The 57,671-nt window shown below is 51.7% G+C and carries 50 protein-coding genes, 3 tRNA genes and 1 pseudogene (1 of these 54 cut by a window edge); 28 read left to right on the forward strand and 26 right to left on the reverse strand.

What is annotated here, in order from left to right:
* Positions 1 to 66 precede the first annotated feature (66 nt).
* Complete coding sequence (locus tag QN215_RS08765; RefSeq protein WP_369343928.1) at positions 67 to 900, forward strand: IclR family transcriptional regulator; 834 nt, start codon at positions 67 to 69, stop codon at positions 898 to 900.
* Between the two features lie 77 nt (positions 901 to 977).
* On the opposite strand, the gene QN215_RS08770 is transcribed toward QN215_RS08765, so the two are convergent.
* Entirely contained in the window at positions 978 to 2,462 is a 1,485-nt protein-coding gene (locus QN215_RS08770; RefSeq protein ID WP_369343929.1) for a serine/threonine protein phosphatase, read from the reverse strand.
* A gap of 296 nt (positions 2,463 to 2,758) precedes the next feature.
* A complete protein-coding gene (locus QN215_RS08775) occupies positions 2,759 to 2,986 on the reverse strand; it encodes a hypothetical protein (RefSeq protein ID WP_369343930.1) in 228 nt (75 codons plus the stop codon).
* A 331-nt stretch (positions 2,987 to 3,317) separates the two neighbouring features.
* Here QN215_RS08775 and QN215_RS08780 point away from each other — a divergent pair, with 331 nt between their 5' ends.
* Both QN215_RS08780 and QN215_RS08785 read left to right on the forward strand, forming a co-directional pair.
* A complete protein-coding gene (locus QN215_RS08780; protein WP_369343931.1) occupies positions 3,318 to 3,530 on the forward strand; it encodes a hypothetical protein in 213 nt (70 codons plus the stop codon).
* 230 nt (positions 3,531 to 3,760) lie between these two features.
* Positions 3,761 to 5,179: an aldo/keto reductase gene (locus QN215_RS08785; RefSeq protein ID WP_369343932.1), complete on the forward strand. Its 1,419-nt coding sequence runs from the start codon at positions 3,761 to 3,763 to the stop codon at positions 5,177 to 5,179.
* 240 nt (positions 5,180 to 5,419) lie between these two features.
* Here the strand turns inward: QN215_RS08785 and QN215_RS08790 are convergent.
* The 5 genes from QN215_RS08790 to nrdD form a co-directional block, all read right to left on the reverse strand.
* Positions 5,420 to 5,491 (reverse strand) — tRNA-Gln (locus QN215_RS08790).
* 41 nt (positions 5,492 to 5,532) lie between these two features.
* Positions 5,533 to 5,605, reverse strand: a tRNA-Glu gene (locus QN215_RS08795).
* 119 nt (positions 5,606 to 5,724) lie between these two features.
* Positions 5,725 to 7,257: a glutamate--tRNA ligase gene (gene gltX, locus QN215_RS08800; RefSeq protein WP_404978493.1), complete on the reverse strand. Its 1,533-nt coding sequence runs from the start codon at positions 7,255 to 7,257 to the stop codon at positions 5,725 to 5,727.
* A gap of 123 nt (positions 7,258 to 7,380) precedes the next feature.
* Complete coding sequence (gene nrdG / locus QN215_RS08805; RefSeq protein ID WP_369343934.1) at positions 7,381 to 8,079, reverse strand: anaerobic ribonucleoside-triphosphate reductase activating protein; 699 nt, start codon at positions 8,077 to 8,079, stop codon at positions 7,381 to 7,383.
* A gap of 59 nt (positions 8,080 to 8,138) precedes the next feature.
* The gene (nrdD, locus tag QN215_RS08810) at positions 8,139 to 10,550 is read right to left on the reverse strand and encodes an anaerobic ribonucleoside-triphosphate reductase (protein WP_369343935.1); all 2,412 of its coding nucleotides are present in this window, start codon (positions 10,548 to 10,550) and stop codon (positions 8,139 to 8,141) included.
* Positions 10,551 to 11,014: 464 nt separating this feature from the next.
* Between nrdD and QN215_RS08815 the strand changes: the two genes are divergently transcribed.
* From QN215_RS08815 to QN215_RS08825, 3 genes are all read left to right on the forward strand, one after another.
* Complete coding sequence (locus tag QN215_RS08815) at positions 11,015 to 12,091, forward strand: ABC transporter substrate-binding protein (protein ID WP_404978532.1); 1,077 nt, start codon at positions 11,015 to 11,017, stop codon at positions 12,089 to 12,091.
* Between the two features lie 204 nt (positions 12,092 to 12,295).
* Positions 12,296 to 12,970, forward strand: coding sequence for an ABC transporter permease (locus QN215_RS08820; RefSeq protein ID WP_369345128.1), 675 nt, complete (start codon positions 12,296 to 12,298; stop codon positions 12,968 to 12,970).
* A gap of 252 nt (positions 12,971 to 13,222) precedes the next feature.
* Positions 13,223 to 14,293: a DUF805 domain-containing protein gene (locus QN215_RS08825; protein WP_369343936.1), complete on the forward strand. Its 1,071-nt coding sequence runs from the start codon at positions 13,223 to 13,225 to the stop codon at positions 14,291 to 14,293.
* A gap of 163 nt (positions 14,294 to 14,456) precedes the next feature.
* Here QN215_RS08825 and QN215_RS08830 read toward each other — a convergent pair whose 3' ends face one another.
* Entirely contained in the window at positions 14,457 to 15,377 is a 921-nt protein-coding gene (locus QN215_RS08830; protein ID WP_369343937.1) for a hypothetical protein, read from the reverse strand.
* A 149-nt stretch (positions 15,378 to 15,526) separates the two neighbouring features.
* Complete coding sequence (locus QN215_RS08835; RefSeq protein WP_369343938.1) at positions 15,527 to 16,189, reverse strand: histidine phosphatase family protein; 663 nt, start codon at positions 16,187 to 16,189, stop codon at positions 15,527 to 15,529.
* A 213-nt stretch (positions 16,190 to 16,402) separates the two neighbouring features.
* On the opposite strand from QN215_RS08835, the gene QN215_RS08840 reads away from it, so the two are divergent.
* The 3 genes from QN215_RS08840 to QN215_RS08850 all read left to right on the forward strand — a co-directional run bounded on the left by QN215_RS08840 (position 16,403) and on the right by QN215_RS08850 (position 18,841).
* Entirely contained in the window at positions 16,403 to 17,728 is a 1,326-nt protein-coding gene (locus QN215_RS08840) for an MFS transporter (protein ID WP_369343939.1), read from the forward strand.
* A 133-nt stretch (positions 17,729 to 17,861) separates the two neighbouring features.
* A complete protein-coding gene (locus QN215_RS08845; RefSeq protein WP_369345129.1) occupies positions 17,862 to 18,377 on the forward strand; it encodes a GtrA family protein in 516 nt (171 codons plus the stop codon).
* A 116-nt stretch (positions 18,378 to 18,493) separates the two neighbouring features.
* Complete coding sequence (locus tag QN215_RS08850; protein ID WP_369343940.1) at positions 18,494 to 18,841, forward strand: hypothetical protein; 348 nt, start codon at positions 18,494 to 18,496, stop codon at positions 18,839 to 18,841.
* Positions 18,842 to 19,078: 237 nt separating this feature from the next.
* Here QN215_RS08850 and rplI read toward each other — a convergent pair whose 3' ends face one another.
* The 4 genes from rplI to rpsF form a co-directional block, all read right to left on the reverse strand.
* Positions 19,079 to 19,528: a 50S ribosomal protein L9 gene (gene rplI / locus QN215_RS08855; RefSeq protein ID WP_369343941.1), complete on the reverse strand. Its 450-nt coding sequence runs from the start codon at positions 19,526 to 19,528 to the stop codon at positions 19,079 to 19,081.
* 14 nt (positions 19,529 to 19,542) lie between these two features.
* A complete protein-coding gene (rpsR, locus tag QN215_RS08860) occupies positions 19,543 to 19,791 on the reverse strand; it encodes a 30S ribosomal protein S18 (RefSeq protein WP_094692422.1) in 249 nt (82 codons plus the stop codon).
* A 107-nt stretch (positions 19,792 to 19,898) separates the two neighbouring features.
* Positions 19,899 to 20,519, reverse strand: a complete 621-nt coding sequence (locus QN215_RS08865) for a single-stranded DNA-binding protein (RefSeq protein WP_369343942.1) — start codon at positions 20,517 to 20,519, stop codon at positions 19,899 to 19,901.
* Between the two features lie 124 nt (positions 20,520 to 20,643).
* The gene (rpsF, locus tag QN215_RS08870) at positions 20,644 to 20,940 is read right to left on the reverse strand and encodes a 30S ribosomal protein S6 (RefSeq protein WP_369343943.1); all 297 of its coding nucleotides are present in this window, start codon (positions 20,938 to 20,940) and stop codon (positions 20,644 to 20,646) included.
* Positions 20,941 to 21,305: 365 nt separating this feature from the next.
* On the opposite strand from rpsF, the gene QN215_RS08875 reads away from it, so the two are divergent.
* Entirely contained in the window at positions 21,306 to 22,691 is a 1,386-nt protein-coding gene (locus tag QN215_RS08875) for a DUF2142 domain-containing protein (protein ID WP_369343944.1), read from the forward strand.
* Positions 22,692 to 22,822: 131 nt separating this feature from the next.
* On the opposite strand, the gene rfbB is transcribed toward QN215_RS08875, so the two are convergent.
* Positions 22,823 to 23,842, reverse strand: coding sequence for a dTDP-glucose 4,6-dehydratase (rfbB, locus tag QN215_RS08880; RefSeq protein ID WP_369343945.1), 1,020 nt, complete (start codon positions 23,840 to 23,842; stop codon positions 22,823 to 22,825).
* Between the two features lie 324 nt (positions 23,843 to 24,166).
* On the opposite strand from rfbB, the gene QN215_RS08885 reads away from it, so the two are divergent.
* The 3 genes from QN215_RS08885 to glf all read left to right on the forward strand — a co-directional run bounded on the left by QN215_RS08885 (position 24,167) and on the right by glf (position 27,556).
* Positions 24,167 to 25,630 (forward strand): hypothetical protein, encoded by a 1,464-nt coding sequence (locus QN215_RS08885; protein ID WP_369343946.1) that lies wholly within the window; start codon positions 24,167 to 24,169, stop codon positions 25,628 to 25,630.
* A gap of 86 nt (positions 25,631 to 25,716) precedes the next feature.
* The gene (locus QN215_RS08890; protein WP_369343947.1) at positions 25,717 to 26,340 is read left to right on the forward strand and encodes an NUDIX hydrolase; all 624 of its coding nucleotides are present in this window, start codon (positions 25,717 to 25,719) and stop codon (positions 26,338 to 26,340) included.
* 58 nt (positions 26,341 to 26,398) lie between these two features.
* The gene (gene glf, locus QN215_RS08895) at positions 26,399 to 27,556 is read left to right on the forward strand and encodes a UDP-galactopyranose mutase (protein ID WP_369343948.1); all 1,158 of its coding nucleotides are present in this window, start codon (positions 26,399 to 26,401) and stop codon (positions 27,554 to 27,556) included.
* A gap of 159 nt (positions 27,557 to 27,715) precedes the next feature.
* On the opposite strand, the gene QN215_RS08900 is transcribed toward glf, so the two are convergent.
* The 4 genes from QN215_RS08900 to QN215_RS08915 form a co-directional block, all read right to left on the reverse strand.
* Complete coding sequence (locus QN215_RS08900; protein WP_369343949.1) at positions 27,716 to 29,017, reverse strand: ABC transporter ATP-binding protein; 1,302 nt, start codon at positions 29,015 to 29,017, stop codon at positions 27,716 to 27,718.
* The gene (locus QN215_RS08905; protein WP_369343950.1) at positions 29,017 to 29,853 is read right to left on the reverse strand and encodes an ABC transporter permease; all 837 of its coding nucleotides are present in this window, start codon (positions 29,851 to 29,853) and stop codon (positions 29,017 to 29,019) included. The genes QN215_RS08900 and QN215_RS08905 overlap by 1 nt, the downstream gene beginning before the upstream one ends.
* 107 nt (positions 29,854 to 29,960) lie before the next feature.
* Entirely contained in the window at positions 29,961 to 31,979 is a 2,019-nt protein-coding gene (locus QN215_RS08910) for a glycosyltransferase (protein ID WP_369343951.1), read from the reverse strand.
* A 123-nt stretch (positions 31,980 to 32,102) separates the two neighbouring features.
* The gene (locus QN215_RS08915; protein WP_369343952.1) at positions 32,103 to 33,986 is read right to left on the reverse strand and encodes a glycosyltransferase; all 1,884 of its coding nucleotides are present in this window, start codon (positions 33,984 to 33,986) and stop codon (positions 32,103 to 32,105) included.
* A 231-nt stretch (positions 33,987 to 34,217) separates the two neighbouring features.
* Here QN215_RS08915 and QN215_RS08920 point away from each other — a divergent pair, with 231 nt between their 5' ends.
* Entirely contained in the window at positions 34,218 to 35,135 is a 918-nt protein-coding gene (locus QN215_RS08920; protein ID WP_369343953.1) for a DUF6020 family protein, read from the forward strand.
* 27 nt (positions 35,136 to 35,162) lie between these two features.
* On the opposite strand, the pseudogene QN215_RS08925 reads toward QN215_RS08920, so the two are convergent.
* Positions 35,163 to 37,112: pseudogene (locus tag QN215_RS08925) on the reverse strand (DUF6020 family protein); the annotation flags it as partial.
* A 142-nt stretch (positions 37,113 to 37,254) separates the two neighbouring features.
* On the opposite strand from QN215_RS08925, the gene QN215_RS08930 reads away from it, so the two are divergent.
* Positions 37,255 to 38,259, forward strand: a complete 1,005-nt coding sequence (locus tag QN215_RS08930; protein WP_369343954.1) for a glycosyltransferase — start codon at positions 37,255 to 37,257, stop codon at positions 38,257 to 38,259.
* 8 nt (positions 38,260 to 38,267) lie between these two features.
* Here QN215_RS08930 and QN215_RS08935 read toward each other — a convergent pair whose 3' ends face one another.
* From QN215_RS08935 to QN215_RS08960, 6 genes are all read right to left on the reverse strand, one after another.
* Positions 38,268 to 39,716 carry a lipopolysaccharide biosynthesis protein gene (locus QN215_RS08935; protein WP_369343955.1) on the reverse strand — a complete coding sequence of 483 codons (1,449 nt, stop codon included), beginning with the start codon at positions 39,714 to 39,716 and terminating at the stop codon, positions 38,268 to 38,270.
* 126 nt (positions 39,717 to 39,842) lie between these two features.
* A complete protein-coding gene (locus tag QN215_RS08940) occupies positions 39,843 to 42,101 on the reverse strand; it encodes a hypothetical protein (RefSeq protein ID WP_369343956.1) in 2,259 nt (752 codons plus the stop codon).
* A gap of 102 nt (positions 42,102 to 42,203) precedes the next feature.
* On the reverse strand, positions 42,204 to 43,889 hold the full coding sequence (locus tag QN215_RS08945; RefSeq protein ID WP_369343957.1) for an RICIN domain-containing protein: 1,686 nt from the start codon (positions 43,887 to 43,889) through the stop codon (positions 42,204 to 42,206).
* 144 nt (positions 43,890 to 44,033) lie between these two features.
* Positions 44,034 to 44,702 (reverse strand): hypothetical protein, encoded by a 669-nt coding sequence (locus tag QN215_RS08950; protein WP_369343958.1) that lies wholly within the window; start codon positions 44,700 to 44,702, stop codon positions 44,034 to 44,036.
* 128 nt (positions 44,703 to 44,830) lie between these two features.
* Complete coding sequence (locus QN215_RS08955) at positions 44,831 to 45,775, reverse strand: glycosyltransferase family 2 protein (protein WP_369343959.1); 945 nt, start codon at positions 45,773 to 45,775, stop codon at positions 44,831 to 44,833.
* Between the two features lie 151 nt (positions 45,776 to 45,926).
* The gene (locus tag QN215_RS08960; RefSeq protein WP_369343960.1) at positions 45,927 to 47,171 is read right to left on the reverse strand and encodes a nucleotide sugar dehydrogenase; all 1,245 of its coding nucleotides are present in this window, start codon (positions 47,169 to 47,171) and stop codon (positions 45,927 to 45,929) included.
* Between the two features lie 214 nt (positions 47,172 to 47,385).
* On the opposite strand from QN215_RS08960, the gene QN215_RS08965 reads away from it, so the two are divergent.
* From QN215_RS08965 to QN215_RS09010, 10 genes are all read left to right on the forward strand, one after another.
* A tRNA-Ser gene (locus QN215_RS08965) sits at positions 47,386 to 47,470 on the forward strand.
* A gap of 215 nt (positions 47,471 to 47,685) precedes the next feature.
* On the forward strand, positions 47,686 to 48,915 hold the full coding sequence (locus tag QN215_RS08970; RefSeq protein ID WP_369343961.1) for a tyrosine-type recombinase/integrase: 1,230 nt from the start codon (positions 47,686 to 47,688) through the stop codon (positions 48,913 to 48,915).
* Between the two features lie 171 nt (positions 48,916 to 49,086).
* The gene (locus tag QN215_RS08975; protein ID WP_369343962.1) at positions 49,087 to 49,458 is read left to right on the forward strand and encodes a hypothetical protein; all 372 of its coding nucleotides are present in this window, start codon (positions 49,087 to 49,089) and stop codon (positions 49,456 to 49,458) included.
* Entirely contained in the window at positions 49,455 to 49,628 is a 174-nt protein-coding gene (locus QN215_RS08980; protein ID WP_369343963.1) for a hypothetical protein, read from the forward strand. The genes QN215_RS08975 and QN215_RS08980 overlap by 4 nt, the downstream gene beginning before the upstream one ends.
* Positions 49,629 to 49,670: 42 nt before the next feature.
* Entirely contained in the window at positions 49,671 to 49,919 is a 249-nt protein-coding gene (locus QN215_RS08985; RefSeq protein ID WP_369343964.1) for a hypothetical protein, read from the forward strand.
* 4 nt (positions 49,920 to 49,923) lie between these two features.
* Positions 49,924 to 50,181, forward strand: a complete 258-nt coding sequence (locus QN215_RS08990; RefSeq protein ID WP_369343965.1) for a hypothetical protein — start codon at positions 49,924 to 49,926, stop codon at positions 50,179 to 50,181.
* Positions 50,156 to 50,440, forward strand: coding sequence for a hypothetical protein (locus QN215_RS08995; protein ID WP_369343966.1), 285 nt, complete (start codon positions 50,156 to 50,158; stop codon positions 50,438 to 50,440). Before QN215_RS08990 ends, QN215_RS08995 begins: the two co-directional genes overlap by 26 nt.
* 683 nt (positions 50,441 to 51,123) lie before the next feature.
* Complete coding sequence (locus QN215_RS09000) at positions 51,124 to 51,384, forward strand: hypothetical protein (protein WP_369343967.1); 261 nt, start codon at positions 51,124 to 51,126, stop codon at positions 51,382 to 51,384.
* A gap of 5 nt (positions 51,385 to 51,389) precedes the next feature.
* Positions 51,390 to 52,286 carry a hypothetical protein gene (locus QN215_RS09005; RefSeq protein ID WP_369343968.1) on the forward strand — a complete coding sequence of 299 codons (897 nt, stop codon included), beginning with the start codon at positions 51,390 to 51,392 and terminating at the stop codon, positions 52,284 to 52,286.
* Between the two features lie 113 nt (positions 52,287 to 52,399).
* Entirely contained in the window at positions 52,400 to 52,861 is a 462-nt protein-coding gene (locus QN215_RS09010; RefSeq protein ID WP_369343969.1) for an SRPBCC family protein, read from the forward strand.
* A gap of 7 nt (positions 52,862 to 52,868) precedes the next feature.
* On the opposite strand, the gene QN215_RS09015 is transcribed toward QN215_RS09010, so the two are convergent.
* A complete protein-coding gene (locus QN215_RS09015) occupies positions 52,869 to 54,068 on the reverse strand; it encodes a hypothetical protein (protein ID WP_369343970.1) in 1,200 nt (399 codons plus the stop codon).
* Positions 54,069 to 54,845: 777 nt separating this feature from the next.
* On the opposite strand from QN215_RS09015, the gene QN215_RS09020 reads away from it, so the two are divergent.
* From QN215_RS09020 to QN215_RS09030, 3 genes are all read left to right on the forward strand, one after another.
* Positions 54,846 to 55,280, forward strand: coding sequence for a hypothetical protein (locus QN215_RS09020; RefSeq protein ID WP_369343971.1), 435 nt, complete (start codon positions 54,846 to 54,848; stop codon positions 55,278 to 55,280).
* Between the two features lie 974 nt (positions 55,281 to 56,254).
* On the forward strand, positions 56,255 to 57,532 hold the full coding sequence (locus tag QN215_RS09025) for an OFA family MFS transporter (RefSeq protein ID WP_369343972.1): 1,278 nt from the start codon (positions 56,255 to 56,257) through the stop codon (positions 57,530 to 57,532).
* A gap of 49 nt (positions 57,533 to 57,581) precedes the next feature.
* A protein-coding gene (locus tag QN215_RS09030; RefSeq protein WP_369343973.1) for an HXXEE domain-containing protein crosses the window boundary here: on the forward strand, positions 57,582 to 57,671 show its beginning. The gene runs 444 nt beyond the window's last position; only the first 90 of its 534 coding nucleotides appear in the window; its start codon is at positions 57,582 to 57,584; the stop codon falls past the right edge of the window.

Genomic DNA, 57,671 nt, shown 5'->3' on the forward strand with positions numbered 1-57,671 from the left:
GAGTATGAAGCGTGCTCCGAAAAATGGACTTTTGCATTTCACATAATGAGATGGCATAATCCAGTTATGACATCTCCATCTGCGTATCCCAATGACAACGATCTTCGTCCATATGACTCTCCCGTAAGCACTTCCGCGAGTACCAAGAACATCAAGAACTCAGATATTGAAGGCGAAGCCATTCATTCTGGAGTCGGCGTTCTGGACAAGACGGTTCGAATTCTGGATGCACTGGAGTCTGGCCCCGCAACGCTCGGCCAGCTGGTTTCCTCGACGGGCCTGGCACGGCCAACGGCACACCGACTGGCAATAGCACTGGAACGTCACCGATTCGTTCTGCGAGACCTGCATGGACGATTCGTTCTCGGGTCTCGATTCGCCGAACTTGCAGCCGCAGCCGGCGAGGACCGCCTGCTTACGGCCGCAGGGCCTATCCTGCAGACCTTGCTCGACCGTACTGGAGAATCCGCTCAGATCTTTCGTCGTCAGGGAGAGCAGCGGGTCTGCATTTCTGCGGTTGAGCGCAGCAGCGGTCTGCGTGATTCCATTCCCGTGGGAGCCATGCTTTCCATGGAGGCAGGGTCGGCTGCCCAGATTCTTCTCGCCTGGGAAGATAGCGACCGCGTTCATCGTGGCCTGCGGCATGCCAAGTTCACTGCGGCAAAGCTCGCAGCCGTGAGAAAGCGCGGATGGGCTGAATCGTCAAGCGAACGTGAACGGGGTGTCTCTTCCATTTCTGCCCCGATTCGCAATGCAAGCGGCAATGTGATTGCCGCCATCTCGATTTCAGGCCCTACCCAGCGCCTGACTTCCACGCCCGGTCGTCACTTTGCCCCTCTGGTCATGGCTGCCGGCAAATATCTGAGCGACAGCCTTGTGAAAGCCTCGAACAGCAACTGACACTCGTCTTGCCTGTCGTTGCAAGGTCTGCAAGCGGCTTCCTCGTGCATGCCCTGCAACCGATCCGGTGAGTTTGGCTAGCCTCGATGCCCGAATTTGCGCAGTGAGGCGACAATCGCAGCCAGAGTTGCAGCGCTTCCTGCCAGAAATCCTGGTTTGCGCAGAAGATTCACGGCATCCCCGGTCGATGACGGAATATAGCTCATGGCAAAGGTATACGCACGGTGAGAACGCGGCTTACCCACCAGATCGCCGAATTCCAACAGCTGCGTTCGGGGATTGTCCGGGTGACGAATGTCGAATTCAAACATGCGCGCAGCACGCTTGCGAGGTGCCGGACCGTAGGATCCAAATCCACAGGTTGGCGTCGCGCCCAGCATGATGTCTTCGTATGTTCCAACGAAGCCATTGCGGTGATCGTGGCCGGCAAAGACCGCGGAGTAGCCGTGTGACTGCTTCAGGATGTCGAATTCGCCGCAATCCACATCGGAGCAGCTGATGCCTTCGCCGAGATAGCTACCAGGCAAGGTCTTCTCGGAATCCAGCACATAACATTGCTTGTCATAGCGGCGGTAGCCCTGCACGGCATAGGCCGTGGTGGACGCAACCGGCTTGAGCAGAGCGTAGAACTGCGGAAGTGGCATATGTTGGAACACGACGGACTTGGCTCCTATCGAATGCGGAAGCTGTCTGAGGAATCGCAGCCCTTCGGCGCTCGGATTGCCATATCCGCCTTCCTTCGCGTAGTCGCCTGAATTCAGGAGCACAACGCCCATCACATTGCTGCGTCCGTCCTCGTCACTCACCGGTAGGGCAAAGGTACCGGGTTCGCAGGCATATGCAATCTGATCTGGCAGACCAGCCCCGGCCATTGAGCGCGGACGCTCAGGCTGCGCAATCGTGGATTCTGGATTCAAGCATCCCGGAAATTCACGGTAGAGTGCGTCCATCTGCGCAGTATCCAAACCACATTGGAAGTCATGGTTGCCGTAGGTCACGGCAAAGGGAATGCCCCGATCGACGATGGGGGCGAGGAACTGCTGCATGCTTCGACGGACCATGTCTCGCGTGCGGGCGATGTCGCGCCTATGCTCGTCATCTTCGAAATTGTCGGCGAGCGCTGTGGCGGCATTCGCATCGTCAACAGAACCGGCTGAGCCTTGATTTCTGCCGTCATCGCCGCTGTTCGGCTGCGAAACCCCTTGGAGGGCGTTGCCGACCCACGAGCTTACGCTGCGCCCAGCTGCATAGACCCCATCCCAGGCAGTCGACCAGCGACGCTTACGAAATGTTCGCGAATATGCTGCATCATATCCGGCAATCTGGTTGCCGGACAGCACGACGAGATCGGGGCGGGCAGCATCGCACGCCGCATCGATAAGGCTTACGGTATCGGGCGAAATCGTCGGCCCATCCTGAATGTCCGCCAACTGCAGCACCCTGAACTTGCCCGAATGATGAAATTGCAAACGACCTAGCCGCGCTGAAATCGATACCGGAACACGCTCATTGTGCTGCTCAGTTGTTGTGACTTGGTGACCCGAGAGACGACTTTCAATCATGCTTCCAGCCTACTTCACTTCGCATCGCCATGCGAATATATGGCCTTAAGCTTCTTGAACACGCGGAATCCGTGCATGATACACATGAGTGTCGCAGCATTGCACGTTTGATAGTGCGCGTTGATTATTGTGCGGTGAATACTGCGCGGTACATACTGCGCGTTCAATCTCGACTCATATGGTTAGGCAAACGCAGAGGAACCATCTGAGTGCAAGAATTTGATGACGGTTGATTCAATGATGCCTGATTCTATGACGCCTGTTCAGACATGGCGTCTGTTCAGAGCGTCACCTGGTCAGAATGTTATGACGAATCGGTAATCGCGGCCGCTGAGAACGCTGTCGATATACTCGTCCAGATCCGATTTGGTGAAATTCACACCAATGTCGCGAAAACCGCGAGCTGCCTTGGTCTTCAATTCGTAAGCTGGAACCGTGGAAACATTTGCTCGGAAGCTTTTGTCTTCGGCGCTGATGCTTCTTGCCAGCTGCCACTTTTGTGTTTTGTTTGATTGTATTCTCATACCTGTATGCATAGTTATGTCTTTTCTCATCCACTATCTATCGACGCATGCTGAGCGTCGCTACATATTTCTTATTGTTCTTTTTCCAACAAACCTCAGTACCGGTCCCTCCGGCACATCCCTCTGCTATCAACCATGACTATACACTCCATTCTTTCATTATGGGAGAAACGCGATGAAATCCATCTTCAGACAGGATGAACGAGGGATGAACCGTGACATTTTTCACGCTACGAGCGCATAACCGTGTTGGTGCTGGACAGCGCATCTGAGATGTCTAGCATGGTTTGGGTAAGTATTGTCAGCCGATTTGAGAGAGGTGTTACGTTTTATGACCGAGAACACAGCCGAGAACGCATCAGGCAGCGACCAGAAAAAGGTTAATGGAGTCCCGTTGAGCAATGCCCCGGTTCCTTCAAATCCTCAGATTCCTACAGTGAAAAAGGGTTCCAAGAAGGACACTCCCATCGAAACGCCAGCTACCGCCAATCAGGTGAACTACGATGTTCCTCCTGCAGATCAGGATGCAGCAAACCAGAACTGATTGCGACAGGTCTGAAGATAGATCTGAACCAAGCCAACAAGCACTCGCCGATTTCGGCAGGTGCTTTTTTGTTGCCACGTATCAGCAGTGCCGAAAAATGCGTCTGCCCCACGCTTGCGCTCAAGGTTGGAACTCAAGGCCGGAACTCAAGGTCCGGCAGTCGTATTTGCTGCCATATTGCTGAGCGCTGATTTGTGTTGGAGTGCACTCCAAGTCATACCATCAGAACCATGATGGAGAAACATCCTCGATTGATTTCCATTGGTGACATGGCTGCGACAACAGGTTTGACACCAGATACCTTGCGCTATTACGAGCGTGCAGGACTCATGAGGGACACAGTCGCTCGCGATGCGAACCAAAGGCGCCTCTATGATCCTACCGATGTGCGTTGGGTGTCATTCCTTGCAAAACTGCGTTGTTCACGCATGCCAATCGGCATGATCAAACGCTACGTCCAGCTCGCCCGCCAAGGGGATGTAACCGCCCACGAGCGCCTTGCACTCCTGCAGGAACACCGTAGACGGCTGTTGGAGAGCATGAGCAGTCAACAGCATGCGCTTGACGCCATCGACAGAAAAATCAGCCTATATCAGCAGATGGGAGAAAGTTTCATGCTTCACAGTACAAGAATTGGGAACAGCAACATTCACGTCGGCATCATCGGATTGGGGTGCATGGGCATGTCCGCATTCTATACGGGTGCCGGCCAAGACGAAGATGAATCCATTCGCACCATTCGACGGGCTGTCGAGCTGGGTGCCACACTCATCGACACTGCAGAACTCTATGGGCCATACAAGAACGAGGAACTGGTTGGACGAGCCTTGCAGGGCATCCGCGATCAGGCAGTCATCGCCACCAAGTTCGGCACCATATCCCACCTCGATGGGGATGCCAACCGCTACGACGGACGACCTGCGAATATACGTTTGGCCGTGGAAGGCTCGCTGAAACGTCTCAACACCGATCACATCGACCTGTATTACCAGCATCGGCCCGATCCTGACACTCCAATCGAAGAGACGGTCGGCGCACTGGCCGAGCTGATTCAAGAAGGCAAGATACTCGAATATGGACTGTCCGAAGCCAGCGCAGACACGATTCGACGCGCCAATGCCGTGCATCCGGTTGCAGCGGTTGAAACCGAGTACTCGCTGTGGAGCAGGGACGTGGAGGATGAGGTGCTTCCCACACTCCGAGATCTTGGCATCACACTGGTTCCCTATTCGCCGCTGGGGAGAGGCTTCCTCACCGGACATATCAATGACCTGAGCCAGCTTGACCCCAATGACACTCGGCGCTCCAATCCTAGGTTCGCTCAGGGAGCCTTGGACGCCAACATGGCCATCGTGAAACAGGTGAAAAGCATCGCCGCAACGCTCAATGCGACCCCTGCACAGGTTGCGCTCGCATGGATTCTGTCCAAAGGCGAAGAGCACCATGACATCATTCCCATTCCTGGAACCCGTCACAGGAATCGTCTCGAAGAAAATCTTGCTGCCGCCGCCATCCATCTGACCGCCGAACAAGTCAGCAGTCTTGACAATCTGCCGCGCCCCACCGGCAATCGATATCTTGACATGACTCATATGACCGGAATTGACATGGCTCATGCGAACAGCGAATCTGGCCATGCCTCCAAGTAACCCAACCGTGCCGATTTCGGCATCTAAGCGCTCATTGTGAACTTCACGAAGTATAGAACCCATAAATCGATGGAATCCAAGCCATTTCAGCCCCAATTTTGCCCCTTTTGAGGCTTGTATACTTCGTGAAGTTCACAATGAGCGCTGCAGGGTCCTTGATGGGGGTGTTAGAGCGTGGGAGAGTGGGTCAGAGAATGAAAAAGCCCTGCGGCGTTTGTGGCTGCAGGGCTTTCGTATTTGCTGGGGTACCTGGACTCGAACCAAGAACAACTGAACCAGAATCAGCCGTGTTGCCAATTACACCATACCCCAATATGAGCGAATCACTCACAAATGTGGATGATACGCCTACGTACCCCCAACCGGATTTGAACCGGTGTTACCGCCGTGAGAGGGCGATGTCCTAGGCCGCTAGACGATGGGGGCGTATTCCATAATTATTCAATTATCCGCTGACTCTCGCATCGCATGCAGTCGAAACCATCGTAAATCGACAGAATCCTTGCATCCAAGCAAAAAGCACAGCGGATAAAAAATATACCTGCTCAGAGATGATTTTGCAAGCCACGAAGTCTTGCGAGTGTCACATCCTTGCCAATGATCTCCATGGATTCGAAGAGTGGCGGTGACACGCGTCTGCCCGAAACTGCCACGCGTATGGGTCCGAACGCAAGTCTTGGCTTGTATCCGCCCTCTTCCACCAAAGCCTTGGTGAGCAGCTCATGCAGTGAATCGGTCTTCCAATCATCAGACGACACTGATTCCAGAACATCTATCGCCTTGGCAAGTACTTCATCCGCGCTGGCCTTGAGCTGCTTGCGCGCGTCGTCTTCTGGCTCGATATAGCCCGCATTGCTCAGCAGACTTCCAACCATGCCAGAAACCTCGCCCAGCAATCGAACTCGCGTCTGTACGAGCGGAGCTGCAGCCTGCAGAATCTGCTGTTCACGATTCGTCAGCGCATCCCAGGAGTCTGCGGATACCACGTCATCACGATGCAGATATGGTATCGAACGGTTCAAGAAGTCCTGTGGCTCCAGCATGCGAATATGCTCGGCATTGATGGCAATGGCCTTGTCGATGTCGAAGTGTGCAGGGTTTGCCTTCACGTCGCGCACATCGAAATGCTTGACCATCTCGTCCATCGAGAAGACATCCTGCTCGGCACCGATTGACCAGCCAAGCAACGCCAGGTAGTTGAGGAGTCCTTCACGAATGAATCCATGCTCGCGATGCAGGAACAGATTCGATTCGGGATCGCGCTTCGACAGCTTCTTCTTGCCTTGGCCCATGACGTATGGCATATGTCCAAAGAGCGGCATTTCCTTGGCGATACCAAGCTTCATCAGGTATTCATAGAGCACGATCTGGCGTGGCGTGGAACTGAGCAAATCTTCGCCGCGCAGCACAACGTTGATGTTCATCATGGCATCGTCAACAGGGTTCGTGAGCGTATAGAGCGGGTCCCCATTCGGACGCACGATCACATAGTCAGGAACCGAACCGGCCTTGAACTCGATGCGGCCACGAATCAGATCGTTGAAGGCAAGATCTTCCTCTGGCATGCGAATGCGCAATGCCGGCTTGCGACCGGCATCGCGGAAAGCTTGCCGCTGTTCGTCAGTAAGCGTGCGATCATAGCCGTCATAGCCAAACGCCTTGGGACGGCCATTGGCGACGTTCCGTGCTTCGATCTCTTCCGAGCTGGAATAGGATTCATAGGCGTAACCGGCTTTCAGCAGCTTCTGCGCCACATCGGCATAGATATCGCCACGCTCGGATTGCAGATATGGCCCGTTCGGTCCTCCGACATTGACACCTTCATCCCAGTCAATGCCCAGCCATTGCAAGGCTTCAAGAATCTGGTCGAAACTCTCCTGCGTATCGCGTGCAGCATCGGTGTCTTCAATGCGGAACACAAATGTTCCGTGCGTATGACGGGCCTCTGCCCAGTTGAACAGCGCAGTCCGCACCATGCCAACATGCGGTGTGCCCGTTGGGGAGGGGCAGAACCGAACCCTCACATGCTCAGGAAGCGCAACTTTTCCATCGTTTGTATCATCAGTCATGCGTCCCATTGTGCCGCGGCAACGGGACTGCTACGTTTCACTGTCATCAGGTTACGCCATGTTCGCCGATTTTTGAGCGAAATCCGCACGCGCGGTGCAGCGCTACGCCGCGCCACACCGTGTTGCGACGAGCTACGACGCTGCGCCTTCGCCGGCGGCGCGGTCCTTGTTATACATTTCGGGAATGAAGCGGTGTTGATCGTGCAGACGCGGCCAGATGTCGATATGGCCATCTGCAAGCGACTTGGGAACATCGATGACCCGCTGGTTGGCTGATCCTCTGAATTGCAGCAGCAGGTTCTTCTCTGCCTGAATGAAGCGTCCGTCAACCAGAATGTCCAGATGCGACAGCAGTTCGGCCTTGTCTGGGGTCTCCCCTGGGCGTTGCAGCTCTTCCCAGGTGTAACCAGTCCAAGACCAGATGTCCTTGTCATGGCCGAATCGTGCACGAATCTTGCGTGCCAGCGGGTTGAGGATCGGCGTATTCAGGAACGGTTCTCCACCAAGAAAGGTGATGCCCTGAACGTACGGCAACGCGAGGTCAGCCATGATCTGCTGCTCAAGCGCCGCCGTGTATGGCCTTCCAGCATGGAAGTCCCAGATCGATGAATTCCAGCAGCCTTCGCAGTGGAATGGGCAGCCGCTCACATACAGCGAACAGCGGATGCCTTCGCCATCGGTGACCACGAAACGCTTATAGTCAGCGACGATCATCTGGCTCATTTTGCGGCCGTCCCACTGCCCGGCCTTGGGGTTGTTGCTGGTCGCGCATGGCACTCCAGGGCCACGCCTGGTCTCCCCGCGTGCAAAATCGCGGTTCCCGGGCTTCACATGTCGAAAGACTGTCCCTGGCTTATCTGTTACCGATGTTGTGAATGAGTCCATAGCACTCACTCTGCGTCTTCCCACCATTCTTTGGTTGTGCCATCTTGAAGCACAACATGGCCGGTTTCGCCTGCCATATGCTTGGCACGGTGTGCGATTTCTTCGTGACGTCCATGCACCATCGGACGCTGCACAGGATTGCCGAGATAGCCGCACGTACGCTTGGTGACGTTGCACTTGTTGGGGTCATTGTTACCGCATTCAGGGCACTTGAAACCATCTTCCGTAGGCTCGAAGTCGCCTTCGAATCCGCACACGAAGCAATGATCGATTGGCGTATTCGTACCTAGGTAGCCGATGCCGATGCTTGCGGCATAGTTCCATACCGCTTCGAGCGCCTTCGGGTTCTGCTGCAGGGTTGGGAACTCGCAGTAGTTGATGAATCCGCCTGCTGCGTAGTAGGGGAAGTCACGCTCATAATCAAGCTTTTCCATAGGCGTTGGGCTCAGCCATACTGGGTAATGGAAGCTGTTGGTATAGAAGTCGTGGTCAGTCACCCCTTCGACAACGCCGAACTTCTTCTTGTCGAGACGAGCGAAACGGTCGGTAAGGCTTTCGGCAGGTGTCGAATACACCGAATAATGGTAGCGCTCCGACTTCTCCCACTGCTTGCACAGTTGATTCATGCGGCGCACGATGCTCAATGCGAATTCCTTGCCCTTCGGATCCCAGGAATGGTTCTTCATCCAATCCTTGCCATAGAAGACAGCGGCTGCCTCATACAGACCGATGTAGCCAAGTGAAATCGTGCAGCGGCTGTTGCGGAACAGCGTATCGATGTTGTCGCCGGGCTTGAGTCTGCCAAATGCGCCATATTCGAACAGGGTTGGAGCATTGATGGGTGTGGCCTGCTTGCAGCGCATGATGCGGAACTGCAAGGCGTGGTGGGCGGTGCTCATGCGCTCGTCGAAAATCTTCCAGAAACGATCCTTGTCACCGTGAGATTCCAACGCGATTCGTGGAATGTTAACAGTCACGACACCAAGGTTCATGCGGCCATCCTCGACGTCCTTGCCTGTCTTGGGGTCTTTCCATCCTTGAAGGAAGCTGCGGCAGCCCATAGGGGCCTTGAACGATCCGGTGATCTTGACGATGTTCTCGTAGAAGACGACATCGGGATACATGCGCTTGGTGGAGCATTCCAGAGCGAGCTGCTTCAGATCGTAATTCGGATCCTTGCCGTCTTCGTTCACGCCATGCTTGATGGTGTACACCAGCTTCGGGAAGATGGCGGTATGACGCTCCTTGCCAAGACCGCGAATGCGGACCAGGAAGATGGCACGCTGAATCTCACGAGCGAACCATGAAAGTCCCAAACCGAATCCCACGGTGACGAACGGTGTCTGACCGTTACTCACGCGGTTGGAGTTGATCTGGTATTCCATCGTCTGCATCGCATCGTAGATGTTCTTGCGAGTCAGAATTTTTGCATAGATTTCGCGCGCCTGCTCGATATGCGAGGCATCCTTGTCAAAAGGCTCGTCTGCAGGCAGTGGAGCGCGATCCTCGAAATGCAGGCTCTTGGGCTCACGCGCCTTGAGGTTGGCGATAATCGTGTCAGCAACGTCATCGCTCATATTGTCTGGCATGACCATGCACGCCATATCGTGATTCTTGCGATAGTCAAGCTTGGCATAGGGCTCAAGCATTTCATCGCAACGGTTCACGGTCTGGCCACCATACTGGCTGCCTGCGATGTCCTTGATGATCTGCGTGATCTGCGTGGTTGCGGTGCCTATTGACTTAGGCGAATCCATCATCGCGTTTCCGAGTGCGAAGCCGTGGGCAAGCATGTCGCCGAAATCAGGCAACGAGCAGTTCGTCATCGGGGTGAATGGCGAATAATCGGCATCGTGGAAGTGAATGTCACCTTTCAGGTGTGCATTGGAGACCTCTTTCGGAAGCATCTGCAGGGCTGAGGCCTTGCTGACGGCTCCGGCGAGCAAATCGCGCTGGGTTGCATAGACGTTGCTGTCCTTGTTGGCATTCTCGCGAACGAGCGTCTCGTCCCGACTGGTAAGCCTTTTCACGGCCTCATTGACATCGGTGGCTCGCGAGCGCGAAATATCGCGGTCGAGACGGTATGAAGTATAGGAACGCGCTATGTCATAGAGATGCTCATTGACCAGGGCATGCTCCACAAGATTCTGAATGTCTTCAATCTTTGCGGGCTTGGTATATCGGTCGCGGATTTCAGACTCGACCTGAGAGGCGATCTCCTCGATGACCTTATGCTCCTGCGGTCCAACAGTCGCTTCAACATCCTTGAATGCCGAAGAAACGGCATTGACGATGTTCACTGCGTCAAAATCGACAATTCTGCCGTCGCGCTTCTCTACCTGAAGCGTGCTTTCCAGACCTTCTGCGGTAATCCTCTGTCCGGCATCGGCCTGATCATCCAGCAGCTCTGTTTCCATAACCTTCACCCCAAAACTACATCTGTGTGATTTATTTCTTCCAACGCAACATTACCATCGGAATCACTATATAGCTGACTGTTTTGCAAATTCATCACTAGATATAGTGTTCATTGCTACTCGCTGAAGCCCTTGAGCGGAGTGTCGCCATCGCCAACCCCGAATGCGCATAGCTGGACGACAGACACGGCATGAAGACACCGCATGCAGTCACGGGAGTGCCTGGCCCTATACTGTAAGACGTTCGCGCGGTTGGTGGCAGCAGCCGTGCCAGAGAATTGCAGATATCGATGATACCCAGAAGCATTGCCTGGCTGGCAAATGCTAGACATGGCGTGTCACGTATGCATGTGAATCGTCGCGCGGGCTCCTCACCTTCCCTTGCCACCTTTCATATGCGAAAAACGGGCGCTTCAAGGGCGCGGGAAGCAAGGTGTATTGTGTGGGGAATTTCAGCTCGAACATTGCGCAAGGCGCTGGCTATCGCCGTTGCCATACCAACGGCACTTGCCTTGGCATCATGCGGTGCGGCATCAGGCGAATCGTCAGACGACTCCCATGGGAATGCCGACATTTCGTTCATGCTTGATTGGACGCCGAACACCAACCATGTTGGCCTCTATGTTGCACAGCAATTGGGATATTACAACGCCGAGCATGTCAAGGTCGACATTCTTCCGACCGCTCAGGCAGGCGCAGAGACCGCCGTGGAAAATGGCGTCGCTGACATTGGCTTCACGACACTGAGCAACGTGGCGGCATTCAACGCGCAGGGCAGCGCCCTGAAATTCGTGTTCGACCTCACGCAGCAGCCTGTGGCACGCTGGTGCGCTCTGGCATCGAGAACCGACATCAAGACCCCGAAGGATCTGGACGGCAAGACCTTCGTCAGCTTCGGCTCGGCCGAACAGACCGCCGTAGTGCGTCAGATGATCAAATACGCCGGAGGAACCGGCAGCATCCAGACCGCAACGGCAGGAACGAACACCTTCGACACCCTGACCAGCGGCAAAGGAGACTTCGGCGGTTTCTACGCAACATGGGAAAACGTGGAAAGCGAACTGAACGGTCCTGCATTGAACTGCTTCGTGGCATCGGATTGGGGCGTTCCTGGAAACCCAGACCAGCTCGGCTTTGCGGTCAAGCGCAGCTGGCTTGCCAAGCAAGGCAATGCTCAAGCCCTGCAGCGCTTCCTTGATGCCACCATGAAGGGCTACGACTATGCTCTGGCTCACCCCGACAAGGCGGCAGACATGCTGGTCAGCGGTGCAAAAGAGGCAAACTTGGATTCCAAGCTTGCCCACAGGTCAATGGAGGAAATCGCATCCAAGGGATATTGGACCGATTCGACCGGTTCGGCCGACTCAACCAAGCTTCCAGGAACCGTCAACATGACTCAGGCTCAGGATTATCTTGACTTCCAATACAAGGCAGGCACCTACAAAGATGCGAAGGGCAAGGTTGGCAACCATGCTCCACAGGCTTCGGAGCTGGCCACGAACACCTATGCGACAAAGGCCGCAGCAGCCGCCACACGCTGACCTTCAACGGCAATCACAGAAGCAGGATCGGTTATGACACTTCCGACGAATCGTCACGATGCACCGTCTGCCAACCGCAGACAGCGTTGGCAGGCACATACGTGGAGATCCCGCGTTTCGCAGAGTCGAGCGCTCTGGTGGCGGGCAGCCTTGACTGCCACACTCACGACCCTCATATTGCTTGCCCTATGGCAGCTGTGGGTGATGTACGGGTCAATCTCTCCGCGCGTGCTGTCCTCACCGAGCCAAATCGTCGAATCGACGGCAGACTCTTGGACGACACTGCTTCCAGCAAGCCTCATCACCGCATATGAGGGCATTTTTGGCTTCATCATTGCCGTGATCCTTGGCATCGCGTTCGGCATCGCCATGTTCTATTGGCGCAGCGTTCACGATGCGGCATATCCACTGTTGGCAATCGCCCAGACAGTGCCGCTCATTACGATTGCACCACTCTTCATCATCTGGTTCGGATTCGAACCCATAGGCAAGGTGGTCATCACCGCTGCGTTCGCAATCTTCCCCATCACGGTGCAGACATACCGAGGGATGATGGCTGTGCCGCGCTTCTATGAGGATGTGGCGCTCACCTGTGGAGCCACGCCGTGGTGGACCTTATGGCATGTGACGCTTCGCGTTGCAGCGCGCCAGATTTTCAGCGGTCTGCGCATCAGTGCAGCCTATGTGTTCTCCACGGCTGCCACGGCAGAATATCTCGGCGCACGCAACGGACTCGGCATCTGGCTGCAGGCCGCATTCAACTCCTTCCGTACACCGCTGATCTTTTCTGCAACGCTGGTCATCGCAGTCCTCACCGCGATGCTGCTGGGTCTGATCAGTGTTGTCGAACGCCTTGTCATTGGGTCCAGCGACGAATAGAAGTGGTTCGTTTCGGAGTGGTTCATTTCACTACACAACGTTATTTCCGTATCGCCTTGAGCGCCACGAATCTTCCACCAGCGAGGACCTTCAATGCCATCTTGACACAGCTTCCAGCACATACAGAAGCAAGCGCTTGAGGGAATCCGACTCACCGTATTCAACCGCCACGCTGTACTTCGTTGGTGGATGCTGAGAGAATGGTTGAGAAGGGACAGGCTTGGCATACCAAGCACAACTATGAGGGGGAATATGAGCAACCCATATCAGAATCAGAATTCCGATGAGCAATCCTCATCGGAAGAACAGCCAACGGCACCGCAGACAGCGCCGCAGACACCACCCCAGCAGCCAGACGCTCCATCGGGGTCAGAATACGGTGCTGCGCAGACTCCGCAAGGCGGAGATGGATTCCCACAAGAAGAGAATCAACAATACGGGCAGAATCAATACGACGGCCAGCCTCAGTACGGACAGTACGGCGCTCCACAGCAACCACAGTATGGTCAGCCAGCACAAGGGTATCCCGGCGACCCCTATCAGAATGGCAATTATCAGAATCAGAACACCGTGCCAGGCGAGAACAACCAGTGGGCTCCCAATCCGCAATTCCCGCAGACTCCTCCGCAATTCGATGCCCAAGGCAATCGATTCGGATCCGATCCGGCGATTGACCGCCCTTGGTACGGCATCAGCTTCAAGGATGCCGTCATCCGCTTCTTCAAGAAATATGCGACATTCTCTGGCCGAGCATCACGCAGCGAATACTGGTGGGCATACCTCTTCACCACTTTGGTGTCATTCGCAATATCAATGATTTTTGCCGCAATGAACAGCAACATTGGAAATTCCTTGAGCGTGCTGTGGTCATTGGCCGTGTTGATTCCATCCATTGCCATTGCGGTACGAAGACTGCATGATGCAAATCTGAGCGGCTGGTGGTATTTCCTGCCCCTGGCTCTTTCCGTGCTGGGTGCTATTATCCTGCTGGTTTCAGTCATAGGTGGTGTAGTGTCTGCAGGAAACGCATACGGCAACTCAATGAATTCGGCGATGTTTGGACACATCATGGCCAATATCGCACTTCCTTTGATCTTGAGTCTGTTGATTCTCCTCGGCGCAAGCGTCAGTGGAATCGTGCTCATGTGCCTGTCAAGCAAGCCTGAAGGTGCGCGCTTCGATAAGAACCCGATTCCACAGGATGTGCCGTTCATACCGAATCAGCAAAACCCTCAATACCCTCCATACGCTTCGAATATTCCATCGCAGCAGGGTCAATCGTCAGATCAACAGCAGCAGTATCCGCAGAATCCTACGATCTGAACCATATATTCGCCCGTTTCACATCGAAAGTTGAGTTTTGCGGCAATTCCCAAGTAGAAGGCTTAGAAATCGGCATGATTGCGACGCGATTACACGCTTCTAGGCTGTATATACTTGGGAATTGCCGCAAAACTCGATGTGTGGGACCGGCAGCAACGAATTCTTACAGTTCAACCGCCTTCTTGCTCTCATCATCCTTGATGTGAGCAAACTTTGCAGCCAAGGCAGCCTTGTTCTTTCGCTCGTCCTCAGCTTTGGCATCCTTCTTAGCCTGGTGGGGATCCCAGAGAATCCTGTCTCGATGATTATCCCATTCGGCTGCAATCAGCGGAGCAAGATATTGAGCTCCATCCACTGCCTGTTGCCTGGAATCATTCAGCATCTTGATAAATCCGTGCAACTGCTGCTCGCTCACGAACATCTGCGGAAGCCCGAGGCGTTCGTTGAGTCCGTTGAGGAACAGGACGCATGCCAGCACCTTCGCGCCGTATGTGTCATCCGAATCGTCAAGCAGCCCCACCATGTCACAGAAGGAAACCAGAGCACTCGCCAGGCGCTGGGACACCGCTTCACGATCAGCAACGGCTTCCAGAGGCTTGCCATCTGGGGTGAGATATCCACTGATGGTTTCAACGGCTTCTGCGACTTTCTTGATCTCCTCCTCAGACCACTCCACTCCCAGATCACCGACCGACGCCATCACAAGCTGAGTGTCTGCCGTCGTCGAATACTCCGCCATGTTCTCATATGCCTCATTCGCCGCCAGCATGGCATCGACGATTGACTGCGGCCGTCCTGGAATGCTGGTCGCTCCTTCATACACGAATTCAGCATCTGCAATCGTCACGTCTTCTCCCGTGAGCAGACGGGCTATCTCACGAGTCGCACGAACCTGAAGATCTTCGGTGTATTTGGCATCATTATCCATCGCCACGGCTGTCTGTAACGGCCATAGTTCCAACAGTTGTGCGCCTGCTCCTGCAGCATCGCGAATCGGTTCAAGCAGCGCCACTCTTGCTATGTCAGTTTCTTTGATAACGAATGTCATCTTTGCTCCCTTGCCCAACACCATTGTGCTGTTCAAGAGTATCCCCACATGGTCGTGTGAAACAATCATGCCATGCGCGTTACTGCCATCTTTTTTGCAGTGTGTACGGCAACATTCGTGAGTTGGCCATCCTGAAAGCATGTTCACCAATCATTTCCGCACGCATTCAAACCGATGCGGGATGCTCAGCGAATCATTCCAGCGGCAGGACTCACGTACGAGACACCGAGGAGAGCGCAGGTATCGCTGTCGAATGTAAGTGAGGTGATCGATGCCAAATCGGTATTGCGACGTAGCATATTGTGCTCTGGGTGGCCCGTTTCCATCAGATGCCTGAAGGTCCATATCGGTGATTCATGGCTGACGACTATGATCTGCTGGTCGGGATGCTCCTGCACCTTCTCGAAGGTGAAGTCCTTGACTCGAGCCGCAATCTGCTGATATGTCTCTCCCCAACTGGGTCGTCGCATGTTGCGCAGCAGAACGATGTTCCTACGTCGCCAGAGCGCACCTTTGCCGTAGCCGATGCGCGTGCCACGGAACTCATTGCCGGCCTCGATCAGACGCGGATCGAAGTTTATCTGAAAATCCTGCAACCCTAAAGCCTCTCGCACCGGATCGACGGTCGCCTCGATGATTTCAGCAGTTTCACGCGTTCGATCCAAAGGCGAGGAATACAGCGCCGTCGCCGCACGCATCCCTTCATCGTGTGCGATGAACGAAGCCGATGCCTTCACCATCTCTTTGCCCTGGTCAGAGAGATGGAATCCTGGCAGCCTTTCGTAGAGCACATGCCGAGGATTGTAAACCTCACCATGACGGACGAAATTCACGGTTGTGGTTGGCATCGGGGACCTCCAAAGAATAGAACCTATCGTGCGGCTCGTTCACCGCGCATGCAGCATTGCCGAGACTTCAACACGCCCAATGCGAGTGACCAGCGAACATGGTCTAAGCGTACGCGGAACATAGTATCAGACAATGAATCAGGCCTTGAAACCTGATGATACGGGCGGAAAACAATTCATCAAACAACACTTCAGAAAGGGGCTTGTGGCACCATGAGCAACAGCATGAGCGCTACGATACGTGACATCAATCATCGTCTATTTGGTGGTTACGCCGAGCTACTTCGCAAACCTCATACGGCACGGTTTGCCATCGGTTCAGTCATAGCTTCCATGCCTTTCCCAATGGTTGGCATGACCATAACGATTTCGGTTCAGCACTACTACGGCAGCTATTTCCTCGCAGGCATGCTCACCGCGATTCAGGCAATAGCACTTGCGGTTGCGGGCCCGCTGCTGGGAAAGCTTGTCGATAAATTCGGGCAACGCGAAATTGCGATTCCCACCGTCATCGTCTGGGTCGTTGCTGCAATGCTGCTGATAACCGCGATCACGTCTCGGGCTCCCATCTGGATGCTCTATGCAATCACGCCATTTCTGGCTGCGATTCCACCGTGGGGTGCGATGAGCCGTGGCCGTTGGACATACATACTGAAAGGTGATCGAGAACAAACCGATAGGGCACTGTCCCTTTCAGGCGTGTTCGATGAATGCATGTGGGTCATCGGCAACCCGCTGGCATCCATTTTGGCCGTTATTTCAGGCATTCTGGCATTCTCGTTCACCGGTCTGTGCGTGATCATTGGTGCAATCATGATTCTGTCAGAGATAAGTACCGAACCACCTTCGCAGACGCAGCATGCGCGGCAAAATGGAATCACGCGCAAACAGTATCGCGATCAGGAAGCGACGAAGGCGGCATTGCTGCAGGGCGGCAAAAAGCAGAAATCCATCTGGGGTCCAGGCTTGATTGCCATATGCGTCACCTGGTTTGGCCTTGGGGCTTTCCAGAGTGCCGCAGCCATTTCCATCATCGCGTTTACTCGTGAACACAACGCCGAGCAGATGACCGGCTTCGTCTTCGCATGCTTCTCGGTGAGCTCGCTGCTGGGAGCGATCGTCTATGGCGCCAAGAACTGGCTGATTCCCCTGTGGAAGCGTTTCTATGTGTGCCTGATTGTGGTTAATCTTGGCATTGGCTGCTTCCTGTTCGCACAGCACATATGGGTAATCATGATTATCTATCTGCTCATCGGCGTATGTCAGGCTCCTACGTGGATCAACGGGAATCAGCTGATCCTGCACTTGGTCTCCCCCGCACGCTTCACTGAAGGCGTTGCCTGGATGGGTGCCATGAACGCGATCGGCGCTTCCGTCGGTTCTGCAATAGCCGGTCAGTTCATTGACATGAGCGGCTCGCATGGAGGCTTCATCGTCGTCACTGTTTTGGCTCTCACGTCACTGCTGCTTGCCTTCACTGGCTTCAAGCAGATCAAGGAAGGTACGGAGAAGCCCGTGCTGACGCAGATCGCCATCTGAGAGTTTTCACTGATTCTGTCCAATGTATTACCAGATTTCATTCCTAGAATCGGTCGTGGACTTAGGCATGGAAACTGTGTCGATATACGCATTGCTATGAGAAAAATGAAATTCTATGTTTGAATGGAAAACCGTGAAACACCTGATTGCTCAAATAACGAAATTTGGAATTGTTGGCGTGATTGCTGCCGTCATTGACTTTGGCATATTGAATGCACTGGTCAAGTTCGCGCATATGAACAATGTCGCGGCAGGAACGATTTCCTTCCTCATAGCTCTCGCATTCAATTACATACTGAGCATGAAAGTGGTGTTCACCCACCGCGACGACATGGCAAAGTGGATGGAAGTGTTCATATTCGCAGTTTCAGCGGCCTTGGGACTCGTTATGAATGACGTGATCATCTGGCTAGCCACCGTCGATATGCCTACCGATGCCGTGTATACGATGCACTCGAAGTATGTGCTCTATACCAATATTGGGAAAGTGGTGGCAACGGTTGTGGTCGCCATATGGAACTTCATCATTCGAAAAGTATTTTTGGATGCGCCGAATTCTGAAGCATCGGCATCTCGGCAGGAACGCAGCCTTTCCCACCGCATTGGCATGTGGTCGCTGAATCACAATCCCTTTGGCTCTCGCTCCTGAGTCAGGCTTGAACTTTTCGGACAAACGCTGCTACAGGTGCCGTCGTTTCGATGGTTGTGACTTGCCCCCAGTAAGTTAGTCCTTAGCAGATCAACCATTCAGGAATCGAGGACATTATGCCAGTTATCCATACACATGTCAGCTCTTCATTAACCCAGGAACAGCGAGAGCATCTGAAGGCCGCGTATGGTGCGGCAATCACTGCCGTACCAGGCAAGTCAGAAGGCTGGCTCATGTGCCCCTTCGAAGACAACATGCCCATCTACTTTGCTGGCGACGATTCAAAACCGGCCGCCTATGTCGAAGTGAACGTCTTTGGCGCATCCGTGCCAAAGACTTCATGGGAGAGTCTCACGAAGGCAATCATGAAGGCACTCAATAGCGAGGCCGGAATCCCCGAAGACCGCACCTACATTCGCTATACCGCCACCACCGATTGGGGTTGGAACGGTTCCAATTTCTGATGCCGATTGACCTGTATATAGGCATTGCCATCAACATTGCCATCGGCATCTCGAGTTTTGCGGCAATTGTGCACTATACAGTCGTTAAAGCGGCATGATTCCGTTCCAAAATAAGCAATATTTTGCAATGCTACTGGAGAATTGCCGCAAAACTCGCATGGTGAATAACAGAAGCGCCCATCCCGATGCATAATCCCCGGGATGGGCGCTTCTCTATGCTGCAATCAAGCAGATATTTCAGTCAGCGACAACCTTGACGGTGAAGTTGGCGGAAATCTCTGGATGAAGCGCAACCTTGGCTGCGAATTCACCTGTGGTCTTGATCGGATCAATCTGAATGGCCTTGGCGCTGACGGCTGCCTTGCTTGCGAGAGCCTCAACAATGCGGTCATTGCTGATGCCGCCGAAAAGCTTGCCAGATTCGGAAACCTTGGCGCTGATTTCAACGGTGGTTCCTTCAATGGCATTCTTTGCTGCAACGGCGTCTTCACGAGTGGCAAGAGCCTTCGCGCGACGAGCACGCTGCATGGATTCGATCTGTGCGGCTGCACCCTTGCTCCACAGGAAAGCCTGTCCCTGAGGAATCAGATAGTTGCGAGCAAAGCCAGACTTTACTGCTACGACATCACCTGAGTGACCAAGATTGGTAACGGTTGTGGTGAGAATAACTTTGGTTTCTTTACCCATGATTGACTCTCCCCTCAGCGACCGGTCGTTGCATATGGCAACAGAGCCATTTCGCGGGCATTCTTGATTGCCTTGGAAAGCTCGCGCTGCTCCTGAACGGACACGCCCGTGATGCGACGTGAACGAATCTTGCCACGATCAGAGATGAACTTGCGAAGCAAGGCAACATCCTTGTAATCGATGGTGGTGATTTTTGCTGCCTTCAGTGGATTTGGCTTCTTCTTGAAGGGCTTGACCGGTGGTTGCGGCCTTTTGCGTGACATATTCTTACTCCTCTGAATCGAAATCTCATTATTCCGTACGTCTATATTCGTACGTCTATATTCGTAAGTCTTTTCGTAAACGCTTGTCTTGAATTCGCGTGCTTCTTCTAGAACTCAGGCTCGTCTCCGGAACCTCCACCGAAATCATCCGATGAACCGAAGGAGCCGTAGGAATTCCCAGATCCCTCACCAGCGCTCCAAGGATCGACACCCTGTTGCGTTGGAGCTGCACTTGCACCGCCCTGGTAACCGGCTCCCCCGTGATAGCCGCCATTATTGCTGGCATTGCCACCGTTGTTGGAGTTGTTGTTACCGGCAAAACCGCCACGCCCGCCATCATTCGCGGTGCCTGCGTTCTTGCTGACCTGAGCAGTGTTACGTGTAAGACCTGGACCGATTTCATCGACTCTGAGCTCGACAACCGTGCGATTGTTGCCCTCACGGTCTTGATACGAACGTTGGATCAGTCTGCCTTGGGCAATGACGCGCATGCCCTTTGCCAGACTTGCCTGAATGTTCGATGCCATCGGATTGTAATTGGAATCCCATGCTGAGCAGCGCATGAAGAGGGCATCGCCATCTTCCCACTGCTGAGTATTGCGGTTGTATTGGCGCGGTGTGGATGCGATGGTGAAGTTAGCCACCGTACCGCCGTTCGCAGTCGTGCGTATTTCCGGATCCGCAGTGAGGTTACCCACTACGGTGATAACGGTATCTCCTGCTGCCATAAGAAAGCCTTTCCAATTTCACGAAGAGCGTTCTCGAATCATGCAAAGCTTGCGAAACGAGAAACTTCGTAACGAATAGAAGCATGAACTTCAACATGCATTGAAGCTCAAGAGACGTGGCGGTTTACTCGGCGTCCTTGCGAAGAATCTTCGTACGGATGACTGACTCGTTCAAGTTCAACACACGGTCGAGCTCTTTGCTGGTCGCTGGATCGGCAGTGTAATTGACGACGGCGTAATTGCCTTCGTTCTTACCTTCGATTTCGTAAGCAAGCTTGCGACGACCCCAGAAATCGGTTTTATCGACTGAGCCGCCTTCCTTGGTGACAAGCTCAAGATACTGGTCAGTTAACTTCTTCAGACCACGCTCGTCAAGCTCAGGATCGGCAATGAACATCAATTCATATTTGTGCGCAGACATCACCCACCTCCTTCGGACTTATCGGCCGTGGACTTTCCACGGCAGGAGGGTGCATAGTGCGTTCACTTTGGTGAACCCATACAAAAACAACATTATACACACAACTTCGGCGTGTGAACCAGTATGGTCGTGAAAACGGAGTATAAACACTTATGGGGGGGTGCTCAATGCCAGCCGGTCGAAGCTTATTGACGCGCTTAATCCATTCGCATCGAGGCTTGTCGGGGCGGGACTTTGCACGCGAGCAGTAGTTGTGCAACCGTCGTGATCGTTGCACATGTCATCAGCATCATCACGGTCGAACTTGAGAATTACATTTGAGGGATTACATGCATATTGCTGCTTTACAACACCAACGAACTCGTATGAGACTGTCCAAACGCGCACCCTCACACGCTCGAGTCACCGAAACCGCCGCACATATGAGTCCGCAATCCTTGCTGTGTGTATTCAGACGCATCACGCACGCGTCCTGGTTCACACCACTGCTTGTATTCATCATCATCTCCCTATTGCAAGGAACGGCATATTTGCAAAGCTATGGTCCGTTCACCCTGTCCGATCCCAAGATGCATATCCCGGCAACATATGCACTGGCAACCGGACAATCCTTCAACGAGACGGAGAATGTCACCACCGGGTATTGGCATGGGCGTCAGCAGCTTGTTCACGGAGACGAGCGTGTTCTCAACTTCGACAACTACAAAAGTGTCATCGCAGAAAACATCGGATTCACTTCTCTTGCGCCTGATGATGCCCGCGGCAAGCAGATTCACGCGTTAAACGCGGTCAGACCGCACGATGTCACGGTGAGTACACGAAGCAATCAATATCTTTTCTTTATGTACATCCCTCAGGCAGTCGGCTTGAAAGTCGGGATGATGATGCGTCTGCACATGTCAACAGCATTCCTCGTGGCTCGGATAACGAACCTTCTTGCCTTCGTGTTCCTCATCGGACTTGCGATCATCGTAACCCCGTTCGGCAGAGGGGCGCTTGCAACGATTGGCATGTTTCCCATCATTGTATTCATCTCCACAACACTGATGACGGATGGAACTGTCGTTGGGTTCAGCGCCCTGTTCGTGGCATTGACGCTGCGAGCGTTCGTCAGGACGAAACCGCTGCACAACTATCAGGTGGCCTGTCTCATTGCCATTGCCGTGGTGCTTGGGCTGTTAAAATACGCGTATGCCCCGATGATTCTGCTGCCGCTGTTGGTATACGGCATGAGCGTAAGTCAAAAGCTCACCTATATTGGCGTGAGCGCTGTCGTGATCAGCGCGGTGGCCGCTTGGTGGCAGCGTTGCTATGCATACACTCCCAACCCTGACATGTACGAGAAATTCAAACCGCAGATCATTCATCAACCGTTGCGCACACTGGTGCTGCTGCTGATAAACGACGTTGTGACGACATTCAATTCAATCAAGGGCGATACCACCACAATGCTATCCCTGCTGATCCTGGTATTCGTAATGATATTCACACTCAGAATATCGAATGGTCTCACTCGTACACCCTTCCTGCGCGTATACCTTCTCTGTGGCGTAATTGTCTTTGCCGCACTGACGCTTGTTTATCTATCGCTGTTCCTTACATGGAACTTTCAGAACGCGCCTATAGGGACGTGGAACCTGAACGGTGTGCTACCTCGATACTTCTATCCACTTATGCCACTGATACTCTGTCTCTACCTTGAAACTACACGCATTCCCCAGAGAGGAATGCCCATAACAATTGCCGACTAGATCGTTCTGATTCGAGCAGACGGACCACATCAGGGCAAATGGAAGAAGATACAATTCTCAGCTTTCTCCCCGCACCTTCATATTCGCGAATTCTCATGCATCGGGTATCAGTGAAGACAACGACCGGTGAGTTAATGATGCTCCTTGGCATATTTCTGCTCTGTGGCCTGCTTGCTTGACTGCCACCATTCTTCGTGTTGCGCATACCAATCAATCGTGTCTTGCAAACCTGCCTCAAAATTCGAAAACTCAGGTTTCCAACCGAATTCCTTGCGAATTTCATCGCTGTTCAAGGCATAACGACGGTCAACACCAGGACGGTTGCTGACGGCATCATAGTCATCTTCAGCTCTGCCCATAAGTCTCAGTATGCTGTGCAACACATCCCTGTTGGATTTCTCACAATCAGCGCTGACCAGATAAGTCTTGCCGATGGTGCCATGAAGCACGATTTGCCATATTGCCGAACAATTGTCTTCCACGGCGATCCAATCGCGTATCTCTTTACCTTCGCCGTACAATTTTGCTCGCCGTCCAGAAAGCAAGTTGGTAATTTGACGTGGAATAAACTTCTCCACATGCTGATACGGACCATAATTGTTTGAACTGTTCGAAATCGTTGCAGCCACCCCGTAGGTGCGAATCCAAGCCTGCACCAGCATATCGGCAGAAGCCTTGGATGCGGAATACGGACTGGAAGGGTGGTACGGGCTGAATTGCGTGAACTTCGACCTGTCGTGATAGTCGGTATCTCCATACACTTCGTCCGTTGAGACTTGATGGAACCGGATATGATGCCGTGCAACCGCCTGGAGCAGGGTGAAGGTTCCCACAATATTCGAAGTAATGAAAATGTCGGGTTGCGCTATCGAATTGTCATTATGAGATTCGGCAGCAAAGTTGATCACGGTATCATGATTGGGGATCAGGGTGTCAAGCAGATCAGCATCGCAGATGTTTCCGTGCACAAAGGTGTACCTGCCTTCTGGAAGACCATTCAGGTTATTGATATTACCTGCATAAGTCAATGCGTCAAGGACCGTGATGTGAACGTCAGGATTGTTATTTAACACATATCGAACAAAATTTGAGCCTATGAAACCAGCTCCGCCTGTCACAAGAATATTATGAGGATCGCGAAATCGAGTCATATCAGCAAGAATACCCGTTCCACAGTCTGGTTGCGATAATACAATTCGAGTATGGGTTCAACTTCTGGCACCACTGCAAACATTTTTACGGCAAAAGTCACGAATTTTGATTCAACCCTGCAACGGCAGAGCTGGGATAGGATAGTGTGCGACGCCGATCACGGTGATGACCAAACCTCACAATCCACTGCCCTTTTCAACGGTCATCGGTGTGAGAGCAACTCATCAATCACCGCGCGAAGCTCGCAATTGACGAGAAACCTGTGGACCATGAAATCAGGCCACACGTCGAACTGCAGGAATCTGACGAATCGCGTACCCCAATTGGCACAATATTTCAGTGGAATTCTGCGAACGGCCTATCTGTATTCGGAACAGATCGTTCTCACCGTCCCTGAAGTTTTTGATGGCATCTTCTTCCTTGCCTTTGGGCCAGAAATTGTACGAGATATTCTCGGTCTCACCCGTCAGAACAGGCCGTGCATCATTATTTCTGGCACAGAGCCCACGCTTCTAGGCTGCTTACAACAATTCGCAGTCACTTCAGTCGTAGATACGTTGCAGACAGCACACGCCACCACATTTTCCTTGACTACAAAGGTATACAGCGCTCTTGCCATAGACATTCAAGACCGGCAGACATCTGATCAACGCGAGAAGATCAATACATTGCTACGGCACGCGTGTGATACGGAAAACCTCAATGACGCGTCCGTGACAGAAGCAGAGGCAGAATCGGACAGAATAATCGATGCCATTGTCACTTCGTTGGAAATCGCATCCGGAATGGGTAAAAGCCGTCAGAATCTCTCATTTCTGAAACAGCGATGGAGAGAATGGGTCGCTGCAGTAGCAGCCGGAGACATCGAATACATGTCAAACCATGCATTGGCTGCCCGCCGTACAACACTAGATGCGACATCGGCATCGTTGTCTTTCACGGACATATTCAAAGACAAGGCTCAAGAGTATCGCTCGGTTCTGCTCGCAACACTTCATCTCAAGTCAGATAACAGCACGGAAGACCATATCGATGTGGACGGCTTGGCGGACGCTACCCAACGAAAAATTTTTCTATCAACTCTCGATGTCATCAGTCAGCAACCCAAACGGTCGAACGCCTTCGCCACAATTGAGTCATCGGAATTACCGCACAATAACCCCAACCCAGAACACACGACGAATACAGTATGCGCTGATGATACCAATACAACTACAATGATGGCACTCATCAATCAGCAAACTCTGAGGGACTGGTATGAGTTTGTATATCGCAAAACATTGGCACAACTACTCAATTCCGATTTGGTATCAGTGAATCTTGACCCCTCATCGATCGAAAGCATGATGATGACCACGCGCTCAAAGGAATCTCTGACAATTTCCGGCGACATCACCGAGATTCTTTCCTTAATGCCACCAAGTCAATTCACACGACTCTGCTATTCATGCAAAACAACTGTTGAAGAATGGCGAGCTTGCAACGCACACACCCCGCCATCTTCTCGCAAAATCAGAACGCGGAACATGTCATATGCGGTGAAGCAGCTGTCTGAACAAAGGAATTTCAGAAATGATGCTCGGACTCTGCGCATTAGTGTTATCACCAGTATTGCACTGGGTCTCATATCAATTCTGACCGACAAGGTCATATCCGCGTACATCAGTAATGTTGGCATCATCATTCTGATTGCTTGCATCATTCAGATTGCTCCAAGCGTGGTGAGCGGTATACAGTGGTTTCATAGTACAAACTCACAATCAAGTTCGGTTGTCTATCTAGAATAATGTGACAATGCGTTGCAATGTCTGCAGCACTGTTGTCCGCGGACAGAATGGGTACGGTGACGTATATGGAGAAACGGCTTGTGCGAATGCAATCTGAACAGAACGCTCCTTTGGAGCTCGGCAAGCCTGAGATTGTCTATGATTCTCATGACAGTGCAGCTTTTCAAGTCACGAAGGTTCACGCTCGGAATCCCACCAACAATGATGAGGTAGATCTACATTACGTTTCTGTCAAGTATGCCCAGCCGGGAGCTGTCTGCATCGCCCAATGCAAGGGTCATCTACTCATTGCGCGGCATTGGAGGCTTGCTACTCACTCCTATGGCTGGGAGTTTCCTCGCGGAATGGGTGAAATGGGAGAAAGCAGCGAGCAAACTGCGAATCGCGAATTTTTCGAAGAAACCGGAATTCAAGCTCGGGACACTCAGATATTTCAAGTCATACACGCCGATACGGGACTCATCAGAGATTCGATTGCAGTCGCAGCATTGACTGTTGACAGCATTGAACCCAACGCTACGGCGATTGACGGGGAATTGCAGTCACTGCATTGGATTACCCCTGAACAATTGGATCGGATGATTGCAGAGGCTGCGATCACTGATGGAATAACGATTGCCGCTTATCTGGTTTGGAAGCTCAGACAACAGTCGACGCATGATTGCGACAATTCCGGCTCGCCCTCCACGCAACCACAGCCGTCTCAGTGAATGAGCCATCAATCGTATGTAATATGTACACCAGTACATCTGGAAAGTTGAGGAAAACATGAACGCTGACATAGTCATCGTCGGTGCAGGCCTATATGGACTAACCATCGCTCAGCAAGTCGTTGAGCACACGAAGTCACGAGTATTGATACTCGACATTCGAGACCATATCGGTGGCAACGCATATTCGTACACCGACGAGGAAACCGGTGCCGAAATACACAAGTATGGTGCACACCTTTTCCATACCAGCAATCAGAAGGTATGGGATTATGTCAACAGATTCACGTCATTCACCGACTATGTGCATCGCGTATATGCAACGCATGACGGAGAGGTGTATCCCCTGCCGATCAATCTGGGGACGATCAACCAGTTCTTCCACGCCCATTACACGCCTGCCCAGGCTCAGTCACTGATTCAGGAGCAGGCGGGAGAACTCAGCGGTACCCACGCCCACAATCTTAACGATCAAGGCATCAGCCTGATCGGGCGACCGCTGTATGAAGCATTCATCAAGAACTACACGTCGAAGCAGTGGCAGACAGATCCCGAGGATTTGCCGGCGAGCATCATTCGCCGTCTGCCGGTGAGGTTCAACTACAACAACCGCTACTTCAACGACACCTGGGAAGGTCTGCCTACGGACGGATACACCAGGTGGTTTGAACGCATGATTGACAACGACAGAATTGAGGTGAAGCTTGGCGTCGACTTCTTCGACCTTTCCCAAGAACTCAATAAGAGCAACCTGCTTGGCAACGTTCCGATCATCTATACCGGTCCCGTTGACCGCTGGTTCGACTATTCACTCGGAGATCTCAGCTGGCGGACAGTGGATTTCAAAGAACGGCGATACGACGAGGACGATCATTTCGGCTGCCCGGTTATGAACTTCTCAGATGCCGACGTGCCTTACACGCGCGCCATCGAATTCAAGAATTTCAATCCTGAGCGGTACGACAAGCAAAACCATGAACGCACCGTCGTATGGGAAGAATACAGCCGTTTCGCTCACCGTGGCGATGAGCCCTACTATCCTGTGAACACCAAGGATGACCACAGGATGTATGCGCAGTACCGCAATCTTGCCGAACATGAGCCACAGGTGGTCTTCGGTGGCCGTCTAGGCACATATGCCTATTACGACATGCATCAGGTCATCAACTCCGCGCTCAATGAATATGAGCACACGATTTCCGCACTCCTCAAATAATCAAAACCGCGAACATGATCCAGAGCTTGATTGCAGCTGCGCGACACTATGAGTGAACGAAACAAGTCGTTAGCTCATAGTGTCGCAACGCTGCAGTCAAGCATCTACGCTGGGTAGAATTCAGCGATATGGTGTAATGACCGTTAACAACACACAGCATCAGTCATACATGTGCAGCTGCAAGGCTCTGTCGCTGATCAGCGCATAATCGCTATTCCGCTCGTCCCTTATAGCAAAGTCGCAGGAATTGTCATCCAGTGCAACGCCGACTGCATCGGTGGCCAAAGGGTCATACGGGTTCGGTGTGCGCAATGAGGTAATCAACCTGAACTCACCATTGTTGAAGATGTTCAGAGGCAGGCTGAAATGTACGGTCTGGTGTCCCCTCTTCTTCATCTTGAACACTTTCTGTCCGGAATCGTAGCTGACTCCTCCACGTCGAATGTCATGGAGCGCGATGGCCAGATAGAAGTCGCCCGGCTCATCGAATTGATACTCCACGGCAAACTTAAACTCGTCAGAACTCTTGCACAACACGGAAGATTCAGCGAAGGTGCGCAGCACCGGGCACCTATGATTCAAGCCATTCGGATAGTCTCCAGTGCCCTCATGCTCCGCGGACTTTCTGATACTTGCCTTGCGCTGACTTTCAAGATTGGCCAAGGTGTACCGCTCAGCGACTGATTCCTTATCACCAAGAGCGACAACGTGCCCCTGGTCAATCATCAGTGCCTTCGTGCAATATTTCTTGATGGCCCCCATATCGTGCGTCACAAGAATCACGGTTTTAGTAGGGTCTTTCAAAACCTCTGAGAAATAGTTGTCGCATTTGCGTTGGAACGCCTCATCGCCAACAGCCAACACCTCGTCAAGCACGAGAATGTCGCCCTGGGCCTTGATTGCGACCGAAAAGGCCAACCGTACCTGCATGCCGCTGGAATAATTCTTAAGCTTTTGGTCCATGAAATCTTCAAGTTCGGCGAATTCGACGATGTCATCGTACATTGCTTCGATCTGGTGCCGGTCAAAACCCAGCAACGCACCATTCAGATACACGTTCTCACGGCCCGTGAGCTCGGGATTGAACCCCACACCCAGTTCAATGAACGGAACAAGCTTGCCACAAGAGGTGATTCCGCCCTCATCTGGCGAGTAGATGCCAGAAATAAGCTTCAAAAGCGTGGATTTCCCGCTGCCATTGCGACCAACGATGCCAAAGAAGTCTCCCTGATGCACCTCAAAGGAAATGTCTTTCAACACCCGCTGCTCAGTAAAGCCCTTAATGCCACGTGTCCAGTTGATAACCACCTGCTTGAGACCTGTAGCCTGTTCTGTCGGCAACTTGAAGACTTTCCCAACATGACTCACTGTAAGAACGACCGGCGCGTCATCGTGTGATGCAGCATGCGAGGCCCCGTTATAGTGCACTGCATCTGAATCGATATGTTCTGTATGTGCCATTACATGATCTCCGCGAATTTCTTCTCATATTTCCTGAACACAAAAACGCCCGAGACAAATAGCGCCAAGGTGAGCAACACAGGAATCGCCTGAATAAGAGGATTCCCTATCTGATTCCACACGGTCGGGGTCGATGCTGGAGCGATGAAGTTATGTCGAATGTCTTGGATCGTCTGTGCGATGGGATTAAGCATCATGACCTTCGCCACCATATGACCGTAGCTTTTGAAATTGAGCACCATCACCAGTGGGTACACGATCGGCACCGAATAAAAGAGCGCTTGCTGGAGTACATCCCAGATATGCAGAATATCCCTGAAATACACATACATCGTCGCCAACAGGAATGTGACACCAAGTGTCAGCACATACAGCTGGATGACATCCAAGGGAAGAAGAAGAATCCTCCAGGTGAACGTCACCTTGTTGAACAAGGCAAATACCAGAACCACAACCGTGTTGATGCCATAACTGATGAGCGAACTCATCGTTGCCGAGACGACAACGATATAGTTGGGGAAATGAATCTTCCGCAGTAGATCTCCACGGTCAACAATCGATCTGAGTCCAACGCTTGTAGCCTCTGAAAAAAACTGCCAGGAGCTAATGCCCAGCAGCAGAACAACCGGATATGACGGTGTTCCATCAGTCATTCTCAGGAATCGTGCGAAAACTAGATACATCACGCAAAACAACATGAGTGGCTGAAGTACAGACCAGGCCACACCCAGGAACGATCCTTGATAGCGAAGCTTGAAATCGGTTTTAACCAAGCCTTTCAGAACCACCCACGCATAGTGATAGCGTGCTCTGACAGTTTCTATGAAATGTTTCACGTCTTGTTATCCTACCAGTCGCCGATTCAAGAATTCTGAGACTACCGCACGAACATTGTTTTGTGCACAATGTCTGACCATCGTCATCCAACCGCCAACGTATGCCATCACATATGGAATTTCCTTTGCCACCAGTCAGGTGAAGTCATTTCGGCAAACGCTGCCCTATACCTCCTACGATATGTATTCCACTGGCAGGCCAATCGAAAGTATGCTGCAATCACCCGGCTCAGCTTTGCTGCAGCAATGAGCGGATGGCGCAGCAGCAGCGTGCCACGTTGATGTTCCACGTCAACGGTCAGCGCCGAATCCATCGCGCTCATGGCCTTCCAATGATCTGATCTGCGATCGGTGAGCACAGGCAGCGATGTGTATCTCTCCGGCGGAATGCTGGTGACCTGAAGTCTGCCGACGTGAACGCGATCGTTGATGGGACCATATATTTTCGTCGGCTCAATATAGCCATCGACAATGCGACGGTTATTCAAACGCGGAGGTGTCAGCTGATGGAATAGGTTTAGCAGTGCATGGGTACGCAATGCCCGTGTCTGCCGCGTATTTCTCTCGCGAACGAGTTTCGGAAGCTGGTCAATGGGCTTGGTTTGAGCATCCGGCTCGTGTGACAGCATGGCTCGAATGTCTGCAATGCGAGTGCTGAGAATCTTTCCGACATGCTCAGGTCCTTGCAGAATGTCCTCCACTGCCATGATGTGCAGCTGGACGGCTGAATATCTCATTTTCACGGTCGCAGAAAGCGAAGCCTTGAGCATCTGCCTGAACAGGTTGCCACCACATGGGTACGGGGAGTGCAGAAGTCCCATGATGATTTTATTTCTTATATGGAAATAAGCCTGCCAGTCGAGTATGTCATTCTTATCAAACCATGATTGATGCCATAGGCAGATTCCTGGGACGGTCACGGTTCTGAATCCTGCCTCTTGGGCACGAACCCCATATTCGACATCATCGTTTTTGATAAAGAATGGGTAGGCAAGACCTATGGTTTCTATCACCCGGGAAGGAATCATGCAAAGCCACCAGGCGTTATAGTCAGCATCAGCACGTCTATGCAGCCACTGTTGCTTGATGAAGGGTTTCTCGGCCAGATCGGGGAATTCGGGAGTTCCGTCCGCCGCCTGCCAGAACACGCCTTTGGCATTATACGTTTCTGCAAGGGAGCATAGGCGCGTCGGCTCGGTCAGGAACAACATGTTGCCGCCGACTATCGTCGGTTCCGAGCATTGCCGTGCAAATGCGACAGCCCTGGATATCGATTCCGGTTCGATAACCGTATCGTCGTCCAGCAACAGTGCATATCCGCTTGTATGCTGTTGCAAGACTTCATACATGCCGCGTGAGAAACCGCCAGAGCCGCCAATGTTAGCTTGGTGAATAATATGCAGCTTCCCAGACAGTGACCCCTCAAGCTCAGCAAAGCCCGGGCAATCCTCAACATGTTGCGTCCCCTGGTCCACTACAACGATGCGATCGATGATGCTCAAGTCCGCGTATCGTGCGATAAGCCGGAATTGGCGCATACACCATTCGGGTTTGTTCATCGTCGTTATCGCCAGTGACACGGATGATGCAGGTTGCAACGGTCGACTGTCGCTGAGCCAAGCGGCATCGCTCATGACGACGGCGTGCTGGACAGCTTCCACTTCGAACCACAGCCAACCACCTGCTCCCAACGAACTGATATCGACAGGAACAGCCAATGAGCCAGAATTGTGCTCATCTGAATAGACTCGAGTTACCCGTGCACGGCTATTGCTGTGCCATATGCGCACGCGGACCTCACCACTCACATGCATGGTCAGGGTGACGGAGTGCACTTGCGTCCATGCACTCCAATATGCGGCCGGGAATCCGTTGAAATATCCCTCACTGCTGAAACGAGAGCCTGCTGGTATACGAATGCTCGTTCTGTCAACAAAGCACTGCCGGAGTTGGCTCGCGCTCAGACGATCACCATCGGAAGCATAGCCGGCACCATACAATGCCGCTGCTTCTTGGGCAAAATGAGCATTCACTCCCATGTCTTCCGGCGGAAACACGACATTCCACAACCGCTGCTTCACCGGTACAGAGCTGACCTGCTCCACCTTGCCGAAAGTTGCGTGCATGTTGGAATTATTGTGGTTGTGTGAATCGTCATGATTGCCCAAGATGTCATGTTTGGATTCTTCATGACTCATATCAGCAGTCCTCCCATGATTTGATGATGCTGGAATGCCTGATGTCTTGATTCAGTCCTTCGCGACAGCATCCATCTGAAGATAGTCTCTCCAGAAGCTTTCAGACGTGAGATGTGCACGAGCCTGGGAATATTGCTGCTGCAATTCCTTCTTACGGCTCTTATAATGTGACAAGTCCCTGTGGTATCGCTTCATGATCTCCTGATAGCGGTCGACATCCTTGGTGCGGATCGCACCAACCCTGTTGTACCAGTCAATCACCACAAGTGTATGCTTGCCACGAATGACTCCGGCAGGATATGCCCAGCCAACAACGGGAATCACCGCATAACCCTTGCCTGAACCTGTCACCAGCCTTTGACCGTTATCGGTAATATAATCGACCAGACGCTGCACACGGCTTCTCTCCTTGTTACCGTCAAGCAACTGTCGGTCAAGCAGCTTCACATCAAAATCGGCGAGCCCGAGCTCCTTGGCCTGTCTGCTGAGTTCGTCAAGGGGAACAAGACGTTCTTTCTTCTTGTTAGCGTCCATGAAGCAGCGTTCAGCGACCGGCTGGCCGATGAACTTGGGACCCTTCATATAATCTTCAAAAGCGTCGAGACAAAGCTCGGCATTTTCATAGCCAAACTTCTTGAGTTCCAAACGTATGTTGTTGTGAAGCTGATACATGAAATCCGAGTGAAGAGCAAAACCGGTCGTCGACTGGGCGATCATGGTATTGCGAACCGTCTGATAGCGTTCGACCGCTGGATTGTATCGCAGGTGGAAAGACATATGCCAGATGCACAATGAATTCATGGTGATGAACTTTGGCTGGCATCGAACGCCGAACTCCGCATCATCACAGCGAACGAACACAGGCAGCGGCAGTCCGTTGCGCTCAATCATGCTCACAGGAATGCAGCAATACCACCAAGCGGCATACATCTGTTTTTTCATGAACTTCATGGGTTTGAACAGCTCGTTGAAGATCAGATCTTCAAACTTGGTGAGCCTCAGCGGTGGTTTCACCGGGCAGAACGTGCCTTCCGGCGTCATATAGCCCAAGTCTTCCCACTGTTCGTCACCGATTTCATAGTTGAGCATTGCGCCGCTGATGAATGCGTCCTTGTATTCATCCTTGAGCAGTTGGAGAAGTCTGTACGTTCGTTTGATGCTTTCTGGGGAGACTGCAACATCATCGTCCATGAGCAGCACGTTGGTCGCCTTGGGATGTTGATCCATTGCCATGATCATTCCCCGCGTAAAGCCGCCCGCTCCACCGACATTATTGTTGGGTATGACCGAAACGTGATTACCGCTCAGTTTCTCGGCATCGAGAGTCCGTCCGTTATCGATAACCAGCATGTTGAAATGTTCGGCAAATTCCGGCTCCCCCGATTCGAGGATGTTCTTGCGCACGAGGGCTATATTGCCTTCAACGTAGCTTTCCTTCTTGAAGGTGGTTGTTGCAAGCACCAATTCAACCGGTCGCAGCTCGCCTGAGTATCCAACTGCATAATATCCGTTGCGGATGGAAATCTCACCCTGAGCCTGTATCGAAAAACCTACGATGACCCAGCTTGGATCCAATCGCAGGTCAAGGTCAATGGATTGCCATTCGTCGCTCGCATCAATGCTACGAGAGCGGTCACTTACTGCCTGTGATGTCGAAGAGAAAGCGTCACCCATGGTCTGAGTAAGTGTACAAGCGGCGCCTCGTATCTCAAGATGAAGCGAGAAGGTAGTACCTATCGTGTATTGGAGCAGTTTCTTAACGGAAAGCGAATTGAAATATGTGGTGAAGTCGAAGGTGCCAGGCCCGCGGAGATCCCATTCGTCAGAATTTTCGATTTGTATGAATGGGCGATCAGACAAGCAGTATAGCGAAGGATATTGAAGCGATCTGGGATTAGTTTCCAACAGCACATTGGCAAACCGAAGCTTTGGCATTGCATACCTCATTCAAGTCTCTTACTCATGGGATTAACAGTGTCATCCTACTATCCTTTGAGGAACGAGGGAAAGGAATCCGGTCTCCGACACATTATTATTGCATGCGTTATATCATGTGAGCTGTATTGCATAATCTGAACAGACATCATCCGGGAGGGTTGCTGTGACCTACAACATGCGCGAATGAGTTCAGGCACGGCGACTGTAATAATGGTCATTGTGAGCAAAATGGGATTGAGAATGCTTCGACGCGCACTTGACTCGGCGCTCAGCGTCCATCTGATAATTACAGCACTTGGGGCGCTCATCATCACCGTTGTCGTATTCCCATTCGTCGCCTATCCGCTACTCCGCGTACAGACGTCGGATGCCAATCAGATGTTTGTCGTTCCTGTACAGATGATGGCACGGGCGGCAAGTGACCACCCGCATGGGGTCACGGTTCAAGAGCGGGCAACCATCGACGCGTTTAACACCGTGTCCTATGCCGACATGTCGGAACGCTACATGCCGTATGTTGCCGATCCGGTCATCCATTTGGAATTGAAGAATCCCTCCCTCGCCGGGGAATATATGCACGTGTGGTTCGACCTTGGGCAGCGTTATCCCAACAGTTATATCAACGGCTTTCTCTCATTGCAGTCCGGATGGTTTTCATTGCGGAAAACACCCACGCTGATGCCTATGACCCCTAACGAACTGGCATCCGACCCCACAGGGGTGCGTAATCAGATCGTTCCTCAAATCGAAGATTTCAAAAGCGCAGCTTTTCTCCACACTCGACAATTTACAAGCAACACACCACATAGGAGCGCTGTGACAAGGATTGCCGGTGTATGGGATGCGACGGTGAACATGCCGTTGATTCGCACCTTGACTTATACGGCTTTGTGGACGTGGATCCTGCCAATGTTCATCATATCGTGCTGCTGCGCACGACGATTGAGGCTGCAGGAAGTTCTGGTGCATGCCCCGCTCTTCATGTCACTCATGCTGCTGCTGTTGAATGCGATTTCCGTGCCGTTGAAGCCAACCGCGTCGCGGTACATGATGTGGGCGCTTGTCGCCGTCCCCGTGAGCATCGGTCTTCTGCACATTCAGCTCGATAAAAGGAATCACAAGCATCAGGGCAATGTTGAAGCATAGACTCCAGGAATATCTTGTGTTATGGATCGGAGTGGTGAGCAAGGCACCAATCGACACGAGCATGGGAACCATCAGAATCAGGTTGCTCTTTCTTCGTAGGACGAAGCAGAGCGCAATGGTGATCAGTGGAATCCATGACACGTACAATGCCTCACTCATCAGCAGGCCGATGAGAGGCAGCTGGGAGAGTGACTGATATACGGTCTGCCCGATTTTCTGGGGTCCAGACAGCTCCCAACTTTGGTATTGTGGCAGAATCTCCTCGCCTCCGCGATCCTCCCAACCCCATTTGACGAAGAATCCCTGGTCGTATATGCCGTCAAAAACAAAATAGTCCCTCAACCAGTCAACCGAGCGAACATACGTATTGGGGTGCAGGATGCCCTCCTTAACCCAGACCACCAGCAATTGTGCGATATGTTCACGATCCAGCTCCCTGTTGAAGCAATCCTTGACAGGGTTGGCCTGATACTCTTCATACTCCTTTTGGATTTGGCTGATCGGGCAGGCGAATGACTCCTCGATTATCTTGCGGTCACCGGCACTCATCGAGTCTTTATGGCTGTCATAGACTGCAAAAATCTGCTGCATCGGCAGCGCAAACATCTCTTGGTCGCCACCTTTGGCAACGCGAAGTAGTGGGAAGGCAATCATGGGAATAACGATCATTGCCGCGATAAGGGCAACAATAAGTCCTGATGTGAGCATACGACGAGTCTGGGTGATGAGCACCACCATAAGCGATAGGAGAATCACGTATACTGCGATTTTTCTGGTTTCAAGACACATGACCGCCAATGCGAGGAAGCCGAACCAGAATGCGGGACCTATGCTCTTATGCAGGCGAATTCTTCTGATGTATTCAATGAACATGATGAACCAGAAAATGAAGAAGGGCAGCGATGTGAGATCTTTGACAACAGTCATCGTAAGGCGGCCATACATTGGCACCAGACCGTAAAAGAAGAGCATGATGGTGCAAAAACGCCAGCTGAGATGCAATTTCCCACCGATATAGCACAATCCAACTCCAAGAGCGAGCGAAATGACGACGGAATGAACGAATGCCAAGAGCCACAGCCCAAACGCCTCATTGTGCAAAGATAAGCCGAATGAGTCAAACCAGCCATAGAACAATGTGTCAAGCCAAGGATGGTGATCGCTCATCGCGTACCCAGGCAAGGAGATCCTCAGTGAAGGATCAAAGGCTTTCCCTGTCCGATACCAGAGGAGTTGGGCTATGGTGTCTGCCCCTATATTGCTTGGTGAAAGCATGATGATCCATGGAATCCACATGACCAGAATCATCAGGCCCGCTGTGGCACAGTGCTTCGTGTTGAACGTTGTGAATAGGCTTCGCGCAAAACTCAGCCGTTGCCAAAACTGCTCGTATGAATTGCGAATACGTGAACGAAATGCGTCAGCAATGAAGTGTAGGTCATGTTCGCCTGAGATTTGCTGGTTTGGCGATATGCGATGCAGAATCACAGAAAACAACATCGCCGCTGCCAAGGTAAACAGCATGGTATATCCGCACCAGCGAAACAGCATGTAGGCATCGTAGAGGTGCGTGCGCATATTGTCCGGTACTACTGGCGGCGCGTACTGATATGAGGAGATGTCCTGCGGAGTGGTTTCTCCTGTACCGTATGGCGTGAAGGTCGTTGTCAAGGCCAATATCGCACCCAACGCCAATGACCACAGCTGGTTGCCCGTATCGAGCGCTGAGAACTTCACTAAACCTAGATAGCATAAGGGAATGAGTGCAAGGAACAGCAGCAGAGATGCGAATTGGCCATGCATGGCCACGTAGCCGACAACCTCGGCAAGCGCTTTCTGCCAACCTTGCATGAAAATGCTGGAATCTCTGAAAGAGACAAGTAGCGCTACGGATCCCCACAGGGCAATCAGAACCGCATAACTGATTTTTATGGAACGTTTATGCATCGTAGGCACAGGAGCCGTCGTTATCACCATACAAACAGAATCCTCCTCGTACCTGTTATTCAGCTGAAATCAGCAACGCTAATATACTATAATAGAGTCTTACGCGATTTTTTCAGGCATTGTGAGCGACAGAGTAGTGGACAATCCAGCATGAAAAGGAAATGGTATCCATATGCGTTTATTCATTCAAATTCCTTGTCTGAATGAGGAGCAAACACTTCCCCTCGTAGCAGCTGATCTGCCCACTTCCATTCCAGGGATTGATGACATCCAAGTCATGATTATCGATGACGGTTGCACCGATAACACCGTCGCCGTGGCCAAGCGGCTTGGAATTCATCACATAGTGCAGCACAGACGAACCATGGGGCTGGCACGTTCCTTCCGCGATGGCGTGGATTATGCGTTGAGGCATGGTGCAGACATTGTCGTCAACACGGATGGCGACAACCAATATCCGAGCGGACGAATTCCGGATCTGATCCGTCCCGTAATTGACGGAAAGGCCGACATTGTTGTAGGCGATCGGCAGACATCAAAAATCAGGGAATTCTCGGCTTTCAAGAAGGCAATGCAGCATCTGGGCTCATGGGTCGTCAACAAGGTCGCGGGAACGCATATTCCAGATGCGGCCAGTGGCTTCCGTGCATATTCCAAGGCTGCATTGCTTCAGCTGAATATCATCACCGATTTCAGCTATTGCATGGAGACCATCATCCAGGCTGGCAACAAGCGCATCGCAATCACGTCTATTCCGATAACCACCAATCCCAAGACCCGCGAATCACGCCTATTCAGCAATATCTTCGAGCACATGTTCAAATCCAGCAGCGCCATCATTCAATGCTATCTGATGTACCGCGCGCGAACCATCTTCATGGCTGCCAGCTCGTTCTTCGGGATTATGGGCATCATTTTCTTCATCAGATATCTGGTGCTGTTCGCTCAGGGTTTTGGTCGCGGACACATGCAGTCACTGATTCTTGGGCTGCTGCTCATGATGACCGCCGTTATCTGTATCGCGTTGCTCATCATCTCTGAAGTGCAACGGGTAACCAGGAAACTTCAGGAAGACCAGCTCGAACGCACCAAGGAAATGCTGTACAGTCCAGAGGAAATCGAACGTACACTCAAGCGGGAGCAGCATTCGACACACATGCACGTCCCCCAGGCATGAACCATCCGTCATGATTGTTTGGAATGCATGGCTGCGAGCAGGCTGCTTGGCTTCACCACACCAAACTTCACCATGCAGATAAGATATCCCGCATATACCGCTGCATACAGTACAGCCAGCTCAGGTAGACTGCGTATCGTGACCAGATGAGTCACGGCGAACAGCACAATCCAAATGCCGCAGTTGATGGCAATGACCTTCCATGTCGTTGAGGTAAACATATTTCCAAAGCTTCGCCGGGCCTTAAGATACGAAATGATCATGGCAATGCACGTGCACACCATGCTCGATAGGGCGAGGTACGTGATACCGCCAAATCGTGCAGAGACGATGAACATGGGTATCACGATAATCAATGAAACTATGGAGAGAATGTCGGAGAAATGGTTCGACCTCCTGATATTGATGACCATGTTCAACACGACGGTCATTCCCATGAAAAAGCTTGACGGTGCAAGGAATGTCAAAGCTGGCGCGGCAATGTCATATGAGGGATGGTAGAAGGTTGCGAGCAGGCTGCCGCTCGTTGATGAGATGATCATTGCCAAGGGCAGTACGAATGCGAAGGCGATGAGCACCAATTCCTGGGCTGCGCCCAGAGCTTCTCTGCGTTTGTTTGCACTGACAAGCCGAGAGACGATCGGCAGGATGACCACGGCAAAAGCTTGAAGCAGATAATAGCTTGTTTTCCCAAAGTTCATGGCTCCGGTGTAATAGCCTGCCATCGAATCAGGCTCGACGACTGCCTTGACTACCAAGGTGTCGAGGCTCAAGACGATTGAGACCATGATGAAGAAGAAGGAGAAGGACAGAGTTTGCTGAGCAACGACGCTGAAGTGGATTCGTTCGTTGCCACCTTGCGAGAATCGATGACGAAGTGGAATCAGCAGTATCAAGCCGATGATGATGGTTGCAACCATGGCAAGGAGATAGCCCAATTCCACACCACTGACCGGATCATGTGGGAAAAGAAAGATGATGAGCGGAATGACGCCAAGCTTGAAAATAGGATATATGGTACTCAGAAATGCACTATGCCCGAACCGTTGCAAACCGTCGTTGATGCCCAATACCACTACATAGAATCCGTTCGCAGGAATCAGAAATGCCGCAAGCTTGAAGTAGAACTGCAATGAGTCATCGTGGAAGATGTCAGCGAATACCGGTGAACCGATGAAGTTCACCAAAAAGAAGAACACGACGATAAGGCATTGGAAGGCTATGGTTTTCCGAATAAGATCTGCAATATCAAAATTGCGTGATGATATATGCGCCGAAAGTGACTGCCTTGCGCCGTTGCTGACGAACATGTATTCAAAGTCGAGAACCGTGATGATGGTGCCGACAACGCCGTAACTCGCTGCTGGGACAGTTGATCCCAGATAATAGTGGATGCAGTAGCTACTGATGAAAAATACCAGATTGCTCACAATGTTCAGGGCTAGACCTCGACGCATGCTACGATGATTCTCCTCAATCTGACAGTCCAATGCCGCTACTTGTTCTCACATAAAGTTGCAGTAAGGAACCCTCTCGACCATTTGTCTTGCACGGCGTCCAGATTCTTGCTGCGCTCGTACACTTTAAAAAACGGCAAACATATTCATGGCAGCAGCATACAGAATTGGATTTGCATCCGACATCCCATACAATCGTCCGCCCATGAACAGGGACCATACATTCAAGATCAATGCACCGATGGCAAGAACCACGCATAGTCTGGTGAAATACCGCTTATAGACACCAACGCTTCCTTCATGGATGAAGGCTATCGCCATTGTCGTGGCCAGACCTATCAACAGTGCACAATCACACAGATATCGAGCCGTATACGCCGAAGCGGCAACATCCACGACGATTGGGACGACTCCCAAGACCGCAACGGTTCCAACAAGTACAACAGCACCCTTGCGCAGACGACTGCGTACACCCTTAATGAACAGTAGGAATAGAATCAGCGACAAGGGGAACCACCAGAGAATACCTCCAAGGGCCGGCTCTGAGTAAAAGAAACCCTGATAGCCACCTGCGCTGGTGCTTTCATGCGTGACAGACTGGATGAAGGGGAAACGATCCGTGACTTGAGGGGGAGTTACGAATGCCTGCCAGAGCGCATAGGGAATCTTAGTCAACCCGCTCACCTGCTCACGCTGATCCGTGACGGTGAGCTGATATGAGGCACCAAAGTCGAACAGGCTGCCGAATCGAATTTTGTTCCAGACGAGGAATGGGAACCCTGCAATTACGGCTGCACATGCGGCTATCGTCGTGACGCTCACCGTTTCATAACGTGCGGGTCGCATGCCACCGTTCCCTCTCAGGTGACGCTCAGTTGCCACAAGCAGCGGAAGCAGCGCAGCGACCACGCATAACTGCGGCCTGCACCCTACGATCAACCCGCACATCACACCGCCAATAATGAGATAGACAACACACCTCACCCGAGACCGTGAACGGACGCGCAATGCGAGCAACCAGAATATAACGGCTCCCATGGCCAGTGCAAGACCACCTGCTATCGGAATTGAATAGGTCGTTGGCAAATACAGCAGATAATACGTCGGTTGTACAGCCGTCATGAAGGCAAGGCTGACAACGATTTGTGTGGCAAGGGGAACGCCTTTCCCAAAACGTTCGAATATGAGATGCACAAGGTAGACCGCGAGAAGTGACAGGACAATTCCAAGAACAATCATGACTTTCCATGGTGACAGGTCAGATCCTGTGATCGCGAGGTATGGCAGGAAGAATGCGATTACGGGAAGCACGCCAAAATAGGAATAATACTTGCCGTGGTAGAACACAAAATCGTACAAAAAGTTCTCATGACTGCTCTGTTGCAAGTCATAACGGAGATTCTGCTGATACGGGTTTGCCATTGAGGAAAGGAAATTCGCAACCGGATGATCAATCCACGCGTGACCTGCAAGAAGCGCGCGTGCAACGCTCTGGTATTCAAAATCAGCCTGCCACTGCGTCATCCTGAAATAAATCCAAGGCAAGGTAGACAAGCATACCGCCGTGCTGATGCCGACCGATACCAGACCTGTTGCCATCCATATGATGCGACGTTGTCTGTCGCTGAACTGCTGTTCCTTCCATAATCGTCTGAACGCAGGCAGACACGCCACCACGATGATGACAAGGATGTAAAGGATGGCTCGCAATGGGTTCACACTGATGGGAACGCGCACATTGAGTTCTGGATTGGCAGTCAGGATGAATCTGGTTCCTGCAGGATTCACGACATGTATGGTTACGGTATGGGTCTTTCCTGCCAAATATACTGCAATCCGTTGCGTTGACTGAATGTATGGACTGATGGTGCGCTCCGGCAACATCATGGGAACTGTGTGCGCGTTATCGTCAACTTCGATCTGCACGCGCAGCGAGGAATCTGCACGACTTTCCACGGTACTGTTCCGAGGAACCGGCAGGTTCGCCCCATCAATATTTGCATAGGAGAAAACCCGGTGCACGGGGATGGCAATGTTTGAAACATGCGCGTCTATGCCGCTGAGCTTGATTGTAGACTTGCCAGAATCCGTTATGGTGTAGCTTCCATCGTCATTGAGTCGCATGCCGGAGCCCATGGAAACCGTCGCATGCGCCACTGGTCTGTTGCTCATCGAGGTCCAGTGGGCAAGATTGAAAACAAATAGTTCCAGCATGCAGAACACAAGAACCAGCAGTGCCACATGCACCGGAGTTGACCGTCTGCCAACCCAGCCATCCTTGCCACGGGCGAGCAGTTTCCCGAAACCATCGCCCGCTCGGATGCCCGTGCCGTGAACGGATTGTGTATTGTGCGCGCGAAAGTTCAGCGGCTCATCAGATTGCATACCTCGTATTCTAATATATGCGTTCTCCCATGATGCCCCGCGTGGGCACCACGCATCCTACTGTCCGGCAACATCAAGCTGCGTGCGACAGTAGTGGACGGGTCAGTGCTTGATCGCTACCTTCCACTGCTGCGCGTCTGTTCCATTGCCGGAATATATGGAAAGCTGCTTCGATGCGGCAACAATTCCAGCCGCAACGTCAATGTACTTCCCCGAATTGAGATTGTAGAAAGATACATACCCATTGCCCGCATCTCGAAGGAACCAGCGTTGTGCCTGAGTTCCGTTGGAACTGTATTGTTGCAGGATGGAATTATCGGCCACTGCTCCGGCGGCGATCTCGACGTTCAAGGAAGAGTGTTGATTCACGATTTCATATACACCATTCGAAACCTGGTGCAACAGGAATTGCTGGGCGGGCGTTCCGTTCACCGTGTACAGTTGCAGCGCCGCACCACTCGACAGTGAAGCCGCTCGAATATCGAACACGTAATTGGCATTCAGCTTCGAGGCGATGGTGACTGGCGTGCTCTCAGGCAGGGAGCTCACCGAAGTGATCAGCACCCGCTGCGCGTTGGTCGCGTTGGGGGTATAGATGCCGAGTGCCGTTCCATCCGCCACTTGTGCGGCACTCACGTCCAACACATAGTTGCCCAAGGCTGACTGCAGATAGTACGAACTGTCGTCAGCCTTGCGCAGATACCACTGCTGTGCGAGCGTGGCATTCGCGGCATGTTGGATGATGGGCGTGCTGTTAGCCGTCTGCGCATACCTGACGTCAAGCACCAAGCCAGAATTCGCATTGGTGATGGTATAGCTTCCGTTGCCGTTCTTGCGGAAATCATACTGCTGGGCCAAGGTTCTGTTGCCCTGATAAAGCTGAATGGCAGTACCGCTCTTCTTGTTGGCCGCCGGGACGTCCATGCCGAAATCATAGTTGAGTTTGGATGATATGTAGTATCTTCCGTTTGGGATGCTGACGGCAGGAAGCGCCGTCGTGTCCAATGCCGGAGTGCTGGGAGCGGGGATGGCGGATGTGGGGTCACCAAACCAGTCACTGTAGTAAAGATAGAAATTGCGGTTGCCATATGATGAGCAGCTGTCGCCTGTGCCATATCCCGCATTGAGCGCTGCCTGGTTGGGGCGATAGGGCGTGTAGTCATACAGACCGGCGGTCGCCTGATTCTTGATTGCCACGACTGAACTGCCACATGACGAATTTGGACTCCAATCTATGCGGTTGTTACCGATTTGGAAGTTATAGTCGTATGGCCTTATCTTGTACATTTTATATTGGCGCGCAGCGTTATACACCTGGTTGAAGAAACCGTAATACCGTGCGTCACATTGAGCAGTGTCCGGACAGCCATATCCCATCGCAGTTTTATAACGCCACGGACTTGGCCAGGAATGGGTGACGAGACCATTTTCCTTTTGCAACAGAACCAGCAGAACCTGTTGGCTCACCCCACAGCTGCGTGCGACGCCATCAATGATCTGTGCGGCTGTTTGGGTTTTGCCGCCGGTATATCCAGCACAATATGCGTCTTGAGATTCGGCGGTTGTCTTACCGGAATAGTCCTTCAGACACACAATCGTTGAAGGTGCCGAATCCCATTCGGGATGGCATGTAGGAACCTGTTTGTTGAGGAAAGCCTGTATTTGTGCGGTTGTCATTGCCTGTGAATCATAAAATCGGGCATCCGAAATGATGTAGCCTGCGTTGAAATGGTTGGCATCAGCAGCAGAAGCCTGCTCAGCTGAGGAAAAGACCAAAGCAATGCTCATAACGCACAGCGCCGCGATGACGGCGCATATTTTTTTCATGATATGAAGATGTTCTCTATACATTATCTGGCATACCTTCTCCGGATTGCAAAGTGCGTGATAACTAACTGTAATGCATGTCGGCCAATATACCGGTTGATATTGTTAATCAACGTCAACCGTCGCCTCAGTTGAAGTGCCCGATGCCTGTGAGGAAGTGTATGACAGGCGTATCTGCCATGAGCCGACAGAAAGTTTGTTCCTAGGAATGGTCATTCTCGCACAGGATGTTGTTGTCGCATTGGCAATCGATGTAGTTGAGGTAGACACCGTTGCGGATCCCCGCGATGCCGTAAGCGTGCACGTTCCTCCCGGACCTATGAGATTGGTGACCCCGCCTGTCGCTGATATTCCCGCTTCATTGGCATCCCACCAATTTAATTCGACCTGGGCGGCGATTTTCCCATCGTTGACATTCGTTGAGTTGGTGTATTGCTGGGTATCTCTGGCAACGCCATCATTCATTTGATTGGCATCATTTGACTGTTTGCCGGATGACGAGTCGCCCGTTGCAGCATCACCATTCGTCTGGCCATTGGCATGGTGCGAGTTCTGGGTTGTTGCACCGCTCGAATCTCCATGGTTCTTCGCGGCATCTGAACCATGAGCGGTGGACCTTGCACTGGAAGAACCAGCAGCAGCCTGAGTGCTGGCAATCATCTCAGCCTGGGTCGTGCTCCACGACTGCTCGGCCCATACTAGCAAGCCAGCAAGAATCAAGACGCCAAGAATCGCTGCAACGCCGACAAGAACTTTCTGTTTTCTATGCCCCATGCCTTCAATCCATCAGCTCGATCAACATCAGTGCACTTCGTTCCATGCAATATCCTACATTTCATGGAACATGCGAAATATGTGACGTACCTTAGTGCCATCACGCTCAGATGACTGCAAGTACCACCTTACAATTTCTTATCATAATGATGCAGTTTTTCAACAATGTTGCTGTCTACTATAAACTTTTTTCTGTCCTGTTCAGCAATGACATCAAGGACAATACCTGTCATGATGAGCAGCAGTCCCAGGATCACCAGCAGAACGCACACAATGAGGGTCGGGAATCTGGGGACCAAAGCCGTTTTCCAGAACTCAATGACGATAGGTATTGATAGGACACCTCCCAGCAGACCAAATGCCAGACCAGTACATCCAAAGAATGGGAGCGGCTTATATTCACGGATCATATGGAAGATGGTTGACAGGACCCTGATACCGTCACCAATGGTATCGAGCTTGCTTTCGGAACCTTCCGGACGATCCCGGTATTGAATCGGCACTTCACATATGCGAACATTCTTGTCGAGCGAATGGATGGTCATCTCGGTTTCAATCTCGAAACCCTTGGACAGACATGGGTATGTTTTCACGAAGCGGTTTGAGAAGGCACGATACCCCGTCATAATGTCTTGAATATGCGATCCGAACAAGGTATTGATTGAGGAGCGAACGAGCTTATTACCAAACCCATGGAAAGCCCGCTTGTTTTCCTGGAAATACGTCGAGCTCAAACGGTCGCCAATAACCATGTCGTAGCCGGCAACAACCTTGTCAATCAAAGACTTCGCAGCCTCTGCCGGATAGGTGTCATCGCCATCAACCATGACATATGCGTCAGCTTCAATCTCGTTGAACATTGCGCGAACGACATTGCCTTTGCCCTGCCGCGGCTCGCAGCGTACTATCGCCCCATTGCGCTTCGCTATGTCGGCGGTGTCATCGGTGGAATTGTTGTCATAGACATAGATTGCCGCATCAGGAAGACTGCTCTTGAAATCCTTGATTACTTTGCCAATCGTGATTTCCTCGTTATAGCAAGGGATAAGCACAGCAACTGTTGGATTAGCCATTATTTTGTACTCTCTCTTCTGTTTCTTCGACTCTCAAGACCTATGCAAGACTATGATAGTTGTGCTCATGAACCAGCGCATCACCAGAAATGCGTACAGCTTACACACGTGCAATCTTCAGTTATGCTTTCCTTCTGCCGACCCGCAACGACTAGTCCCGCTTGAACAAATCGCGCGAGAACACCTTGCCGCTCACATCATCGAGATCACGATTCCAACGGTTGGCAACGATCACATCGCTTCGACGCTTGAAATCTTCCAGGTCATGAGTGACCTCACTGCCGAAGAATTCGGGATCATTCATGGTCGGTTCGTATACGACAACAGTAATGCCGCGAGCCTTGATTCGCTTCATCACACCCTGGACTGCTGACTGGCGGAAGTTGTCTGACCCCGATTTCATGGTGAGTCGATAAATGCCCACGGTTGGATTATCAATCTCACTGATGCGCCGCTCAATCTCAGTGGCGATAAAGTCCTTGCGTGTCCGGTTCGCGTTCACGATCCCTGAGATGAGATTCTGAGGAACCTGATCGTAGTTCGCCAGCAGCTGCTTGGTATCCTTTGGCAGACAGTATCCGCCGTATCCGAAGCTTGGATTGTTATAATCCGCACGAATTCGCGGATCCAGGCACACACCATCGATGATTTCCTGCGTTCGCAATTCTCTGGTTTCAGCATAGGTATCAAGCTCGTTGAAGAAGGCTACGCGCAACGCCAGATAGGTGTTGGCAAATAATTTGACGGCCTCAGCCTCTGTCAATCCGACAATGAGACGAGGAATTCCAGTGCCTCCATCAGCATTTATACGTTTCATCTCCCCTTCGGCTGCACCCTGAACCAGCAGATCGGCAAAGACTTCAGCAGCATGGTGAGCCTCAGCATCATCTTCCGGAGCGCCGACAACAATGCGTGACGGGTGGAGGTTGTCATACAGGGCGTGACCTTCGCGCAAAAACTCTGGCGAGAACAGCAGACGCTCATCTTGCAATTTCCCACGCAAATCGCTCGTATATCCAACTGGAATCGTTGATTTAATGACAATCCAAGCAGTGGGGTTGACTTCACGAATCGCCGCAATTGCAGCCTCAACACTGGACGTGTCAAAATAATTCTTGTGCGGATCATAGTTCGTGGGTGTGGCAACAACGGCATAGTCGGCACCAATATAGGCTTGCCGCGGATCAAGTGTCGCCTGAAAATTCAGCGGACGGGCTCCTGAAACATTGCCCTCAAGAAACTCCGTGATCTCCTTATCTACGATGGGACTTTTCCCTTCATTGAGGGTCTCAACCTTTTCAGGGACGATGTCAAGCGCATGCACCTCATTGTGCTGCGACAGCAGTAACGCCACTGAAAGTCCCACATATCCGGTTCCTGCAACAGCAATCTTCATCAACGACCCACTTTCAGAATTCGGGAAAAACTCAACTCCTGCAATAGTAGTCTGCTGGAAACAAATGTCACAATTGTCGGAATATGCGATACTGACGGGTTTTATCGCGCTGCACAGGACTGACACTTCCCATGGATTGACCATTCATCCACATCTTGTGTTATCGTTTTCAGGTTGCATAAATATCGGTTACATTCGACCGATGTGGCTGCATGGAGGATTCGCCTAGTGGTCTATGGCGCACGCTTGGAAAGCGTGTTGGTGTAACAGCCTCACGAGTTCGAATCTCGTATCCTCCGCGATTAGACCCCAGAAACGTTGGAAAATCAACGATTCTGGGGGTTCTCATTTTTCCTATAGAGTCGCCACATAGGGTCGCCACTGGAGATATGCTTATGGCATGGCACAGCGCAGGAAAAAGGGCGAAGGGTCTCTCTACCAAACAATGCACCACGACCGTGAGATGTAGTGCGCCGCATGGTGGCAAGACGGCAAAAAACACCGCACATACGGCATGACACCCACCGAAGCCCTTGACAAAAAGACCACTCTCATCGCCAAAATCGCGCAGCCACAGGCACCCGCAAAACCAAGACGTAAAACCATCGGTACAGCGCAAAACCCAACCCTTGCACAGGTGATGGAAAAATGGCTTGCACATGATAAGCATCTGGGTGAAACTTCGCGCGGAAAATACCGCCGTAATCTCGAAAATCATATCTTCCCGTATATAGGAAAACTCCCCATACGAAAAATCAAGAAAGAACAAATCCAGATTACATTTGACCGACTGGAAGCCAAAGAAATCGGAAACTCGGCAGAGTGGCACACATGGAAAACACTCAAAACATTACTCAACTACGCCGAGAAAAATGACATCATCAAGACCAATCCAATGAAGGCGCTGGACGCGCCGACGCGAGAGAATCATATAGCCGTGCTCGATAATACTTTCATAGATGCGCACACGACCACGGTCATGGGCATCATCGCATGGATACGCGAAGACGAAAATCTGTGGCATCGCTACTATCCGCTCGTAATGGCTATGAACTTGGGATTGCGCCGTGCCGAGGTGCTCGGTCTCACACGCGAAGTGCTCGACATCACAGAGCACAAGCTAACCGTCTCTGCTCAGCTCAAACTGCGCTCAGGCGGTGCATTCCTCACCGAGACCAAGACCGGACACAGCAGAGCCATACCGCTCCCCCACGAGCATTATGTGGCGCTGCATGATGCCTATGAAATCAGCGAAAAACAGAATGCGCCCAAAATCAATCTTGAAGACAGCAAAGGCAACATCATCACTCGATTACACTTACTATTCACACGCGAAGATAAAAAATCCTACACATACAACGACTTGCGCAAAATCTGGGACAGCATACAGGTGGCATATGCACGACATATCAGCGGCGATCCAGAAAAAGAACTCAGCAAGGAGGAGCACATACGATTGCATGGCAATCGCCATATAGCCGCGTCAATCCTCGCCAACCAAAATATTAGTCTCCAGATGATTCAAGCCATCCTCGGTCATCTCACCCCCGCAATGACAGCGCATTACTCACATGTGATGAATAGTGCTATGAAAAAGACGGCAAAAATCTGGGGTGAAGCAACCGAGGACGAAACCCGTGTTGTGGGTGCAGTATATGGAGAACTCGCCAAAGCCAATGCCTTATATCCGCCCGCTGATAGTGCTGATGACTCGGAGAGCCATCAGCCAACGCCCGAGGATTGAATACAACATATATTTTCTTTTAAGTGGAACAGCGCAGTTCCATGGCAACACTCACGGTTCCCGCACCCGTGTACAGGCGAAATCGTGCCCAAAATCACCCCAAAATCGCCTTTTGTTAGATAGATGATATGGATGAGGTTCCTCACCCATATCACATAAGGAGAAAGAAGGATGACAGATACAGAAACAGTCGATATCAGACTGGAAATCACTCGTGAGGCAAGACAGCATCTCAGGGTCATGAGCGCAGAGACAGGCGCGACCATGAGCGGGATTGTAGAGGATTTAATAGAAAACTATTGGGAGCAGAGCGGACACACCGCCCAATACTCAGCACGCTATGCAGGCACACACGCATACAAGACCCACGCCGAGGAACGTCGTGAACTCATCATCAAAATGCACCACGGCGGCATGAGTGCAGACGAGATATGGGGCAACCTACGCCGCCACCTGAGAACCACACGCAGCGGAGTAGAGCATATCATCAGTGATGATGAAGCCGACCTCGTGGAGCAGATGCGCAAGGGGGCACAATCATGAAGCCAAAAATCATTACACTCATATCAGCCCTCGCTATCATCATCGCCACACTCGGTGTATACACGGTACACACCCTCAGCGCAGCAGCAGCCACAGGCACCACACGCGCATACGCGGTCATGATGCATGACATGACCTCAGAGCAGGAGATGACCGCTGCATACTCATGAGAGCCAAAAACTACAGGTGGGTGGCAGACTTACGATCGCAGCATGATATGGACATCATCGCCCGCCAAAAGCGGGGACACACTCAGTCTGAGTGTGAGTGCAGTGCTTGCAGGAGGAGCCACCAGCCTACATGCGGTCAAAGTCTCTGGACTCTCACACGCGGTCATCAGCGGTGGGAATGTGAGCGGTGTGTACACAGGCGGTGCAGTGGTCATCACACTCAACAATGGCAGCACCCTCACCATCACACCCGGCTCACAAACTGTGCACCTCACCGTGAAGGAGGCATGACATCATGCACGAAAAAATAACACAAGCAAAGCTCAAAGCAAGAACACTCGGAGTGGATGAGGATTTGCTCACTGCAGTTGAGCAGACCTACGGCGCAAAAACTATCGAAGAGTATGTGCACAACTGGGAGGTCTCAACATACCTCACGCTCACTGACTATTTAGAAGACCTCATGATGCCACTCGACGGCATCATAGGGCTACACGATGAATCACAACTACAACAGGAGAAAGGGAATGACAACAGCAACAACAATCAATGACATCACGACATCTGCATACATAGCAGACCTCACGGGAGTGTGGAGCACCCTCGTGCAACACTACATCGGGCCGGCCATCACAATCATCACAGGATTCTTTGCCGTCATGTACCTCGTGAAAAATCAAATAAGACCAATGCTCGTGTTCCTCGCTCTCGCCGCCATCGTGGCAGTGGTGGTGTATGCAGCGCCAGCACTACTCGGCCAAAACTCGACGTTGGTGAAGAACGGGGCTGAGATAGCGAAGCAAATCAATTAAGGGGGTGTGCATCATGAACGGTTTTCACTATGCAACAGAACTCTATGGGGTGTATGGACAGGCTGCAGTTAATAATGCATTCCAACGATGCATAGCATGTGCAGGTCAGACATACAGCATGTATGATGCTACCGGTCGCAGGATAGGTGCAGGCAGACAATCGCCATCACCCACCACCACCGCCATACCTGAGCGCAACTGGAGCATTTTCATCGAAAACGTCAGGATGATATCAGGCCACCACAGGTAGCAAGGTCGGTGATATGTACCGGTGATACCCACACGCAAAATGCGTGTGGGTATTTCTATGAAAAAAGAAAAAATAAGAAAGACCAAGCGCCGCCGCAACTCAAACCGCAGCGGCTTACTATCACCACTCAAACAGTGTGTTATTGGGCGAGCGAGTATATCTTGGGAGGCTTTGCCGACACGCCCCAATGTAAGCATGATTATCTATCTGATATCTTGCTCATTGTTTTTATTACTGTTTTTGTGTGTGGCTCTCGAACCCACCACGGCATAAGGCACGGCACTGCTGTAGCGCCCTGGGCAACGCCGTGAGCAGCGTCCCCACTACTCCGACGGTGGGTTTGGCGTTGAGACTGACGGTTAAACCGACGATTTGATATTACATCGTGAGCGTCGGATCCACCGCCGCCGTCATAGCCACATGGAGCATCAAAATGACAGACATACACAACGCCAAATCAAGCGCCACAATCAACCACCCACGACCACGTACAGCCGCGCAGGTCATGGGTATCAAGGCACCAAAAATGCCCGTAGAGACACCCCAAAAACCTGACACCGAGCCGACCAAGAACGCAAAAATGTCAGCGCTCGGCAAGCGTGCAAACGCCATCACAGCAGAGGAACGGGACGAAAGAAGAACACGAGTTTTGGACTATTTGCAGCAGGTCAGGTTGCCACACGCAGAGACCTAGGCCGCGTGGCAGGATACATGCCAGGCACCACGCATAACAGAGTTCTGGAGACCATATACAAGCGCAGACTGGTCGAAAGAATCGAAAACATTGATTCTTCGCAGACCCTCTATGCACTCACCGCGCGCGGCAACTCCTTCGCCAGTGCGCCCATAGCGCTACCCCCTCTAATAACAACAGAGTGGCAAAACTCGACGCAACAGGAGCACCGTTTGGGGGTGGCTCGCTTCATGAGCGTGCTCATGAGCAGCACGAAAATCACAGAATCGTATTGGGACAATGCAAACGACTTGCGCGAAGTACTTTTGAATGGTGATTATATTTTGCTGGGGGAGCCGCAAATCAACGCTGCATATGCCGAAAGGTTCGGCAAGAAAAAGTACCCCACCCCTGACACGCTCCCACTGCTCTACAAAAAGCCGGTAGCGAAGGAAAATGCGGCACCACTTGCACGCAGTGAGGTATATGAAAACTCGTGGTGGTATATGATACCGCCATACCTCCATGCAGAACAAGACGAACCAATAAGAGCGCTCACGGGTGAAAATGCGGACACCCCTCTCACGCCAAGCCCTGAAACCATCGTCATGCAACGCCATCCTGCAGACGCAGTACTTGCTCCAGCGACGATGCGAAACGGCGGGGCAGTCGCCATCGAAATCGAACGATATCCGAAGAGCAGCGCTGCATATGAAACCACCATGTGCAGATACGGAAGTGCGCTGGGACGTGCTCGATTCAGTGCGGTTATATGGGCATGTGCAACACACGAAATCGCCAACGCGATTGAGAGAGCCGCCGAAAAAACAGGCACCACGCAAATGTGTACAACATTCGTATATGACACAGGACGCAGAAATGGCAGTTTCCTGCAGGGCACGGAGTTCAGAGTATGCGAGTAATGATCTATAACAGCGTTAAAAACATGATGAATTTCGAATCCAGAAGTTCCAAACAAATCCATCCAATATACAAGATACTGTTGTCTAGGAAAGTTAGGAAGAAGACAACCATCATGACTGATAATGAATTCACAATAGTGATTGACACTAATGCGCCTGTGGTTTCTAGCGGTAAGATTTTGATTTCAGCGAGCCCAGAGAAGGTCTTAGCTATCCTTAAAGATATTCCGAAATGGCAAGATTGGCGAGCGGATATTGAGTATGTGAAATTGATTGAACAAGCTGATAACAGTGTCGGGACTGGGACAAGATTTGAATGGAAGGCGAATGGACTTAAATATCAATCTAAGATTCATACTTCTTCGAATCATTCATTTGGATGGACTGGGAAAACAATTGGAGCCTTTGCGATTCATAACTGGAGTGTAGATCCTAATGGGCAAAGGACAGAAGTCAAAGTTTCAGAAAGTTTGAGTGGTTTTGCAATCAATCTCATGAGAAGAAAAATGAATAGGGAGCTTCCAGATTTAATAAATAAAGATTTGATGGAACTCAAATATAGATGTGAAAAATAGACTTGGTCTAACCCGCAATCAGCCTATCAAAATCATCATCGGTAAAACCATCGCCGTCCATGCTCGTGCTGCAAGCAACGCGAGCAGCACGCTTCCACGACGGCACAAAACCCGGCACACCCTGTGCGCCGCCATCGTTCCTCTTGCCAATCATCGCATCCTCTGCTGAATCGTAAGGCAGTCCCATATCGGGGTCGGTCATCTCAAAAACTATGCCATGCTCGAAACGTCTTAATAGAGGGTCTTTGCGCTCACTCAGATTGGGGTACTGCTCTGACAACGATATGTTGGCCCTGATAACAACCTTCGTCCAGCACGCCCAAGCGTGGCTGCCCTTGATATCCGTATCATACGGATACGCATCGAGGAGAGTGATAAGATCGTTGAACTTCAAATCAGACCGAAAATCATCCAGCAAGAGCACTTTCTGTCCTTGGTAGTTGTCGAACGGAAAATGCTTGGCGAGTTTCGTCTTGAAGACATTTCGTCTTCCAAAAATGTCCAGCACCTGCCCGGTTTTATGCACCTCTGTAGGACCCCAGATGTAATCCACAGATAAGGCGCGATGAACTCCATCAGGGAGTAGTAAGCCACGGTCGGAGTTGCCGAAGGTGTTTTCCGTGTAGGCTTCCGTCAAATCCAAGATTTGCTGCTTATGCGTCAATGCCCATGCACGGTATTCGGGGTCTCGGACGAAATCAAGATAGTGCCATCCATCCTCAATCCGGGTATTGAGGTAATCGTAGATGTCTTTGCGGCGTTCTTCCTGTGGGGTTATCTCCATGCCTGGCACGTCGTCGCAATGTCCGATGCTATAGGGGCCAGAGATATGAGTATGTTCCTTCGAGACATATTGACGGCAAGCATCGATCACTTTCCTCGCCGGTTCTACGTGAGCGTCTGAAAACATCCCGCGCACCTGCGTGCCAGTCGCGCGGGACTTGTATACGGCAAGGGTCTGGTAGTGTCTGTACCCGGTCTTTCCTCCGGCTTCCTCGCTGAATACGGCGGCATAGCAGCCACCCTCCAGCACATCTTTGACTTCCTGAAGAACGTGCTTCGACGCGGGGATGGTAAGCATCCATGCGGTTGCCCTGACGTTATCAACGGGTAGTAGACGCTTCTGGTGGTCGGGATTCTTGAGGTTATAAGCCTTGATTTTATCTGCGGCATCGTTCCATGTGGCCGCGCTGATATATGATTTCATTGTTCTTCACTCCTATTTTGTCGAAATCGGTAGTGAAAGGTGAATATCGTATGAGCGGCTTTCTGGGCTGTTTTTGTGGTTTTATACGGGATTTTCGTGTCAGAGGGTGGCACTGGAAAAATCATTGAAACCATTGCCGCCAGTGGGCACTGACCGGGATATGCGGAAAACGGCGGGGGTGGCATCACGGGGTGGCAGGGTGGCACTCAAAATCAAGAGTCAGTGCCACCCGTTAGCCCTACTGCCGTAAGGGCTAACGGGTGGGTGGCAGAGGTGGCACTGGACAGGCGTAATACTACGTAATACTATGGGACGGGATTTTCCCGTCCCATACGATGCCGCTTCGCGCCATCGTCGTGCCTGTCCAGTGCCACACATGTACACATGCCAGCCTGGTATCACGGCATAAAAATGAACCCCACGGGAGTGAATCGCGTGAGGTTCTGATTTCGACAAGATAGTAATATCAAAACGAGCAGTTAACTATTACCCGTACATGACACCGAGGCTACTACTATGACCAAGCCTATAAGACACCCCGAGAGCGGTGTATACATGACACTCGAAGCCTTGGCGAGAGAGAGCAACTAAGCATCAGCGCCATACGCAAGGCACTCAGAGAGCATCGGATAGAGGGCATCAAGGATAGTGAGGGCAGGTGGCTGATACCCACGGATTCACCACTCGCGCATACATGGCTCACAGGAGAGACACCAGACGCACTACAACAGCGCATAGCAGCCATAGAAAAACGACTCGAAAGACTCGAAGCCAGCAATGAATCTTGAACGATACTACACACCCGAAAATGTTGCATCGAGGTTGGTGGCTCTCGTGGAACCCGAAAAATATTCTTGCATCATCGAGCCAAGCGCCGGAGACGGTGCAATAGTCAAGGCACTACAAGCAAGTGGCTCACCACTACCACCCCTGTATGCATATGGCATCGCACCCGCAGCCGAAGGAATCACAGAGATGAACTGGATAGAGCCCAGAGATTCATTCGGCAATCCACGCAAGAGCATGTACATACCCGGAGCGCAAAAAGCGCAGCGGTGGCATCACACGTTAGTGATTGGCAATCCGCCATTTAGTAAGGCTGAAGCATTCATACGAGAGAGTGGCTTTGCTGATTGCATCGCCTTCATCCTCCCAAAATCCTTCATGAAATCCGGCCACGCAGAACGCATCATAGGCGAAAATCACCAGTAGAGGTAGAGGAAGTGCCCGAAACGGCACGCTACCGGCTCCCAAACGGCGGAACAGTGCGTGTGCCTACATGTTATGTGTGTCTTGCAGTGGCAAGCCACAGAACGGCATAAGGCACCCGCTATCAATGATGGAAACTTTACTTTCGTGAAAGACTCCGAGCGCGCGACTTTTGCCATCATCCGAGTGGGTGGCAAGGCCGGTACAGTGCTCACACTCGGTGAGGCCACGGCATATAGTCGGGAGACCCTGCAGTATATACATGGAGATATTGAGCCATTCTATGAGGCAGAGACCGCCATGCAGCACATGGCGGATATCAGCTCAGCACCGGTGCAAGGGTCATCAATCAACGCGAAATCAGAGAAATCATCGCCCGCTCAGAATCGATGCCAAGCATATGAATGGAAATCAGCGATCAAATGCACTACATGAGAACACCAAAAAGCAAAAAAGCGCTCTTGCGGGTGGAGACACGACAAAAGCATAAATCACGCTCAGAATCGCAATCAGCGGAGGAAAAACATTCCAACTCTGGAGGGTATGTGAAAATGGTGTGATAGAGTCGCCACATAAGGTCGCCAATGCAATATTGCTCAGAATCATTGCAATAGCGCCAATGATCTATAACTCGTATCCTCCGCTCTCAGGGTTTCGACTGAAAAGCCGGAACCCTTTTTCTTACGGAACAGGGCTATAGCATTCAGGTTCAGAACTCATCGTTGTGCAAAAGCTTGATATTACTATACAGAATGTCTGAAAAAGAAATCATCAATCCGAACCGCGTTATGCAGGATATCAGGACAAAGCAGTCTGAATAACTCACCATATGAACAGGAATTTTGTTAGATATCTCATATCCATTCTGCTGAATTACTGGAAAGTCTGCATTCAGCGCATGATACATTGAACACGCAGAGGACCATAGTCGCCGTGATTCCCATGTGCATGACCCTCTGCTGAGAGGGAAAAAACGAATGACATTGTTGCCTGACAACCGCTGGACTCGTGCCGTTGCGCCCGCGCTGTTACTCCACATTTCCATTGGAACCGTCTATTGCTGGAGCGTTTTCAAACAACTCATTGCCGACGAGTTGCACGCTTCACCAGGAGCCATCGAGTGGGGATTTTCACTCGCCATCTTCTTCCTAGGCATGTCTGCCGCATTTCTCGGCCCTATGGTTGAAAAGGACCTGAAAAAGTCTGCACTCATATCGACCATCTGCTTCGTAACCGGCTTTGCTGGAACCGGTGTAAGCATTGCCATTCATTTCACTCCCGGCATCTTCATCTTCTATGGCGCAGTCATGGGCGTAGGTCTGGGCATTGGCTATCTGACTCCAGTGAAGAACCTTATGCTCTGGTTCTCGAAGAGCAAAGGCCTTGCAACGGGCATAGCCGTCGCAGGATTCGGCCTGTCCAAAGCCATTGCCAGCCCACTCATGGAATATCTGATTGAGGGCGTGGGACTGGTCAACATGTTTTACATTCTTGCTGTCGTATACGCAGTCCTCATGCTGGCTGGATTTGCACTCATCAAACGTCCCGAAGGCTATGTTTATGCTGCGCCTCCAAAAGAATCACGCCGCGGCGCTCTGCTTCGCAAACCGTTGTTCTGGGGAATCTGGATTGCCTTCTACCTCAATATCACCTGCGGTCTGGCTCTGATTTCCCAGGAAAAGGACATCCTCAAGGACATTCTTCATCAGCTGCCGCAGTATGCCAAGCTTTCACCTAACGCATTTTCGATTGCCATTGCGGGCATCATCGCAACGGTTCTGGCCGTCGACGCAATCTTCAACGCCGTTGGACGCCTCGGATTTGCAGCCCTGTCTGACCATATGAAACGTCGCGAATCAAGCTACAAGATCATCTTCATCATGTCCATTGCCGTATGCGGCTTGCAGCTTGTGACGCACAGCATTGACAACGCGCTGCTCTGGGTCGTTTTGGCCATGCTCTTCCTCGTCAATGCGGGATACGGCGGCGGTTTCTCAACACTCCCGGTGCTGCTCGAACAGCATTTCGGCATCAAAAGCGTATCGACAACCCACGGTCTGACCTTGAGTGCGTGGGCATTCGCTGGACTTTCCGGAAATCAGCTCGCATCCTTCGTCGTCACGCACGCTTCGGATCAGGCACACCGCTATGCAGCCGTAATCCCAGTGATCACCGTGCTCTATGCCGTCGCCTTGCTCGCCATCTGGCTCGTCTCGCGAGTAAAGCCGCAGATCGCCGTCGAAACGCTGTCGTAAACCCACGCCAGAAGGTGCAAGTCATACCTCAGTGGCTATGCTTACAACCATGATGGACTTGTCCTTTCTGGCGTTTTCAGCATTCACGCTGTTTGTCATTCATGAATTTGAAGAAATCATTCGTTGCAGACCTTGGATC

The sequence above is a fragment of the Bifidobacterium sp. WK041_4_12 genome (assembly GCF_041080795.1).
GTDB classification, from domain to species: domain Bacteria; phylum Actinomycetota; class Actinomycetes; order Actinomycetales; family Bifidobacteriaceae; genus Bombiscardovia; species Bombiscardovia aquikefiricola.

Coding starts and splice junctions, on each gene's coding strand:
- QN215_RS08765 (WP_369343928.1), top strand. CDS start 67: ATGACATCTCCATCTGCGTATCCCAATGACAACGATCTTCGTCCATAT.
- QN215_RS08770 (WP_369343929.1), bottom strand. CDS start 2,462: ATGATTGAAAGTCGTCTCTCGGGTCACCAAGTCACAACAACTGAGCAG.
- QN215_RS08775 (WP_369343930.1), bottom strand. CDS start 2,986: ATGAGAATACAATCAAACAAAACACAAAAGTGGCAGCTGGCAAGAAGC.
- QN215_RS08780 (WP_369343931.1), top strand. CDS start 3,318: ATGACCGAGAACACAGCCGAGAACGCATCAGGCAGCGACCAGAAAAAG.
- QN215_RS08785 (WP_369343932.1), top strand. CDS start 3,761: ATGATGGAGAAACATCCTCGATTGATTTCCATTGGTGACATGGCTGCG.
- gltX (WP_404978493.1), bottom strand. CDS start 7,257: ATGGGACGCATGACTGATGATACAAACGATGGAAAAGTTGCGCTTCCT.
- nrdD (WP_369343935.1), bottom strand. CDS start 10,550: ATGGAAACAGAGCTGCTGGATGATCAGGCCGATGCCGGACAGAGGATT.
- QN215_RS08820 (WP_369345128.1), top strand. CDS start 12,296: ATGTACGGGTCAATCTCTCCGCGCGTGCTGTCCTCACCGAGCCAAATC.
- QN215_RS08825 (WP_369343936.1), top strand. CDS start 13,223: ATGAGCAACCCATATCAGAATCAGAATTCCGATGAGCAATCCTCATCG.
- QN215_RS08835 (WP_369343938.1), bottom strand. CDS start 16,189: ATGCCAACCACAACCGTGAATTTCGTCCGTCATGGTGAGGTTTACAAT.
- QN215_RS08840 (WP_369343939.1), top strand. CDS start 16,403: ATGAGCAACAGCATGAGCGCTACGATACGTGACATCAATCATCGTCTA.
- QN215_RS08850 (WP_369343940.1), top strand. CDS start 18,494: ATGCCAGTTATCCATACACATGTCAGCTCTTCATTAACCCAGGAACAG.
- rplI (WP_369343941.1), bottom strand. CDS start 19,528: ATGGGTAAAGAAACCAAAGTTATTCTCACCACAACCGTTACCAATCTT.
- rpsR (WP_094692422.1), bottom strand. CDS start 19,791: ATGTCACGCAAAAGGCCGCAACCACCGGTCAAGCCCTTCAAGAAGAAG.
- QN215_RS08865 (WP_369343942.1), bottom strand. CDS start 20,519: ATGGCAGCAGGAGATACCGTTATCACCGTAGTGGGTAACCTCACTGCG.
- rpsF (WP_369343943.1), bottom strand. CDS start 20,940: ATGTCTGCGCACAAATATGAATTGATGTTCATTGCCGATCCTGAGCTT.
- QN215_RS08875 (WP_369343944.1), top strand. CDS start 21,306: ATGAGACTGTCCAAACGCGCACCCTCACACGCTCGAGTCACCGAAACC.
- rfbB (WP_369343945.1), bottom strand. CDS start 23,842: ATGACTCGATTTCGCGATCCTCATAATATTCTTGTGACAGGCGGAGCT.
- QN215_RS08890 (WP_369343947.1), top strand. CDS start 25,717: ATGCAATCTGAACAGAACGCTCCTTTGGAGCTCGGCAAGCCTGAGATT.
- glf (WP_369343948.1), top strand. CDS start 26,399: ATGAACGCTGACATAGTCATCGTCGGTGCAGGCCTATATGGACTAACC.
- QN215_RS08900 (WP_369343949.1), bottom strand. CDS start 29,017: ATGGCACATACAGAACATATCGATTCAGATGCAGTGCACTATAACGGG.
- QN215_RS08910 (WP_369343951.1), bottom strand. CDS start 31,979: ATGCACGCAACTTTCGGCAAGGTGGAGCAGGTCAGCTCTGTACCGGTG.
- QN215_RS08915 (WP_369343952.1), bottom strand. CDS start 33,986: ATGCCAAAGCTTCGGTTTGCCAATGTGCTGTTGGAAACTAATCCCAGA.
- QN215_RS08920 (WP_369343953.1), top strand. CDS start 34,218: ATGGGATTGAGAATGCTTCGACGCGCACTTGACTCGGCGCTCAGCGTC.
- QN215_RS08930 (WP_369343954.1), top strand. CDS start 37,255: ATGCGTTTATTCATTCAAATTCCTTGTCTGAATGAGGAGCAAACACTT.
- QN215_RS08935 (WP_369343955.1), bottom strand. CDS start 39,716: ATGCGTCGAGGTCTAGCCCTGAACATTGTGAGCAATCTGGTATTTTTC.
- QN215_RS08940 (WP_369343956.1), bottom strand. CDS start 42,101: ATGCAATCTGATGAGCCGCTGAACTTTCGCGCGCACAATACACAATCC.
- QN215_RS08945 (WP_369343957.1), bottom strand. CDS start 43,889: ATGAGCATTGCTTTGGTCTTTTCCTCAGCTGAGCAGGCTTCTGCTGCT.
- QN215_RS08950 (WP_369343958.1), bottom strand. CDS start 44,702: ATGGGGCATAGAAAACAGAAAGTTCTTGTCGGCGTTGCAGCGATTCTT.
- QN215_RS08955 (WP_369343959.1), bottom strand. CDS start 45,775: ATGGCTAATCCAACAGTTGCTGTGCTTATCCCTTGCTATAACGAGGAA.
- QN215_RS08960 (WP_369343960.1), bottom strand. CDS start 47,171: ATGAAGATTGCTGTTGCAGGAACCGGATATGTGGGACTTTCAGTGGCG.
- QN215_RS08970 (WP_369343961.1), top strand. CDS start 47,686: ATGACACCCACCGAAGCCCTTGACAAAAAGACCACTCTCATCGCCAAA.
- QN215_RS08975 (WP_369343962.1), top strand. CDS start 49,087: ATGACAGATACAGAAACAGTCGATATCAGACTGGAAATCACTCGTGAG.
- QN215_RS08980 (WP_369343963.1), top strand. CDS start 49,455: ATGAAGCCAAAAATCATTACACTCATATCAGCCCTCGCTATCATCATC.
- QN215_RS08985 (WP_369343964.1), top strand. CDS start 49,671: ATGATATGGACATCATCGCCCGCCAAAAGCGGGGACACACTCAGTCTG.
- QN215_RS08990 (WP_369343965.1), top strand. CDS start 49,924: ATGCACGAAAAAATAACACAAGCAAAGCTCAAAGCAAGAACACTCGGA.
- QN215_RS08995 (WP_369343966.1), top strand. CDS start 50,156: ATGACAACAGCAACAACAATCAATGACATCACGACATCTGCATACATA.
- QN215_RS09000 (WP_369343967.1), top strand. CDS start 51,124: ATGACAGACATACACAACGCCAAATCAAGCGCCACAATCAACCACCCA.
- QN215_RS09010 (WP_369343969.1), top strand. CDS start 52,400: ATGACTGATAATGAATTCACAATAGTGATTGACACTAATGCGCCTGTG.
- QN215_RS09015 (WP_369343970.1), bottom strand. CDS start 54,068: ATGAAATCATATATCAGCGCGGCCACATGGAACGATGCCGCAGATAAA.
- QN215_RS09020 (WP_369343971.1), top strand. CDS start 54,846: ATGAATCTTGAACGATACTACACACCCGAAAATGTTGCATCGAGGTTG.
- QN215_RS09025 (WP_369343972.1), top strand. CDS start 56,255: ATGACATTGTTGCCTGACAACCGCTGGACTCGTGCCGTTGCGCCCGCG.